Source organism: Streptomyces sp. NPDC002835 (genome assembly GCF_053591995.1).
The window spans coordinates 230,687-287,608 of record NZ_JBSFUW010000003.1 but is presented as its reverse complement, the minus strand read 5'-3'; the positions used below and the strand labels follow the sequence as shown (position 1 = coordinate 287,608).

Annotated in this window: 52 protein-coding genes and 1 pseudogene (2 of these 53 only partly in view); 22 read left to right on the top strand and 31 right to left on the bottom strand. The window is 71.3% G+C overall.

Annotated elements, in window-relative coordinates; genetic code table 11:
* Both ACWD01_RS05525 and ACWD01_RS05520 read right to left on the bottom strand, forming a co-directional pair.
* Window positions 1–600 carry the 5' end (the start) of an AAA family ATPase gene (locus ACWD01_RS05525; RefSeq protein ID WP_451158330.1) on the bottom strand. It extends 888 nt beyond the left edge of the window, so 600 of the gene's 1,488 nt are visible here — the first part of the coding sequence; its start codon is at window positions 598–600; its stop codon lies off the left edge, out of view.
* A gap of 268 nt (window positions 601–868) precedes the next feature.
* On the bottom strand, window positions 869–1,183 hold the full coding sequence (locus tag ACWD01_RS05520; RefSeq protein ID WP_451158327.1) for a hypothetical protein: 315 nt from the start codon (window positions 1,181–1,183) through the stop codon (window positions 869–871).
* A gap of 161 nt (window positions 1,184–1,344) precedes the next feature.
* Between ACWD01_RS05520 and ACWD01_RS05515 the strand changes: the two genes are divergently transcribed.
* Both ACWD01_RS05515 and ACWD01_RS05510 read left to right on the top strand, forming a co-directional pair.
* Window positions 1,345–1,611: a GntR family transcriptional regulator gene (locus tag ACWD01_RS05515; RefSeq protein WP_451158325.1), complete on the top strand. Its 267-nt coding sequence runs from the start codon at window positions 1,345–1,347 to the stop codon at window positions 1,609–1,611.
* 144 nt (window positions 1,612–1,755) lie between these two features.
* Complete coding sequence (locus ACWD01_RS05510) at window positions 1,756–3,459, top strand: immunity 49 family protein (RefSeq protein WP_451158323.1); 1,704 nt, start codon at window positions 1,756–1,758, stop codon at window positions 3,457–3,459.
* A gap of 39 nt (window positions 3,460–3,498) precedes the next feature.
* Here ACWD01_RS05510 and ACWD01_RS05505 read toward each other — a convergent pair whose 3' ends face one another.
* The 13 genes from ACWD01_RS05505 to ACWD01_RS05445 all read right to left on the bottom strand — a co-directional run bounded on the left by ACWD01_RS05505 (window position 3,499) and on the right by ACWD01_RS05445 (window position 18,697).
* A complete protein-coding gene (locus ACWD01_RS05505; RefSeq protein ID WP_451158391.1) occupies window positions 3,499–4,452 on the bottom strand; it encodes an immunity 49 family protein in 954 nt (317 codons plus the stop codon).
* A gap of 151 nt (window positions 4,453–4,603) precedes the next feature.
* Complete coding sequence (locus tag ACWD01_RS05500; RefSeq protein WP_451158321.1) at window positions 4,604–4,978, bottom strand: toxin-antitoxin system YwqK family antitoxin; 375 nt, start codon at window positions 4,976–4,978, stop codon at window positions 4,604–4,606.
* A 339-nt stretch (window positions 4,979–5,317) separates the two neighbouring features.
* Complete coding sequence (locus ACWD01_RS05495) at window positions 5,318–5,962, bottom strand: hypothetical protein (RefSeq protein WP_451158319.1); 645 nt, start codon at window positions 5,960–5,962, stop codon at window positions 5,318–5,320.
* A 46-nt stretch (window positions 5,963–6,008) separates the two neighbouring features.
* Window positions 6,009–6,299, bottom strand: a complete 291-nt coding sequence (locus ACWD01_RS05490) for a hypothetical protein (protein ID WP_451158317.1) — start codon at window positions 6,297–6,299, stop codon at window positions 6,009–6,011.
* Between the two features lie 8 nt (window positions 6,300–6,307).
* Window positions 6,308–8,890 carry a hypothetical protein gene (locus tag ACWD01_RS05485; protein ID WP_451158315.1) on the bottom strand — a complete coding sequence of 861 codons (2,583 nt, stop codon included), beginning with the start codon at window positions 8,888–8,890 and terminating at the stop codon, window positions 6,308–6,310.
* On the bottom strand, window positions 8,887–9,342 hold the full coding sequence (locus ACWD01_RS05480) for a DUF6507 family protein (protein ID WP_451158313.1): 456 nt from the start codon (window positions 9,340–9,342) through the stop codon (window positions 8,887–8,889). Before ACWD01_RS05480 ends, ACWD01_RS05485 begins: the two co-directional genes overlap by 4 nt.
* Before the next feature lie 84 nt (window positions 9,343–9,426).
* A complete protein-coding gene (locus ACWD01_RS05475; RefSeq protein ID WP_356898449.1) occupies window positions 9,427–9,741 on the bottom strand; it encodes a pore-forming ESAT-6 family protein in 315 nt (104 codons plus the stop codon).
* A 55-nt stretch (window positions 9,742–9,796) separates the two neighbouring features.
* Entirely contained in the window at window positions 9,797–10,129 is a 333-nt protein-coding gene (locus ACWD01_RS05470) for a hypothetical protein (protein ID WP_451158311.1), read from the bottom strand.
* A gap of 181 nt (window positions 10,130–10,310) precedes the next feature.
* On the bottom strand, window positions 10,311–11,717 hold the full coding sequence (locus ACWD01_RS05465) for a DUF6177 family protein (protein WP_451158309.1): 1,407 nt from the start codon (window positions 11,715–11,717) through the stop codon (window positions 10,311–10,313).
* Window positions 11,714–15,703, bottom strand: coding sequence for a type VII secretion protein EccCa (gene eccCa, locus ACWD01_RS05460; protein ID WP_451158307.1), 3,990 nt, complete (start codon window positions 15,701–15,703; stop codon window positions 11,714–11,716). Before eccCa ends, ACWD01_RS05465 begins: the two co-directional genes overlap by 4 nt.
* Window positions 15,704–15,816: 113 nt before the next feature.
* Window positions 15,817–17,031: a MinD/ParA family protein gene (locus ACWD01_RS05455; protein ID WP_451158305.1), complete on the bottom strand. Its 1,215-nt coding sequence runs from the start codon at window positions 17,029–17,031 to the stop codon at window positions 15,817–15,819.
* Between the two features lie 53 nt (window positions 17,032–17,084).
* The gene (eccD, locus tag ACWD01_RS05450; RefSeq protein WP_451158303.1) at window positions 17,085–18,437 is read right to left on the bottom strand and encodes a type VII secretion integral membrane protein EccD; all 1,353 of its coding nucleotides are present in this window, start codon (window positions 18,435–18,437) and stop codon (window positions 17,085–17,087) included.
* On the bottom strand, window positions 18,431–18,697 hold the full coding sequence (locus ACWD01_RS05445) for a hypothetical protein (protein ID WP_451158301.1): 267 nt from the start codon (window positions 18,695–18,697) through the stop codon (window positions 18,431–18,433). Before ACWD01_RS05445 ends, eccD begins: the two co-directional genes overlap by 7 nt.
* Before the next feature lie 200 nt (window positions 18,698–18,897).
* Between ACWD01_RS05445 and ACWD01_RS05440 the strand changes: the two genes are divergently transcribed.
* Window positions 18,898–19,764, top strand: a complete 867-nt coding sequence (locus ACWD01_RS05440; RefSeq protein WP_451158299.1) for an SAM-dependent methyltransferase — start codon at window positions 18,898–18,900, stop codon at window positions 19,762–19,764.
* Between the two features lie 16 nt (window positions 19,765–19,780).
* On the opposite strand, the gene ACWD01_RS05435 is transcribed toward ACWD01_RS05440, so the two are convergent.
* The 5 genes from ACWD01_RS05435 to ACWD01_RS05415 all read right to left on the bottom strand — a co-directional run bounded on the left by ACWD01_RS05435 (window position 19,781) and on the right by ACWD01_RS05415 (window position 24,570).
* Window positions 19,781–19,963, bottom strand: coding sequence for a hypothetical protein (locus ACWD01_RS05435; protein WP_451158297.1), 183 nt, complete (start codon window positions 19,961–19,963; stop codon window positions 19,781–19,783).
* Between the two features lie 12 nt (window positions 19,964–19,975).
* Entirely contained in the window at window positions 19,976–20,557 is a 582-nt protein-coding gene (locus ACWD01_RS05430; RefSeq protein WP_451158295.1) for a PadR family transcriptional regulator, read from the bottom strand.
* Window positions 20,558–20,646: 89 nt separating this feature from the next.
* The gene (locus ACWD01_RS05425; protein WP_451158293.1) at window positions 20,647–21,528 is read right to left on the bottom strand and encodes a septum formation family protein; all 882 of its coding nucleotides are present in this window, start codon (window positions 21,526–21,528) and stop codon (window positions 20,647–20,649) included.
* Between the two features lie 540 nt (window positions 21,529–22,068).
* Entirely contained in the window at window positions 22,069–24,123 is a 2,055-nt protein-coding gene (locus ACWD01_RS05420; protein WP_451158291.1) for an FAD-dependent oxidoreductase, read from the bottom strand.
* Between the two features lie 228 nt (window positions 24,124–24,351).
* Window positions 24,352–24,570 (bottom strand): hypothetical protein, encoded by a 219-nt coding sequence (locus ACWD01_RS05415; RefSeq protein WP_451158289.1) that lies wholly within the window; start codon window positions 24,568–24,570, stop codon window positions 24,352–24,354.
* Between the two features lie 82 nt (window positions 24,571–24,652).
* Between ACWD01_RS05415 and ACWD01_RS05410 the strand changes: the two genes are divergently transcribed.
* The 7 genes and pseudogenes from ACWD01_RS05410 (at window position 24,653) to ACWD01_RS05380 (ending at window position 27,542) form a co-directional block, all read left to right on the top strand.
* Complete coding sequence (locus ACWD01_RS05410) at window positions 24,653–24,997, top strand: hypothetical protein (protein WP_451158287.1); 345 nt, start codon at window positions 24,653–24,655, stop codon at window positions 24,995–24,997.
* Between the two features lie 48 nt (window positions 24,998–25,045).
* Window positions 25,046–25,840 (top strand): bestrophin-like domain, encoded by a 795-nt coding sequence (locus ACWD01_RS05405; RefSeq protein WP_451158285.1) that lies wholly within the window; start codon window positions 25,046–25,048, stop codon window positions 25,838–25,840.
* Between the two features lie 112 nt (window positions 25,841–25,952).
* On the top strand, window positions 25,953–26,120 hold the full coding sequence (locus ACWD01_RS05400) for a helix-turn-helix domain-containing protein (RefSeq protein WP_451158283.1): 168 nt from the start codon (window positions 25,953–25,955) through the stop codon (window positions 26,118–26,120).
* A 43-nt stretch (window positions 26,121–26,163) separates the two neighbouring features.
* Window positions 26,164–26,400, top strand: coding sequence for a hypothetical protein (locus ACWD01_RS05395; protein ID WP_451158281.1), 237 nt, complete (start codon window positions 26,164–26,166; stop codon window positions 26,398–26,400).
* Window positions 26,401–26,435: 35 nt separating this feature from the next.
* Window positions 26,436–26,714: a zinc ribbon domain-containing protein gene (locus ACWD01_RS05390; RefSeq protein WP_451158389.1), complete on the top strand. Its 279-nt coding sequence runs from the start codon at window positions 26,436–26,438 to the stop codon at window positions 26,712–26,714.
* A pseudogene (locus ACWD01_RS05385) lies at window positions 26,672–27,016 on the top strand (NAD(P)H-dependent oxidoreductase); the annotation flags it as partial. The gene ACWD01_RS05390 and the pseudogene ACWD01_RS05385, both read left to right, overlap by 43 nt.
* Window positions 27,017–27,095: 79 nt before the next feature.
* On the top strand, window positions 27,096–27,542 hold the full coding sequence (locus tag ACWD01_RS05380) for a universal stress protein (protein WP_451158279.1): 447 nt from the start codon (window positions 27,096–27,098) through the stop codon (window positions 27,540–27,542).
* Window positions 27,543–27,570: 28 nt separating this feature from the next.
* Here the strand turns inward: ACWD01_RS05380 and ACWD01_RS05375 are convergent, their stop codons facing one another.
* From ACWD01_RS05375 to ACWD01_RS05360, 4 genes are all read right to left on the bottom strand, one after another.
* Complete coding sequence (locus tag ACWD01_RS05375; RefSeq protein WP_451158277.1) at window positions 27,571–28,701, bottom strand: MerR family transcriptional regulator; 1,131 nt, start codon at window positions 28,699–28,701, stop codon at window positions 27,571–27,573.
* 133 nt (window positions 28,702–28,834) lie between these two features.
* Window positions 28,835–29,692 (bottom strand): ABC transporter permease, encoded by an 858-nt coding sequence (locus tag ACWD01_RS05370; protein ID WP_356898435.1) that lies wholly within the window; start codon window positions 29,690–29,692, stop codon window positions 28,835–28,837.
* The gene (locus tag ACWD01_RS05365; RefSeq protein WP_451158275.1) at window positions 29,689–30,666 is read right to left on the bottom strand and encodes an ATP-binding cassette domain-containing protein; all 978 of its coding nucleotides are present in this window, start codon (window positions 30,664–30,666) and stop codon (window positions 29,689–29,691) included. The genes ACWD01_RS05370 and ACWD01_RS05365 overlap by 4 nt, the downstream gene beginning before the upstream one ends.
* Before the next feature lie 108 nt (window positions 30,667–30,774).
* Window positions 30,775–31,179, bottom strand: coding sequence for a hypothetical protein (locus ACWD01_RS05360; protein WP_451158273.1), 405 nt, complete (start codon window positions 31,177–31,179; stop codon window positions 30,775–30,777).
* A gap of 179 nt (window positions 31,180–31,358) precedes the next feature.
* Between ACWD01_RS05360 and ACWD01_RS05355 the strand changes: the two genes are divergently transcribed.
* From ACWD01_RS05355 to ACWD01_RS05345, 3 genes are all read left to right on the top strand, one after another.
* Window positions 31,359–32,357 (top strand): endonuclease/exonuclease/phosphatase family protein, encoded by a 999-nt coding sequence (locus tag ACWD01_RS05355; protein ID WP_451158271.1) that lies wholly within the window; start codon window positions 31,359–31,361, stop codon window positions 32,355–32,357.
* A gap of 70 nt (window positions 32,358–32,427) precedes the next feature.
* Window positions 32,428–32,697, top strand: coding sequence for a DUF2630 family protein (locus ACWD01_RS05350; RefSeq protein WP_451158269.1), 270 nt, complete (start codon window positions 32,428–32,430; stop codon window positions 32,695–32,697).
* A gap of 54 nt (window positions 32,698–32,751) precedes the next feature.
* Window positions 32,752–34,713, top strand: a complete 1,962-nt coding sequence (locus tag ACWD01_RS05345) for an FUSC family protein (RefSeq protein WP_451158267.1) — start codon at window positions 32,752–32,754, stop codon at window positions 34,711–34,713.
* A 25-nt stretch (window positions 34,714–34,738) separates the two neighbouring features.
* Here ACWD01_RS05345 and ACWD01_RS05340 read toward each other — a convergent pair whose 3' ends face one another.
* On the bottom strand, window positions 34,739–35,143 hold the full coding sequence (locus ACWD01_RS05340) for an RNA-binding S4 domain-containing protein (RefSeq protein ID WP_451158265.1): 405 nt from the start codon (window positions 35,141–35,143) through the stop codon (window positions 34,739–34,741).
* A 207-nt stretch (window positions 35,144–35,350) separates the two neighbouring features.
* On the opposite strand from ACWD01_RS05340, the gene ACWD01_RS05335 reads away from it, so the two are divergent.
* On the top strand, window positions 35,351–36,826 hold the full coding sequence (locus ACWD01_RS05335) for an APC family permease (protein ID WP_451158263.1): 1,476 nt from the start codon (window positions 35,351–35,353) through the stop codon (window positions 36,824–36,826).
* Window positions 36,827–36,924: 98 nt separating this feature from the next.
* On the top strand, window positions 36,925–37,884 hold the full coding sequence (locus ACWD01_RS05330) for a hypothetical protein (protein WP_451158261.1): 960 nt from the start codon (window positions 36,925–36,927) through the stop codon (window positions 37,882–37,884).
* 9 nt (window positions 37,885–37,893) lie between these two features.
* On the opposite strand, the gene ACWD01_RS05325 is transcribed toward ACWD01_RS05330, so the two are convergent.
* Complete coding sequence (locus ACWD01_RS05325; protein ID WP_451158387.1) at window positions 37,894–39,951, bottom strand: PhoX family protein; 2,058 nt, start codon at window positions 39,949–39,951, stop codon at window positions 37,894–37,896.
* Window positions 39,952–40,226: 275 nt separating this feature from the next.
* On the opposite strand from ACWD01_RS05325, the gene ACWD01_RS05320 reads away from it, so the two are divergent.
* Window positions 40,227–41,900 (top strand): VWA domain-containing protein, encoded by a 1,674-nt coding sequence (locus tag ACWD01_RS05320; RefSeq protein WP_451158259.1) that lies wholly within the window; start codon window positions 40,227–40,229, stop codon window positions 41,898–41,900.
* Between the two features lie 129 nt (window positions 41,901–42,029).
* Window positions 42,030–43,637, top strand: coding sequence for a methionine--tRNA ligase (gene metG, locus ACWD01_RS05315; protein WP_451158257.1), 1,608 nt, complete (start codon window positions 42,030–42,032; stop codon window positions 43,635–43,637).
* 159 nt (window positions 43,638–43,796) lie between these two features.
* Here the strand turns inward: metG and aspS are convergent, their stop codons facing one another.
* Complete coding sequence (gene aspS / locus ACWD01_RS05310) at window positions 43,797–45,569, bottom strand: aspartate--tRNA ligase (protein ID WP_451158255.1); 1,773 nt, start codon at window positions 45,567–45,569, stop codon at window positions 43,797–43,799.
* 150 nt (window positions 45,570–45,719) lie between these two features.
* Here aspS and ACWD01_RS05305 point away from each other — a divergent pair, with 150 nt between their 5' ends.
* Complete coding sequence (locus ACWD01_RS05305) at window positions 45,720–47,825, top strand: ATP-binding SpoIIE family protein phosphatase (RefSeq protein ID WP_451158253.1); 2,106 nt, start codon at window positions 45,720–45,722, stop codon at window positions 47,823–47,825.
* Here the strand turns inward: ACWD01_RS05305 and ACWD01_RS05300 are convergent.
* The 3 genes from ACWD01_RS05300 to ACWD01_RS05290 all read right to left on the bottom strand — a co-directional run bounded on the left by ACWD01_RS05300 (window position 47,774) and on the right by ACWD01_RS05290 (window position 50,491).
* Window positions 47,774–48,853, bottom strand: coding sequence for an AI-2E family transporter (locus ACWD01_RS05300; RefSeq protein ID WP_451158251.1), 1,080 nt, complete (start codon window positions 48,851–48,853; stop codon window positions 47,774–47,776). The genes ACWD01_RS05305 and ACWD01_RS05300 overlap by 52 nt on opposite strands.
* A 115-nt stretch (window positions 48,854–48,968) precedes the next feature.
* The gene (locus ACWD01_RS05295) at window positions 48,969–49,925 is read right to left on the bottom strand and encodes a pirin family protein (protein WP_451158249.1); all 957 of its coding nucleotides are present in this window, start codon (window positions 49,923–49,925) and stop codon (window positions 48,969–48,971) included.
* 116 nt (window positions 49,926–50,041) lie between these two features.
* The gene (locus ACWD01_RS05290; RefSeq protein ID WP_264245562.1) at window positions 50,042–50,491 is read right to left on the bottom strand and encodes an SseB family protein; all 450 of its coding nucleotides are present in this window, start codon (window positions 50,489–50,491) and stop codon (window positions 50,042–50,044) included.
* 217 nt (window positions 50,492–50,708) lie between these two features.
* Between ACWD01_RS05290 and ACWD01_RS05285 the strand changes: the two genes are divergently transcribed.
* The 3 genes from ACWD01_RS05285 to ACWD01_RS05275 all read left to right on the top strand — a co-directional run bounded on the left by ACWD01_RS05285 (window position 50,709) and on the right by ACWD01_RS05275 (window position 54,456).
* Window positions 50,709–52,535: an acyl-CoA dehydrogenase gene (locus ACWD01_RS05285; RefSeq protein WP_451158386.1), complete on the top strand. Its 1,827-nt coding sequence runs from the start codon at window positions 50,709–50,711 to the stop codon at window positions 52,533–52,535.
* Window positions 52,536–52,744: 209 nt separating this feature from the next.
* On the top strand, window positions 52,745–54,040 hold the full coding sequence (locus tag ACWD01_RS05280) for a M18 family aminopeptidase (protein WP_451158247.1): 1,296 nt from the start codon (window positions 52,745–52,747) through the stop codon (window positions 54,038–54,040).
* 116 nt (window positions 54,041–54,156) lie between these two features.
* A complete protein-coding gene (locus tag ACWD01_RS05275; RefSeq protein WP_451158245.1) occupies window positions 54,157–54,456 on the top strand; it encodes a hypothetical protein in 300 nt (99 codons plus the stop codon).
* Window positions 54,457–54,472: 16 nt separating this feature from the next.
* Here the strand turns inward: ACWD01_RS05275 and ACWD01_RS05270 are convergent, their stop codons facing one another.
* Window positions 54,473–56,284, bottom strand: a complete 1,812-nt coding sequence (locus tag ACWD01_RS05270) for an NHL domain-containing thioredoxin family protein (protein WP_451158243.1) — start codon at window positions 56,282–56,284, stop codon at window positions 54,473–54,475.
* Between the two features lie 148 nt (window positions 56,285–56,432).
* Here ACWD01_RS05270 and ACWD01_RS05265 point away from each other — a divergent pair, with 148 nt between their 5' ends.
* Window positions 56,433–56,922 carry the 5' portion of an LURP-one-related/scramblase family protein gene (locus tag ACWD01_RS05265; RefSeq protein ID WP_451158241.1) on the top strand. It continues 5 nt past the right edge of the window, so the window shows 490 of its 495 coding nt (coding positions 1–490); it begins with the start codon at window positions 56,433–56,435; its stop codon lies off the right edge, out of view.

Genomic DNA, 56,922 nt, shown 5'->3' with positions numbered 1-56,922 from the left:
ACTGTCCGCGACACCCCAGAACTCGGCAGCCGCCCGATACCCGAAGGGGCGTACCACGAGCTCCAGTTGTGCCCGTCCACGCAGGGGCGCGGTGCTGGCCAGCAGACCGCCCATGACCGACATCGCGGAACCGCACAGGAGCAGCCGCATACGGCTCTCCTCGACCTGAAAGCGGTCGATCTCCCGCTGGATCAGGGACGGCAGCTCGGGAGCGGCTTTCGCCAGGTACGGAAACTCGTCGATGACCACCAGCAGCGGCCTCCCCCCGTCCCGTGGCGCGGCGAGCCCGAACAGGTAGGACACCGCGTCGTCCCACGTGGCGAAGGAGAAAGCGACCGGGGAGCCCACATGTTCGGCGAGCGCGGCGGCGAACTGGCGCAGCGACTCGGTCTCCGTCGCGGCCGTGGCCCCGAAGTAGAAGCCCCCGTACTGCTCGACCAGAGCGCGCAGGAGGTAGGTCTTCCCCATGCGGCGCCTACCGCTGACGATCCCGAGCATGGCATGCGGCAGCGGCCGCTCTGCAAAGGCCGAAAGGCCGTCCCACTCGGGACTGCGGTCGAAGACGTGGGGAGGCTTGCTGGGTCGAGATCGACGTTGCACGGTGGCCCTCCTTAGGAGTACAGCCCTAAGGACTGTACTCCTAACAGCTGTCAGGCGTCGCCCTCACTCCGAGCACGACGACCGGTCGCCAGCAGGTCGAGGGCGTCGGGCGGCCTGGGCAACGACGGCGCGCACTCCGTACAGGCGTAGACGTTGAATCCGGGACCCGAGGCGGAATGCACTTCGGAAACGAGCACCGGCGTGCTGGTGATGCGGTCGCAGCCCACACACATCCGTACCGGCCGGCGCGCACCTCCGGCGGCGTCCATCAGGCCACCCCTTGCGCACCGACGAGGTGCACGTCGAGATCGATCCCGAAGTCCGCGGCCATCACCAGCGCCAGCCGCCGCTGACGCCGCTCGTCCGCCAGGACGTACGGCCGGACCATCACGGTCCCGCCCCCGTCGAGCACCCCGTCGATCCCGTACGGCGACCGCGCCGCAGGCAGCCGCCACGGCGTCTCGGGCCGCCGGGCCGGACGGGGCGGCACCGGATCGTCCGGCCGACCACGGTGCCGGCCACTGCCGGGCGGGACGAACAGCCATCTCGCCCACAGAACAAGGGCCTGGATAAGGTCACGCATGTCGACGCCCCTCAGAAAGCGTTGGCCACGCCTCGGGAGGTCTGGCCACCTCGCCGGGCTTCCACGACTTCACGCTAGCGACCTTCTACAGACCTGTCTATCCCTAGCTACGCCTGTACGTATCTATGTTCGGAGGGGCGCTACTACGTACAGTCCTAGGCGTGATCGATTTCGACCCCACTCGGCCCAAGTGGGTACAGATCGCTGACGTCATCCGAGAGCGGATCGCGGCCGGCGAGTACCCGCCGCGACACCTGATCTCCGAGGTCCAGCTGGAGCAGGAGTACGGAGTCGCCCGCATGACCGTCCGAAAGGCCACCGCGGCCCTCCGGGAGGAAGGGCTGATCACAACAACCCCCGGCATGGGGTCGTTCGTCGCCGCGCAGCCACCCGCCGAGCCGTCCGAGGGCACCGCGCGCAACGAGTAGGACCCTCACGGCGCCGAGCGCGACGCAGCGTGCCATTCGCCCCAACACCCGGGCCGACTAGGCACGTTGGCCGCCCCACAAGAATGGCCAATGTCACGCGCTCCGCTGTCAGGCCTGCGCCACCACGGCTCGTAGGGTCGAAGAATGACCGCAGACGACGCTCTCGACACGCCGGACGCTCCCGACCGTGACCTGCCGATGCTGACCGCCGCGCAGGCGGCACGTCTGCGGACGCTCGCCGCCCCCTACGCCGGCGACGGCCACGCCTTCCCGCTGCAGAACCTCGCGCAGACGTGCCGCCGGGCGCCGGAGGAGCGCTGGCCCGAGATCGTGGAGCAACATTTCGCCAGTCTGCGGGAGGCGGGCAGCGGGGACGAAAGCGTCGCCGAGCTGCTGGACGGAGTGCACGCACGGCTGCTGAGCACCGACTCGTTCACCCCGGAACTCGTCGGCGCCATGCGCTACGCGCGCGAGGTCGCCGACGGCCTCGTCTTCGCCTATGCCCTCGACCGCCCCACGTCCGTGCGGATGCTCACCGACCACGACGTGCAGCGCGCCGGATTGCGGGAGCTGGGAGAAGCGGGGTACGCGAACCTGATGCGCGTACCCGTCCAGCACGAGCAAGTCGCCGTCGAGGGGCGGGCGTTGCTGCACTCGGTGTACGGCGACTCGCCGTTCGTCGCGAGCAAGGCGCTGTTCCTGCCCGAACTGGCCCGGCAGGTCACCGGCGAGGACCTTCCCGACGCCGGCGCACTCGTCGTCGTACCGACGCGGCACCTGCTGGCGTACCACCCGATCGTCGACGGGTCGGTGGCCGACGCGATCAACGACCTTGCCGCGTACGCCTACGGCGCCCACCAGGACGGGCCGGGCTCCCTGTCTCCACGGGTCTACTGGTGGCACGGGGGCGGCCTGACGTCGCTCACGTCCATCGACCACGACACCCGTACGTTCTCCCTCCGGCCCCCGCCCGAGCTGCTCGGCATGATGAAGGGGCTGGTCCGCCTCGACCGCGCCGGACGCCTCAACAGCCGGCGCGCCGCCGCCAAGGAGCCGGACATCGGTGAACTCACGGACGCCACGACCGACGCGACAGCGGGCCTCGGCAAGGACCCGGCCGCGCTCGGCGACGCGTTCGTCTCGGCCCTCGAACTCGCCCACGCCCACTGCGCCGCCGACCCCAACGCCGCGCTCCTCGACAACTGGGACGCGTGGGCCACCGCCGTACAGCTCGGCTCCGCGCTGTTCAGCGGCGCGGAGGCGCAGAACTACAGCCTGGCCGGGGACTTCACACGCCGGCTGCCCGCCGTCCCCGCCGAGCCGCCCGCGGACACCCGCGCCTGGCTCGACGCCTTCTACGCCGCGGTCGTGTGCCGGCAGAGGGCCCGTCTCGACCGGCTGTGCCGGGTCCCGTTGGAGGTACTGGGGCAGGACGACTCGGCCGACGAGTACGTCCTGCACTGGATCGACACGCTGCAGACCTACTGGTTCCAGCGCCCCATGGACGAGGTCGTGGAGAAACTGGTCGCCACGATGAAGACGTCCGCGCCCGAGGTCATCAGCCGGGCGCCGAAGGACTTCGTGAACCTCATCGACTACCAGCCGGTCGCCCTGTTCCACCGCCTGATCACCCGCGACCACGACGCCTTCGCCAAGGCGCTCTCCGAAGCCCTCGCACACCACCGCACCTACTGGGGCGACTCCCCGGCGCCCCGCGCCCGGGTGGCGCTCGGACCACTGGCGATGGCGAGCCTGGCGTACGACTACGAGTTCCCCGTCGACACGAAGCAGCCGTTCCTCCCGAGGTGTCTGCTCAACCGCGACCGGATCGAGCAGATACCGGGCTGAGACCGCCGGCTCCCGGCAAAAGCGGGCCGTCCCCCTGGACTACTTGGCCGTCCAACCGCCCAGGTTGTTCACGCCGGCGTCGGCCGCTCGCCGCAGCGCGTCCGGTGACCCCAGGAGGGTGTCCGGGAGATAGTCGGACCGGACTCCCAGCTCCCATCCGTGCACTTGGACGGCGAGACCGGCCAGGGCAAGAGCGCCGAGCGGCAGCAGGGTCCTGGGGGCGGGATCGGATCCCACGCTCTCCCGGTGCTCGACGAGCCGAGCCACGAGAGCCTGCTCGAAGGCGTGCTGATCGTCGTCGAGGAGCACGCGCAGAAGGCGCTGGTCAGGCGTCAGGGGCCCGGCTGCTTCCAGGTGCCGGACTGCTTCGGCACGTGCGCCGGCGTCAGGCTTGCAAAGGGTCACGGTGGGCCAGTCGCGGGGCAGGTGTCCGCTCGTCTCAGCCAGGTAGCCGCACAGGGCCTGCATCGCGGCAAGGTCCACCGGATCCGAGGTCGAGTCGAACCGCGAGTACGGCACCCCGTCGCGAATGGCAGGCGCGTAGTCGCTACGCAGCATCAGTCCGATCACCCGCTCCCAATCCCACACCAGACCGCTGACGCAGCACGTCTCGAAGGTGTCGAGCCACGTCCTGGCCGTAGGGGCCCGCTCGATGACGCAGTCGAAGGCGATGTACTCGCTGCTGAGCGTCTCGCCGATGAGCGGGAAGAAGATCTCTTGGTCGCCGTTGGGGAAGCAGCCGACGCTCAGCGCACCCAAGGAGCATTCGGCCGCGGTCCGCAGTGCTGTACGCGACGACTCGTCGAGCGCGGAGCCGTCCAGCGTGCGGGCAGCGACGTGATCGAGGAGCTCGTCACGCATCTCCTCGAGTTTCTCCGGGGACGGGTCGTCGTAGCGCATCCCGTGCCAGCGCCGTCGGGTCCGTCTGCCGATGTCGTCGAGCGCCCGGTCCACACGCTGTCCACTGACCTCGTGGCGCGTCACTTCCTGCACGATTGCCATCCCCCTCGTGATCACCACGACCGAACGCAGCACGCTACCAGCGGGCTCCGACACCACCCCGGGCCCGACCGGGCCCTGATGGCCGGGGATCGTCTGAGTCAACCCGGCGGCAAGACCCTCTGACCGAGCGGCGGCAGGCTCTCTACTCAGGATCTTCGCGGCGCCATGAGTCGACGAGGGCACCATGCTCGTCCCATGTGTCCCGCTCGCGGAGAGATCCGGGGCGACCATCGAAGAACTTCCGGTACTTCAGCACCCCATTGGAATGCCACTCTTTGAATACGCCCACTGCGCGACCATGCCGAACGTATCCTTCCGACCGGAGGATCCCATTCAGATACCACGCACGCGACCAGCCGTTCAGGACTCCCTCGGTGTACTCGTCCAGACTGACGAGATGGCCGCCCTGACATTCTGCCGCTTCACCGGTAAAGAGTGCGCCGCGATAGAGAATGCGCCGAGCATCGTCCATGTCGACGTCTGGATCGTCAATGCTGATTCGCACTACAGCAGCCATCGGGAATCCGATTCTCGTCTATAATCGCGAGCCGGTGAATCTTCCGTGGCGACTGGAGCAGGCCCCTGCGGTTGGATGCCCCACAACTGTCGTGGCGGTTTGGGCAGCCCTCTACGGTCGGATGCACCACGACGACATGAATGACATCCCCAGTACATCCCGTCCTGGCACTGTCTCCACACATCGTGCCACCCGGGCGTTGGTTTCTCCTCCGCGGGTGAACACCCGGTCGGTGCACCGATGTTGTCGACCGTCGCCCTCGCCCACGCAAGCCACGCTTGAGCTTAGACCCGCCGCCCCACTCGAAAGGAATTCTACGCACCACAGCCCGAACAATGATCAGATTTTATCGGTAAGGTCGGGCCCAAAGCCTTGTTCGTCTACCTCTGGTGCGGCGATACCACTTTCAGTAGCAACACCAAAGTACGTCGGCTCGCCAGGCTCCGGTGGCATTCCTAGTACGGACATAAGATCACTCAAGGCATTCGAAAGCCGAGGCGCATTCCTGCTCTGCACATCAGGATGAGGTTGCCCGGAGAAGTCGAAAGGACCCCAAATGTCGTGGTGAACCGAGAGAGTGACTGTCGGACCATATGGATCGAGCGCCACCGAGAGGTCCACGAGTCGCGGCTCACTTCTCCTCCGCCCGCTGCCATCGAGCCAGACGCCACCTCCGACGATCTCAATGTTCATAATCTCGGCATCCGGGAAATCTACCGGCCGACTTCCGTTGATTTTACTGGGCAGGCCAGGGTCATCCAATGGCTCGAAAATCGACAGCACGCTTTTTACACCGGTCGCTCCGGCCCCACGCACATACCATTTATACTCAAGAGAAACAGGGTTTAGTAGCGAGAACCGACCAAGCACCTCAACTATTCTGGCAGATACTTGCAGGACGGGCTCAAGACCTGGAGGCACTCTACCCTCCAGATCCCAGAACCACGACCCGCATTCCTTTGGAGCGCGCACCAGAGTCGACACTCATTCCCCTGCCCCGAGAGAATCACCCACCCTCTCAAGCCGATACTCATCCTTCGGGTGGCGCAGGCTGCTCCGCCCCACCTTCGAAAAGATATCCGTAAACCCCTTCCAGGTACCCTCGAAGCGTCACCACATCCGGAAATTCAATATTCGTTAGGCGTTCATACTCGGCTGGACCAAAGGAACTATCCTCAAGAATCTCCTTGAAACCATCACGCACCGCATTCACATAGGATTCACTGAAGCTCATCAACGTGGGTCGAAGATACCCACTTGTGTCATACGCCTGCTCAAGGTCCAGGTACGTATTCAGGAATCCTTTAAATCGATCGTCCACAACACTCCTTACGGGTGCCGGCCTGCCGCCGGATTGGCAAACATTGTGATCAGCCTGTATTCGCCATCGTCCCCGAGGCGGTACACGGGTTTGATAGTTCCACCCTCGAAGTCAACCGGCCGGAATCCGGAGGCGTCCGAAGGATCTCGATAGTACCCACTGAGGCGCTGATACGCGTCGGGGCCCAGAACTCGCTCTATTGGCGTTTCAACTGCAGCGTCACCCGTGCGAGCCATCTCAGCTCGAAAATACGCGTCCGCTCTCACCATGTCGGCCGCTTCGTCAAATCGCGTTGCAAAGGGACCAACCCTGTGCACTCCACCTGTAACGCCGTCTACCGTAGTCCCTGTGAGCGGATCTACATTGTTCTCAGATTTGAGTAGCCCTGGGTAACTGGAGTTTGGCCCATAGACTTTTGGTACCCCACCGTTATCGAGGAGGACATCACCCAACCGGTCTCGCAAAGCCTGATCGTCCGGATAGTGGTGGCGCCCGGGTGCATGCCCTTCACCACCTTGTCGATCATCCAACTCCTTGATCCGGGCAGCTACAAACTGCGGGTCAAGCGGCTGCCCGGGGGCACCATTGCTACCTGCTGGCGTCGAGTTACCGGCGCCAGCACCTCCCTGGGGAGGGACGTTAGCCGGTGACTGCGTTTCGCCTCCTCCCAGGGCTTGAGTCTGGGCGTGCGTCGGCGTTCCACCATCCTCCATGGAAGTCTCACTGCCGTGAGACGGAGCATGGTCGTTGTCGAGACTGTTGGCAGGCAGGTGGTTGCCCGCGTTGCCACCGGGGTCGTGGTTGCCGGACTGGCCCGTCGGCATGTTGTCGCCCGCCCCGCCGCCCGGGGTGCGGTCCGGGACCGGGCCTGGGGCGTCGTCGCCGAAGCGGAGGGCGTCGTCGCCGAGGCCCGTGCCCACGCGGCCCGCGTCGCCGCCCAGGCGCGCGCCGTCGGCCGCGCCCGCGCCGACGAGGGCAGGTTGCCTGGCCGGCGGCAGGACGGAGGGGTTCGTGGCCGGTGCCGGTGCCCGGTCCGGGGTGGCCTGGGCCGGTGGCGTCTCGGGTTTGGCGTCGGTGCCGCGTTGCAGGAGGGTGCCGTCGGGGCCGAACAGGTCGCCCTTGGTGTTGTAGAAGAAGTCCTTGCCCGCCCCGGGCAGCGGCACCGTGTCCGGCGGCAGTGCTGTCGCACCGGCCGGGATCTTGACGGTGCCTTCCTGCACCGCCACCGCGCCGGCCGGGACCTCCCCGCGCCTCGGGAGCTGGACCATGCCGTCGCCGAAATCGACCGCACCCCTAGGGATCGGCGTGCCCTCGGGCAGCCTGACCGTGCGCGGGGGCACAGCGAACGCGCCTTCCGGCATCGCCGATCCCTCGGGCAGCCGCAGCGTCCCGTCGGCGAGCTTGTAGCCGCCCTCCGGCAGGGCGATGGCGCCCTCGGGCAGCGGCGGGACCTGGATCTTGCCCAGGTTCCTGAGGGAGGCCATCGCGTCGCCGAGCTTCGACAGGCCCGCGCCCGCGCCCTTGAAGACGTACGTCATCGGGTCGACGACCCGGCTCACCTTGCCCGCGACCGACAGGGCCTTGGCCACCGTCCCCGCCTTGGCCGTCGTGGCCGCCGCGCCTCCCGCACCGCCGGTGAAGACGGTCGTCAGCACGTTGAACGTGACCGCGCCGGCCGCCCGCCCCGGGTGTGCCTCCCAGTCGTCCCAGGCGAGCAGTGCCTTGCCGGTCTCCTTGACCGCGACGCGTGACTCGCGCATCCGGGCGGGGAGTTGGTCCTCCGGCAGCGTCCAGAAGGGGGAGTTGACGCCGAAGATGATGGTGGCGCCCAGCCCCTCGCCGAGCGTGGCAAGGCCACTCCACGCGTCGCCCGCGGCGTCCCAGCCGTTGAAGCCGGCCAGCGTGCCCAGGCCCACGACCGTGGCCCACACACCGTCCACGGCGAAGCCCGTCACGAAGTCCGCGCCGTGCTCCCACACCTGCCATCCCGGTGTGGACTCCTCGACGGCGTCGCCCCACGGCAGGCTCTTGGCCTGCTTGAGGACCTCGGCGTCGTAGCCGTACATGCCCTCTTTGCCGGAGCCGTCGTCCGTCTTCAGTGGTGTGCCGCCGACCAGGGAAACGATTTTGCCGTGGCAGGCCTTCTCGACGTCCTGGAAGGCGGCCCAGACCTCGACGATCTTGTTGCGCCGGTTGAGGTTCTCGTCGATGAGGTCGGCGTCCTCGCGCCACTCGTCGTCGGCGGCGGGGCCGGTCCGGAACGCCTGGGCCTCGGCCCTCAGTTCGTTCAGCCGCTGCGCCAGCGGCTGCCCGTCCTGGGCATAGGTGCGCAGCGCTCCGGCGATCACCGACAGGTCGGACCCGATCAGCTGAGCCGTGGTCCTGACCGGTCCCGTGACCGCGAAGAGCTGCTCCGCCTCCGGGGCGCGGTAGAACGCCCGCAGGCCACCGAACGTCGTGTGGACGTCGGTCGCCGCGGTGACGATCTTGGCGCTCGCCCCGGACAGTGCCTTCACACGCTGGTCCAACTCGCACCAGCTGCCGGTGAACTCCGGCACCTCGTACGGATCGACCGGACTGTTGCCGCTCACCGCCCGCTCCCCCCGGCGTCCCGCAGCAGGTCCAGCCGCACCTGACGCGCCGCGTCCTGGGCTTCTTTGGCCGCCGCGAGATCGCCTTCGATGTATTCACCGGTGGCCTTGACCGTCCCCAGGACCGCCGCCTGGATTCGGTCGGCCATGGCCGTCAGATCCTTCTGCCGCTTCTCCACGTACTCGGACAGCGCCGCGGCGACCGGGCCCAGTGCCTTCTGGGTGACCGGCATCGCCCCCGGCATCACCGGTGACGGCTGCGGCCCCGGCGCGATCGGACCGTTCGGAAACGAGTGGACCGCGGAGCCGGGCACGACCGTGCCCGCCGCCTGCGCGGCCCCCGACAGGTCCGCGATCATCGCCGACAGGACCTTTTCCAGACTCCCGGCCTGTGTGCCGGTGAGCTGCAACTGGCCCTGTACGCCCTGCGGTTTGATGTCCCACGACGACATGAACGACGCTCCCCCGTACAACCGGTCCTGCCACTGCCACCACGCCACGGCCCCGGCCTCACGCCGGGGCGAACACGCGGCCGGTCAGCCGATGTTGTCGACCGCGGCCTTCGCCCGCGCGAGCGTCTGCTGCGCCGTGGCGTCGTTCTTCTCCAGCGTGGTCTTCAACAGCCGGATGATGTTCCGCACCTCTTGCGAGGTGCTGTACCAGCGCAGTTCCTTGCCGTGGTACTCGTCCGCCACGCCGTCCGCCGCGAAGTCCTTCATCGCGTTCTTGACCTGCGCGTCCCGCGCCGCCATCACCAGCTCCAGACGTGCGATCAACGCCTGGATGTTGCCCTGCACCTCGCTCGACGCACCCGTGTCGTACGAACGACGGTCGGCACCCGCACCAGCCATCACAATCACTCCCCGTAAGTTTCCAAAGGTTCCCGGTGGACGGTGAACCGGCAGGTCAGCGGCCGGAGAACCGCGCCGCGTCGAAATTCGCCGCCGACATCTGCGTCCGCGCGTTCTCGTCCTGCTCCTGGTCACCGGACCCGAAGGCCGCGTCCATGCCGGACTGGCCGCCGAGGATCGCCGCCAGGGAGGCGTTCAGGTCCGCCGTGATCTCGTCGGCGCGCGACTTGAACAGGTCGAACGCCGCCTTGCCCGCCCCGTTGAACCGGCCCTCCAGCGGCTCGGCCGCCTGGATCAGCTGGCGGATCAACAGCCCCAGGTCCCTGTTCGAGCCCTGCGACTGCGACGCCAGGGTCGACAGGACCTGCGCCCCCATGTCGAACTTCATCGAGATCCCCCGTCCGTTCAGATGGTCATACGAACACTTATACCTATCAACTCCGGCGTCGCGGCTGCAATCAACATTCGCGACACTCCGAGCAGCAGTCGAAAATGTCACATCGGTACGGCTCAACAGCGGGCGGCGTCAGGCGATTTGGCGCGATCGCGCTCGCCCCGGTACGCAGCCGTCACTCGCCCTTGAGATGGCTCACCAGCCGCTCGAAGTCCCGCCACCCCGAGAGGTCGGAGGGGTCTCCCGGCAGCGGGTAGTACAGGGCAGGGCGCGCCTTCGGCCCGAGTCGGACCGGCGCCACGGACAGCGGCGTACGCCGCGCGCGGTCACCGGGTATGCCACGCACCTCTTCCGCGCCGAGCACGAAGGCCACCGGGACGCCGGGCCCCTCGAAGCGCGGCGGCACCGCCAGATCGCGGCGCGCTTTGCGTATTTGAACAAGCAACGACTGAAGGTCGTGCCGGGTCGCCAGCACCTCCGCCGCCCTGGGCAGAGCGTCCAACGGCGGTTCCTCGTCCGCGCCGTAGCCGAAGGCGAGCGTCACCTCCTCCTCCACGCCCGCCTTCGTACGCCTGATGCGGACCGTTGCCAGTCCTGGGCGGTCCGGGTCGCCGACCACCACGGCCCAGGTCGGCTCCGGCGCCCTGCCCTGGGCGACGTCGGTCAGCCGGCGCGGCGACCACGGTACGTTCGCGGGCTCCGCGTTGCCCCAGCCGGCCGGCGGCGCGCCGGTCAGTTCGCGCCATACCGCTTCCAGGCCGCGGCCGAGCACCAGCCGCTCGTCCGCCGGGTGGATCGCCCGGAAGGTGAGGGCGAGCTGCCGCTCACCGGTGTCCGCCAGCTGCTTGAACGACTCGGCCACGGGGGTACGCGGATCGCCGGCGGTCGCGTCGGGCGACTCGACCGGTGCGAACATGCCTGCCTGCCAGCGCAATACCGCTCCGGACCGGCCGTCGTAGTAGCCGTCCCGCTCGTCCTGCACGACCCAGCGGGACGGCGCGCCCGGCAGGCTGTCGCGTACGGCGGGAGAGAGGTTGGCGCCCGCGGGGCTGACGATCTGGAGTCCCAGTCCCGCGGCGGCGGCCGCCCGGAAGGCGTCGGACAGCCAGGCCGTCATCGCGATCACCGGCCGGTCCTGGATGACGACGGCCACCGTGTCGGTCAGCACGTCGACGGCCGGCTGTGCGGCGGCGGGCGTGGGCGCGACGCTCAGCCCCTCACCCTTCACCACGGCGAGAGAGCGGGCGGCCTCCGGCGGCCAGGCGGACCCGTCCAGCAAAGTGGCCAGCCGGGCGGCGAAGGCGCCGGCAAGCTCCTCGGCCTCCTGGACACCGGTCGTGGCACGGGCCTCCGTCCACCAGAACGGAAGCGGCGGTTCCGTGGCGCCCAGCAGCCGCTTCGCCTCACCCGCGACCTCCACGAGCATCGGCGCCTCGACGGAGACGAGCGGCCGGCCCTCCGCGTCGCAGAGCTGCACGACCGCACCGTCGCCCTGGGTTCCCACGAGTCTGTCGGGGCCTCCGGCGAGCACGCTCGACGGGTCGGGCATGCGCCGGGTGAGGGCGATGACGTCCTTGGTCATGGGGTCGTCCGGCTCCTGGGTGTGTACACGGTCTGGATCAGGCGGTTCGACTGGCCCCTGCGGATGAGCACGCCCCGGCCGGCGGGCTGCTGGGAGGCGTACACACCGGGGAAGAGCTGGCCCTCGCTCCGGTCGCCCGCCATGAGGATCGCGGAGGCTCCCGACTCGCGCAGACCCTGCACCAGCGGTTCGTACATGCCTCGCGAGGCGCCCGCGACGCGGCGGGTCAGGACGAAGTGGAGACCGATGTCGACCGCGGAGGGTATGTACGGCAGAAACGGTGTGAGCGGCGACTGGCCCGCGGTCGTCAGGACGTCGTAGTCGTCGACGAGCACCACGATCCGCGGCCCGCCGCCCCAGCTGCCCGGCTCCAGATCGGCCAGGCTCGCGCTGTCGTCCGGCAGCCGCTTCTCGAGTTCGGTGGCGATGCCGGCCGCGAGGCCCGCGCACATCTTGGAGTTGTACGCGTAGCCGCCGTTGAACTCCTCCGGGACGGCGCCGCGCAGGCTCCGCCTGGGGTCCATGACGGCAAAGACCAGTTCGTCCTCGCCGTGCCGCTCGACAAGGCCGTCGGCGATCGTCCTCAGCAGGTTCGTCTTCCCGCACTCGCTGTCGCCCATCACCAGCAGATGCTGGTCGTGCCGGAACAGGTCCAGGACGACGGGCTCCAGCGCCGTCTGGTCCAGGCCGATCGGCACCCGCAGGGGCTCGGCGGCCGGGCCGGGCAGCAGGTGCGGTTCCAGGACCTGCGGCAGGACCCGTACCGGCTGGGCGACCTCGCCGCTCCAGGCGCCGCGAACCGTGCGGACGGTGCGCTCCAGGACCGCGCCCAGCTCCACCGGATCGGGCGTCGAGTCCGTACGGGGAAGCGCGACCTGTGCGAACAGCTTGCCGTCGGTCAGGACGCGGCCGGGCTCGTCGGGCGACAGGGTCTCGGCGAGCTTGCGGTCGACACTCGACTCCGTGGGGTCGTTGAGACGGAGTTCCACGCGGGTGCCGAAGTTCGACTGGGTGGCGATGCGGACGTCGTTCCAGCGGAGCATGCCCGCCACCACGTGGATGCCGTAGCCGCTGCCGCGCTTGAGGATGTCGACGACGGCGTCGTCCAGTTCCTCGAAGTCGTCGCGCAGCGCCCCGAAGCCGTCGATGACCAGCAGGATCTCCGCGGAGGCCAGCTGCGGCAGCCGGCCCGCGGCGTGCAGAGTGCGCAACTGCTCGACGGAGTCGATGCCGTGCTGCCTGAACAGTTCCTCCCGCGCCGCGAGCATGTTCCGCACCTCTTCGACGGTGCGTGCCGCGCGCTCGCGATCGGCACGGCCGGCGACGCCGCCGACGTGCGGCAGCCCCGCCAGGGCGGCCAGACCGCCGCCGACCAGGTCGAGGCCGTAGACGCCGACCTCCTGCGGGGTGTGGGTCAGTGCGAGCGAGAGGACGAGGGTGCGCAGGAGCGTCGTCTTGCCGGACTGCGGGCCGCCGATGACCGCGGCGTGTCCTCCGGCCGTTGTCAGGTCCAGGTACCACTGGCCCTGCCACTGCCTGGCCGGGTCGTCGAGCAGGCCGAGCGGCACCTGGAGGGGACCGCGTCGTGCGGACAGCTGCATGCCGCGCCGGCCGGCCTCCAGCGGACCCGCGACCTCGTCGAGGGTGATCGCGTCCGGAAGCGGAGGGAGCCAGATACGGCGCACGGGGTCGGCGGCGCCCTCCAACTGCTCGACCAGTACTCCCATTTCGGTGGGACCGGTCTCCCGGCGTGGCATCGAGGGTCCCTGTGGCGCTGAACCGGTGGCCGCTCCGGGCGAGTTGAAGGCCCCGTACTCCAGGGCGAGCGGACCGGCGTCCTCCTCGTCACCCCGCTGGACGGGGCCGCGGTACGCGCCGGAGACGTAGCCGGCCTTGAAGCGCTCGTAATGGCTGGTGTCGACCTTGAGGAAGCCGAAGCCGGGGAGCGGCGGCAGATGGAAGGCGTCCGTCGTGTCGAGGACCGTACGGGACTCGTCGGCCGAGAAGGTGCGCAGGCCGAGCCGGTACGAGAGGTAGGTCTCCAGTCCCTTGAGCTTGCCGCCCTCGATCCGCTGGCTGGACAGCAGCAGGTGCACGCCGATGGAGCGGCCTATGCGGCCGATGGACAGGAACAGGTCGATGAAGTCGGGCTTGGCCGTGAGGAGTTCGCCGAACTCGTCGATGACGACGAACAGGTGCGGCAGCGGGTCCAGGTCCGGCCGCTTCTCGGCGCGGAGAGCCGCGTAGTGGCCGATGTCGGCGACATTGCCCGCGTCCTTGAGCACCTGCTGGCGGCGCTTGACCTCGCCGGCGAGCGAGGCGTGGACGCGTTCCACGAGTCCCGCCTGGTTCTCCAGGTTGGTGATGACACCGGCGACATGCGGCAGGTCCGCGAACGGGGCGAAGGTCGCGCCGCCCTTGTAGTCGACCAGGACCATGGCGAGGTCCTCCGGCGGATGCGTGGCCACCAGGGCCAGGACGAGGGTGCGCAGGAGTTCGGACTTGCCGGAACCGGTGGCTCCGACGCAGAGACCGTGCGGGCCCATGCCCAGCTCGGCCGACTCCTTCAGGTCCAGCAGCACCGGTTCGCGGGAGTCGCTGACGCCGATGGGTACGCGGAGGAAGGCGCGCTCTCCGCGCGGCGCCCACAGCTCCGCCAGGTCGAGCCGCGCGACGTCGTCGATTCCGAGCAGGCCCGCGAAGTCGACCGGACCGGACAGGGGCGCGTCGACGAGGGACTCGGCGGACAGGCGCAAGGGCGCCAGCATCCGGGCGAGGCCCTCGGCGAAGGGGATACCGGCGTCGTCCACGGTGCCGTGGGCGCTGACCGGTTCCGTCCGGCGCAGGTCCTCGATGACCACCTGGTCACCGTCCACGGTGATGCGCACACTGACGTGCCCCGGCTCCTGGATCCGCTGTTCGAGCAGATGCAGGACGGTGACCCCCATCTCGTGCAGGCCGACGGCGTCGTCGGGAAGCGGCAGGTCGACGGCGTCCTCCCCGTGCCCGTCGGCGACGACGAGCAGCCGGGCCGTCATGGAGAGCGCGTCCCTGCCCGACAGACCTCGCCGCACCTCGGCCGCGTACGAGGCGCGGCGACGCAGTTCCGGCCCGATCTGCCGCGCGAGCTGCGGGACGGAGGGGGCAATGCGGCGGGCGCCGACGGGGCCGTCGAACTGGTCGGCGTCGAGCAGGTGCGGCAGCCACTTGGCCCACTCCCAGCCGGCGATCCGGTCCCCGGGGACGGCCAGGGCGACGCCCACGTCGTCGGGTGCGTGCAGGGCGGCGGTCTGGACGAGCAGGGCGCGCGCGACGCGCAGGCAGTCCTCGCGGGGGCCGACGACGCTGACGTTGCCGACACGGTCGAGCGGCACGGTCAGCGGCAGCTCGGTGCCGGTGCGGAAGCGCGCGGTCAGTGCCGACGCCTCGTTGAGCATGAACAGGTCCGGCGGGGTGAGGACCGACGAACCCTGGTCGCCGATCCGCAGGTCGCGCACCGGCATTTCCCCGGTGCCGACCCGCACCCGCAGGAAGTCCCCGTCGACACGACGGCGTTCCCACAGCCGGGCCGGGTCGCGGACGATGTCGTACAGGGCCTGCGGCGGCGGATTGAGGACGTCTGCGCGTTCGCGCCGCTCCCGCTCCTCCGCGGAGAGCTCCTCCCGCAGATCCTCCAGGTAGGCGAGATACGCCTCGCGCTGGGTCCGGCGAGTGCGCTGGGCCTTGCCGCGCTGGGAGAAAACCAGGACGGCGGATCCGGCGATGGTGACGACGAGGACGAGCGCACCGAGCACGGCGAACTGGCTGTTGCGCACGACCGTCATCATGACGACGGAGGACATGACGCCGGCGACGGGCAGCAGCGACATCGCGATGTTGCCGCCCTTCCCCTCCGGGAGGTTGGGCGGCGCCTCGATGGTCCGGGGCTCGGAGTCGGCGGGCGGCCGCGTGGTCCTGGCCGGTCGGTGGATCAGTCGGGTACTCATCGTCGTCCGTCGTTCGCGGTCGGGCTCGGCGGGTTCGGGCTTGGGCTCGGGCTCGGGCTCGGGCTCGGCAGGGTCGCGGTCGGCCTCGGCACGGTGGGACTCGGCATCCGCGGTCAGCGGCCCTGAAGAGAGAGCTGGAAGACCTCCGCCGCGAGACGGGCAGCCGCCTGCCTGGTCGAGTGGGCCAGCAGTCCGGTGCTGATGGGGCCGCCGGCCGCCAGGTGCCGGTCGTACGGCAGGACCTGCACCCTCGCCCCGGTGGCTGCGAGCTTCTTGGCCGCGGCTTCGAGACCCACGCCCGAGTGGGGCGCCAGCTCGGCGAGGACGACGACCGTGCCCGCGATCACGTGCGGGGGCAGCCCTTGCATCCACTGGAGCACCGCATACGTGCTCCCGATGCCCTCCAGCGTGGCCGGGGCGGTCAGGACGCGGGCCTGGGCGGCGGAGAGAGCGACGCGGGCGACTTCGGCGGGCAGCGTCTCGCAGTCGACCACCGTCACGCCGAAGTAGCGCCGCAGCGACACCATCACCCGCTCGTACGCCCGCGTGTCCAGCATCGCGCCGATCTGGCCCTGACTGCCGGGCAGCAGCCAGGCGTTGCCGGGGAGCTGGACCAGATATCCCGTGACGTCGAGCAGCGACATCTGCGGCTCGACGATGTCCGCGACGTCGCCGGTGGTCCAGCGCAGTGTCTCGGCGCCCATCCGCAGCGGCAGCGAGCCGAGCGCCGGGTCCGCCTCGACGAGGAGAACGGGGTCCTGCCGGTAGTGCGCGTACGTGAGGCCGAGCAGCGCCGCGACGGTCGACTTGCCGGCCCCGCCGCGGATGGAGGTGACGGCGATCTGCCGGCCGGTCGTCACCGGCTGCTGCAGCACCTCGGCGATGCGGGTGGCGCCCGCGACCTCGCGCGCGGCCGAAGAAGCGAGCGTACGGCGCAGGGTGCGCACGGCGCGCGCGGCGAAGGACTCCCCGCGCCGCGGCCTGCGTCCCGTACCGGCCAGCGCCTGGTCGATCACGGCTCGCGAGTCGGGGGTGCGTTGCGGGGCGGCGGCCGGGGCGTACGCGGCCGGGCCGGAAGTCGGCGGCGTCGGGTGCGGGGAGGCTGCCTGGGAAGCAAGCTGCTGCGGCTGCTGCTGCCGCGCATCGTTCGAGGGGGAACGGTTCTGCTCGGCTGCGGCGCCCACCGGGTGGGTGCCGGGGTGAGCGCTGCGGTCCTGGCCCGTCGCCGTGGCACCGGGCGTCGGCGCCGCGGCGGGCTGCGGACCCCGTTGGGCACCGCCGCGCAGATCGCGCAGCACATCGCCCTGCCAGTTGTCCCCGTTCGGCATGTCCGCCCTCTCTCCCCCGTTGTGCTGCCCCACCCGGAGCCCCGCGCGTCGAATCAGAACTTGTTGAGCAGCTGTCCGTACACGCCGAACACGCCGACGGCGAGCGGGAAGAGTCCGATCACGCCGATGGATTCCACCAGGTCCGCCGTGCGCCGCAGCCGGACCCGGACGTGCTCGGCCGGCTGCACGGCGAGGACGAGCAACGGCAGCGCCGCGGCGACGCACAGCACAGCCAGCGGCGCGAGGCCCCCGGCATGCTGCAGCCACAGCATCACCAGCCGTACGACAAGGACCGCAGCGGCGGCGAAGAGTGCGGCGACCTCCACCACCAGCGGAAAGGCCCGCGCCCTGGACAGAAGCACCACCGTGACGAGCGACGACAGCGTCACGGTCCACACCGTCGGGTTTTCGGCCAGGGTGAGTAGCACGCCGGCGGCGGCAGCGGAGACCGCGGTCACCATCGTCGCCAGGGCGAGTCCGCGGTGCGTGGCCGCGAGCGCGTTGGCCACCTCGTGGCGGCTGACGGAGACTCCGCCCGAGCGGCGGTCGTCGAGTGCGGCGAGTCCCGAGGCCGTCAGAGCGAGCCGTGGCAGAAGGCCGAGCAGCACGGCGGAGAAGACCGCCATGACGGCGCCGAGCCGGGCCGGATCGCTCTGAACAGAGGCAACGCCGCCCCACACGGCGCCGATCGCAGCCGTCGCCCCAGCACCTGTAAGTCCACCGCGGCCGAGCGGTGAGAAGAGGCCGAGCAGCGCCAGCATCGGAATCACTGCCCCTGCGACAGCGGTGACGCGGCCGTCCACCGGCCAGTCGTGCGCGTCGGCGGCCGTCCACGCCGCGAGGACGCCCAGGCCACCCGAGGCGACCAGCAGCGCGGTCGCCAGGCCCTGGTTCCGTCCGAACCTGGACACGAGCGCACCGGCCGCGGACAGCACGAGAGAGACCAGCGTCATGGCACCGGCCAGGGTGCCGAGGGGGAACTCGCGGCGGGCGAGCAGTGCGGCGATCACTGTGAAGACGACGGTTGCCACACCCGCGCCGACGCGGCGTGCGGCGGGACGCCAGCGCCAGGCCCGCAGGTCGAGATCGTCGGCGACGAGATCGGTGACGTCGTGCACCACCGGCGCGGGCGGCGCGGAGTGCGTCCTGACGAGCCGCAGCACGGCGCCGTCGGGAATCCCGGCCGACGCCAGGGTGCTGTCGTGCGGCAGGGCGGAGCCGTCGGTCGCGATCAGCTGCCGTGTCAGCGGCCGGGTGGCGACCCGGTCGTCCAGCAACTGGAGGATGTCCGGCAGCAGTTCCCCGATCGGAGTGTCCGACGGAAGGACGATGTCGGCACGTCGCCGCTCGCCGACCAGGGTCACCCGGCTGAGCTGCGCACGGGGGGCCGCCGCTGCGCTCACCACCGCGTCACCGGCTGCCCGTGGTGGTGTGCCTGACGCTGCTCCTGTTCGGCCTTCTGCTTCGCCAGCGTGTGCTGCAGGAAGGACCAGCCGACGCAACCCGCGCACAGGACCGCTGCGATGACGACTCCCGCGAACACCTTTCCCAGCCGCTCGTCCGCCGTACGCCGGGTCCGCTGCGCACCGAACAGCAGCGCGTCCCGCATCCTGCGCCGGCGTACGGCCACCGACTCCAGCAACTGGCTGTCATAGTCCCGTGCCACGCGAAGTCCCCCCTCACTTTGCCTGTGCAACATAGAACACAAGTGCGCGGACGGTACACACCAGGGTCGTCCACCGGCCGGGGCCGGGCGGCGGCCGGTGGCGTCGGGTGGCCGGATACGGCCGGGCCACGGGTGGGGCGCAAGTAGGGTCGGCGGGACGTTGAGGCACACCGGCATCGCGGAAGAGGCGGAGAGCGCACGTGATCGACGACAACCGGCCCGACAAGGTCTCGATACCGTACGACGTGCCGACTTCCGCACGGGCCTACGGGTGGATGCTGGGCGGCAAGGACAACTACGAGGTCGACCGCGCCTTCCTGCTCGCCACGCTGCCGGCGTTCCCCGAGTGCGTGGACATCGCCCGGCAGAACCGGCAGTTTCTCTACCGGGCCGTCCGGTATCTGACGCAGGAGCTGGGGATCCGTCAGTTCCTCGACATGGGCTGCGGGCTGCCGACCGACAACAACGTCCACCAGGTGGCGCAGCGCTTCGCGCCGGACGCCCGGGTCGTGTACGTCGACATCGACCCGATCGTGCTCGCACACGGGCACGCGCTGCTCGCCGACAACGCGACGACGACCGTCATCACCGCCGACATGCGGGACCAGCGGTCGGTGCTCGACCATCCCGATGTGCGGCGGCTGATCGACTTCGACGAGCCGGTGGCGGTGCTGTTCCTCTCCGTGGGGCACCACCTCGTCGACGCCGACGACCCGCGCCGGATCCTGCGTACGGTCATCGACCGGGCGGCGCCCGGCAGCTGTGTCGGCTTCTCGCACGTCGTGTCCGACGATCCGGCGCGCGGCGCCGAGATGACCGCGCACATCTCGTCGGGCGGCATCCCCTGGCAGACGCGGACCCCCGCCGAGGTCGACGCGCTGGTGGAGGGCCTGGTGCCGGTCGAGCCGGGCCTGGTCGATCTGGCCGACTGGCGGCCCGACCCGGACCAGCCGCCGCTCGCCCCGGTCCACCCGGACCTGGCGCCCTACGTCGGGGCCGCGAAGGGGAACAAGGACGGCAAGGGCCTGTACGAGTACGGCGGGATACTGCGCACACCCCGGGCGTAGACGCCGGTACGCGCGGTCAGGCCAGCGCGATGAACAGGCCGAGCGCCAGTACGGCGATCCCGCAGCCGTACAGCGCCGAGGTCACGGAGCGGGCCTCCGCGGACGGGTCGGCGCCACCGGCTCGGGCGAGGTCCACGGCGGATTTCAGCAGCAGGATGAGAGCGGCCGCACAGCAGACCGCGATCAAGGAGTCCGTCACGCCGCGACGATCTCACGGGCCGTCAGGACACGCATCCCGGGAGGTTTCGCCGCCGTCGGCCGGGGCGGTGAGTTCGGCGAGGGTGTCCGTCAGCCACTTCGTCCAGAAGGTCTCCAGCTCGATGCCGCCCCGCAGCACCACATGGCGCAGTCTGTCCTGCCTGCTCACCCGGCGCTCCGGCGGGAAGTCGCGCTCCTCGATGGCCAGATATCCGGCCAACTGGGTGCGGTGCAGCTCCAGATGGCGTACGAGTTCCGCCTCCATGTCCGCGCCGCCCACCACCGCCGCCGCGCGCAGGCGCAGCAGCAGCGGGTCGCGGATCTGCCGGGGGTCCTCGGGGCGGGTGACCCAGGCCGCCAGTTCCTCCCGGCCGGCGGGCAGGACCTCGTAGTCCTTCTTCTGGCCCCGGGTCGGCTGCTCGGACGGCAGGGCCCGGATGTGGCCGGCCTGCTCGAGCTTGCCCAGTTCGCGGTAGATCTGCTGGTGGGTGGCCGACCAGAAGTAGCCGATCGACTTGTCGAAGCGGCGGGTCAGCTCCAGGCCCGAAGAGGGCTTCTCGAGCAGGGCCGTGAGGATCGCGTGGGGCAGGGACATGGCCGCATCGTAGGACCCGTGCGGGGGAGGGACCGCGGCGCGTCGGGACGCCCGTGGGGGCGCCGACGCCCCCACGGGTTCCTCCTGCGTCAGCTCGCCCAGACCTCGGCCTCGTCGGCCGGGACGGCGGTGGCCAGGCCCAGTTCCTTGCGGGCGGCGACCGTCTTGTTCGGGTCGAGGCCGGTGAAGGCCGGGTCGTAGGCGAGGTAGAACGCGTCGACGTCGGCGGCCTTCGCGGCCTTGTCCCACTCGGCGGCGGTCTTCTCGAGCTGGGCGCGGAGCTTGGCCGTCTCCGTGCCGTCGATGCCCTCGAGGCCCTTGACGTGCGTGTCGAGGGCGGCGGCGACGGCCTTGGCCTGTGCCTTGAAGCCGGGGAGGTCGTCCTCGACGGACTCCGCCTCGGGCTGGTTCATCCACAGGGCGTCGTACACGCCGTTGGCGCCCTTGAGGTACTCGGCCTGGCCGGGCTTCATGCCGCCGGCCGCCTTGAGGGAGCCGCTGAACGTGCCCTTCTCCTTGGTGTACGTGCAGCTCACGGCGCGGTCGCCGGTCGACCAGCTCTCGCTGGTCGGGGTGTAGTAGAGGATGTCGACGCCCTTCGGGAGCGCCCAGGTGTCCGGGGCGAACTTCTGCGCCTCGGCCGGGCACCGCTCGTCGGCGATCGCCCAGATCGCGTCGTTGCCGGGGAACGTCCTGGCCTCGTCGAGTTCGAACTCACCGACGACCTGGGCCTGGTGGGGCTCACCGCAGGGCACGACCTCGATGGCGAACGTCTCGCCCTCGGCCTCCTTGCCGTTCGGGTTGTAGCAGTCCCCGATGCCGAGCGAGAACACCGAACGCTGGCGGGCGACCTTCTTCGCACCGTCCTTCGCGCTGTCGACGACTTCCGAGCACCCCACCGCGCCGACCGCGAGCAGGACGACGGCGGCGGTTATGCCGCGCAGGGGACGGGACGGGGTGCGCAGGGCCATGACGCGTACATCCTCTTACGTGAACCTTATGAATGTCGTGCGCATGGTATGCCACTTGGGTGGCCGGGGGGTGGCGTGACGTGGGCGGCGCGGGGGCCGCTGCGCGGGCGTGTTCCCCACCCCGCCCCTTCCCGAACCGGGCTGCGCCCGGACCCGCCACCGCGCTCCGCGCGGTGTTTCGGGGGCTCCACCCCCGTACCCCCGCGCCTCAAACGCCGGCGGGGCTGGAACTTGCCGGTCCCGTCAGGGCTCCGCCCGGACCCGCGCCTCAATCGCCGGCGAGGCTTGAGTTGCCCCTGCCGGCGAGGCTGATTTCGCGGAGCGAAATCCAGCCCGGCCGGCGATTGAGGCCACCGCGCGGAGCGCGGTACCGGGCCCGGGCGGAGCCCGGCCCGCCGCCCGGAGGGCCGGTCACCGGGGTCCGGGGCCTGCCCCGGTTATGGGAAGGTGGGGGTCCCCCGAGGCCGCCAGGCCGCAGGGGGAGGGTAGGGGACAAGCCCGCCGCAGGCGCCACGTACCCCCCGCCGTACCCCCGCCCGGCTACAGCGCCGCAGCCAGCCGCGTCCCCTGGTCGATCGCCCGCTTCGCGTCCAGCTCCGCCGCCACGTCCGCGCCGCCGATCAGGTGGACCGTGCGGCCCGCACCCGTCAGCTCCTCGTACAGCGAGCGCTGCGGCTCCTGGCCGGTGCAGAGGACGACCGTGTCGACGGGCAGGACGGACGCCGTGCCGTCGACGGTGAGGTGCAGGCCCTCGTCGTCGATGCGGTCGTACGTGGCGCCGGCCGTCATCGTCACGCCGCGGTGCTTGAGTTCCGTGCGGTGGATCCAGCCCGTCGTCTTGCCGAGACCGGCGCCGACCTTGGTGGTCTTGCGCTGGAGGAGGTGCACGGCGCGCGGCGGGGCCGGGCGCTCGGGCTTCGTCAGGCCGCCGGGGGCCGCGTAGTCCATGTCGACGCCCCACTGGCGGAAGTACGTCCGCGGGTCCAGGCTCGCGCCCTCGCCGCCGTCGGTGAGGTACTCGGCGACGTCGAAGCCGATGCCGCCGGCGCCGATGACGGCGACCCGGTCGCCGACGGGCGCGCCGTCGCGCAGGACGTCGAGGTAGGTGACGACGCTCGGGTGGTCGACGCCGTCGATGTCGGGGGTCCGGGGCGTGACGCCGGTGGCGACGACGACCTCGTCGAAGTCGGCGGCCGGCAGGTCGGCGGCGGTGACGCGGACGCCGAGGCGGACCCGGACACCGTGCTCCTTCAGCTGCGTGCGGTAGTAGCGCAGCGTCTCGTCGAACTCCTCCTTGCCCGGGACGCGCTTGGCGATGTTGAGCTGGCCGCCGATCTCCTCGGCGGCGTCGAAGAGGGTGACGTCGTGGCCGCGTCCGGCCGCGGAGACCGCGCAGGCGAGCCCGGCCGGTCCGGCGCCGACGACCGCGACGCGCTTCTTCAGCCGGGTCGGCGCGAGGACGAGCTCGGTCTCGTGGCAGGCGCGCGGGTTGACCAGGCAGGAGGTGATCTTGAGGTTGAACGTGTGGTCCAGGCATGCCTGGTTGCAGCCGATGCAGGTGTTGATGGCGTCGGCGCGGCCGGCCCGTGCCTTGGCCACGAACTCGGGGTCGGCGAGGAACGGGCGGGCCATCGAGACCATGTCGGCACGGCCGTCGGCGAGCACCTGCTCGGCGACCTCGGGGGTGTTGATCCGGTTGCTGGTCACCAGCGGCACCGAGACGGCGCCCATCAGCTTCTTGGTCACCCAGGTGTACGCGCCGCGCGGCACGGACGTCGCGATGGTGGGGATACGGGCCTCGTGCCAGCCGATACCGGTGTTGATGATGGTGGCGCCGGCCGCCTCGATCTCCTTGGCGAGCGCGACGACCTCTTCGAGAGAGGAGCCGCCGGGCACCAGATCCAGCATGGAGAGCCGGTAGATCAGGATGAAGTCCTCGCCGACCGCCTCCCGCGTGCGGCGGACGATCTCCAGGGGCAGCCGAGTGCGGTTCTCGTACGAGCCGCCCCAGCGGTCGGTGCGGTGGTTGGTGGCGCTCGCGATGAACTCGTTGATGAAGTAGCCCTCGGAGCCCATGATCTCGACGCCGTCGTAGCCGGCCGACCGGGCGAGGACGGCCGCGCGGACGAAGTCGCCGATCGTCTCCTCGATCTCGTCCTCGGTCAGGGCGTGCGGAACGAACGGGCTGATCGGGGCCTGGATCGCGCTGGGGGCGACGAGGTCCTGGTGGTACGCGTACCGGCCGAAGTGGAGGATCTGCATGGCGATCCTGCCGCCCTCGGCGTGCACGGCGTCGGTGACGACCCGGTGCCGGGCGGCCTCGTCCTCGGTGGTGAGCTTGGCCCCGCCCTCGTAGGGGCGGCCGCGGTCGTTGGGGGCGATGCCGCCGGTGACGATGAGGCCGACCCCGCCGCGGGCGCGCTCCGCGTAGAAGGCGGCCATCCGCTCGAAGCCGCGCTCCGCCTCCTCGAGGCCGACGTGCATGGAGCCCATCAGGACGCGGTTGGGCAGCGTGGTGAACCCGAGGTCGAGCGGGCTCAGCAGATGCGGGTACGGCGCCGGCCCGGCCGTGGTGGTGCTCGTACTCGTCGTCATCGGTGCCTCCTCGCACAGGGGTGTCGAGTGAAGTTCTAGCGGGTCGGCAGAGGCTTGTGCAACAAAGTGCATAATGATTCGCGCCACAGATCGTCACTGGTAGGACATACGTACTGCTCAGCCATACGGGTGATCCTGGTCATACGAGCAGCTTCCGGACCTTTACCGTGGCGCCGTGGCGGGATGGCAGCACGTGAGCGCACTGGGTGTCGCGGCGATTGTCGGAGCTCAGGGGGCCGGGTTCGCGGCCCTGTCGCCGGGGGATGACGACGGACCGGGCGGCCGGGCGGAAGTGTCGGTGACCGCGCCAGGAACGGACCCCGAGCCCGGCCGGAGCGCGTCGGCGCCCGCGCCGTCGTTGTCGGTGTCCGTGTCTGCCTCGTCGGTGTCCGTGTCGGCCGTGGTGCCGGGACCGGCCGGGATGGGAGTCTCCGTCTGCGTGGTCATCGGCGCCGGACACTGCCCGCCCCCGCCGCCCTGCCCCACACCGACGCCGCCTCCCCCGACTCCCGCGCCGACGCCGCCACCCGTGCCGTCGCCTCCCGCGCCCACCACGCTGCCGCCCTCACCGCCTCCGGCACCCACCCCCACGCCCGTCCCCGCTCCGCCCCCTCCGCCCGCCGCGCAGGCCGGCCCGCCGGCCTCGCCCTCGGCACCTCCTGAGCAGCCCGCCCCCGCGCCGCCCGCCGCCGCTCCGCCGCCGGAGCGCGTCGAGGCCGTCGCCATCCGCACGTACCGGCCTACGACCCGCGCGCCCGAGCGCACCGGCACACCGCTCACCGTCCTGATGCTGGTCACCACGATTCCGGCCGTCCTCGCCGCGGCCCTGCTGCGCCCCCGCTCGCAGTCCGCCGCGCGGCGCGGCCGCGCCTGACCACGTCCCGCACGGCCCCACCGACTCCCCACACCACCGGAGACCCTCATGTCCGAATGGCTCGTCCTGGCCATCGTGATGGCCGCCGCCTGCGCCGTCGTCCTCGTCGTCACGGTCCTCAGCCAGCGTGCGGCCCGCCCCGCCGCGGCGGCGGCCGACCTCGACGACCGGGAGGCGCCGCAGACCCCGGACGTCCTCGAGTACATGGTGATGATGGTCGGCGTCGTGTACGCGATCGTGCTCGGCCTGGCCATCGCCGGCGTCTGGGAGGCGCGCGGCGCGGCGCAGGACGCCGTACGCACGGAGGCGCAGGCGCTGCACGAGGTAACCCAGCGGGCCCAGGTCTATCCGGCCGACTTCCGCGACCGGCTCCGTACGGACATCGACACGTACGTCTCCGAGGTCGTCGAGACGGAGTGGCCGCGGATGGTCGAGCAGCAGGAGCTGTCGTCGCGCGGGACCGAGCTGCTGGCGGCCGTGCGCTCCGAAGTCGCGGAGCGGGAGCCGAAGAACGAGCTGGAGGCGCAGGCCTACCAGCCGATGCTCGACCAGGTGGCCGCCGCGGAGGACGCGCGCAACGCCCGCGCGGCGGGCGCAGAGGAGACGCTGCCCGGCATCGTGTGGTTCGGGCTGATCAGCGGGGCCGTGGTGACGATCGGGCTGATCTTCACGATGCAGATCGGCCGTACGTTCCGTGAGCTGCTCCTCGCGGGGCTCTTCAGCGCGCTGATCGCCTTCCTGCTCTTCCTGGTGTGGGACTTCGACGCGCCGTTCGGCCGCTCCGGCTCCGAGTCGGCGGACGCCTTCCGCCAGCTTTTCCCGGGCGCCGCCGGCCGGGGCTGAGCGCTACTCCCATCAGAGCCGGTGAACCGTGACCTGGATGGTCGGCCACTCGTTCGAGTGAGTCCAGTTGGACGGGGGAAGGGAAACGGGACCGTGTGGCTACGTTGGCGGCATGTCACGTTTCCGCATGTATCCGACAAGTGAGCAGGCGGGCGTCATGCTCGGGCACTGCGCGCATGCGCGGTACGTATGGAACCTGGCCGTCGAGCAGCACGCGCACCGGAGGCAGAGTCAGGAAGGCGGCCCCTGGGTTTCCGGAGCAATGTCGCCAGCTCACTGAGGCGCGCCGCGAGAACGCATGGCTCGCCGCTGGGAACGCGGATGTGCAGCAGCAGGCCTTGAAGGACTTCGCCAGGGCCAAGAGCGCCAGGGTCGTCTCCGGGTTCGGGGAGCCGACCTGGCGGAAGAAGTACCGGCATGAGGGCTTCCGGGTGATCGGCACCGACCGCGTCGCGGAGTTCGGGCCGGACGGTTCGCCGAAGCTGAACGCGAAGACCGGCAAACAGGTCCAGGGCCGGTCGGTGGTGGTCCGGAAGCTGCCTCCGCCACGGGAACGGTAGAGGAACCGGGCAGGCGGGTCCGGCAGAAGGCCGGGCTGAACCGGGCGATCCTCGCCCAAGGTTGGGGCCTGCTCCGCAGGCGTGCCGGGGAGAAGGCTCCCGGCCGGGTCGAGGACGTACCCGCCCCGTACACCTCTCTGCGGTGCAGCGCCTGCGGATGGATCGAGAAGAACTCGCGCAGGAGCCAAGCCGAGTTCGTCTGCGTATCCTGCGGCTTCACCTGCAACGCCGATGAGAACGCGTCATGCAACGTCGCGGCGGGACAGGGCACACCGCCTCGTACAGCGGGCTGTTCAAGTCGTTCTTCGACCTGATCGAGCCCGCCGCGCTCACCGGGAAGCCGGTGCTGATCGCGGCGACCGGCGGGACCGCCCGGCACTCTTCCCCAGGCCTGGGCCTGGGGGCCTGGGAGGTGCGCCCAGTGCTGGACCACGCCCTGCGGCCGCTCTTCGCCTTTCTGCGGGCACTCGTCGTGCCGACCGGCGTGTACGCGGCGTCGGAGGACTGGGGCGGCACGGGCGACTCGATGACGGCCACCCTCCCGGACCGCACGGCCCGGCCATCAGGGCGGCGAGCTCGCGGCCCTGATGGCCGGGCCGGCCATCGCCGGGCCCCGCCGCGACACGGCCACCGCGGACCTGTTTGCGTAGTTTTACGTAGGCTGGCAAGGAGCTACAGCTACGGAGGTGGCGGGAATGGCGGACAAGGCAGCCGCGGGCAAGATCGTCGTCGGCGTGGACGGCTCCGAGCCGTCGATCAGGGCCCTTCGCTGGGCGGCCCGGCAGGCCGGGCTGACCGGGGACGCCCTGGAGGCGGTCATCAGCTGGGAGTACCCGGCGGCCGGCTGGGCCACCATGGTCGCCGCCATCCCGGCCGACTTCGACCCGCAGGCGCTCGCGGCCCAGGTCCTCGAGGAGACCCTGGAGCAGACGCTCGGCGACGAGGCCGCCGCCATCACCCGCACGGTCCTGATCGGCAACCCGGCGCAGGCCCTGATGGACCGCTCCGACGGCGCGTCCCTGCTGGTCGTGGGCGACCGCGGCTACAGCGGCTTCAAGGCCACCCTGCTCGGCTCCGTCGGCCTCCACCTGGCCCAGCACGCCCCGTGCCCGGTCGTCGTGGTCCGCGGCACCACCACCTGACGGCCGGGCCGCCGGGCCCCGCGCACGGTCAGGCGGGGACGGCCTCCTCGACCACGTCCGCGACCACACAGGCGACGTTGTCCGGGGCCCCGGCCCCGTGGGCGAGCGCGATCAGGCCGGTGACCGCGTCGTCCGGGTCACCGGCGGACTCGACGGTCCGGCTGATGTCCGCGTGCGGCACGACCGCGGACAACCCGTCGGAGCAGAGCAGATACCGGTCGCCGGGCTTGGCCTCGTGCAGCCGCAGATCCGGCCGGGCGATCCCCTCGCGGCCGTCCAGGGCCCGCAGCAGCATGGCCCGCTGGGGGTGGGAGGCCGCCTCCTCCGCGTCGAGGCTGCCTTCGTCGATCATCGGCTGGACCACCGTGTGGTCGTGCGTGATCCGGAAGAACGTCCCGTCGCGCAGCAGATAGGCGCGGGTGTCCCCGATGTGGACGAGCGCCAGCCGCGACCCGGTCCACAGCATCGCGGTCAGCGTCGTACCGGAGTGGGAGTCGGAGTCGGGGCTTGAGTCGGAGTCGGCGAGGCCGTGGACCGCTGCGTTCGCGCGCTGGACGGCGTCCTCGAGAGCGTTCAGCAGATCGCCGGCGCGCGGCGGGGCCGCAGCGCCCCCGAGCGCGTCCGTCTCCAGCGCTTTGAGCGCGTCGACCGCGCCGGAGCCGGCGCGTTCGCCGTCGGCGCCGAACCCGTCGGCGACGGCGAGCAGCCGGGACCCGGCGTAGGCGACGTCCTGGTTGGACTCCCTGACGAGTCCGCGGTCCGAGCGGGCGGCGTAGCGGATCGTAAGTGGCGTGGTGAGCTGCGACATCGGATCGGTGTCCTTCCCCGAGAGCTGGTCGACGAGGAAGTCCGCCAGGTCCCTGCGCGCCGCGGTCTCCGCCTCGACCCCGGCCCAGTACGCCCGGACCTGCCGGGCGGCCGCCGGCGCGTCCGTCTCCGCGAGGTCGCAGACCTCCCGGACCCGGGCCAGCGGCATACCGATCCGCCGCAGCCATGCCACCAGCCGGGCACGTTCGGTCTGTGCCCGGTCGTAGTAGCGGTAGCCGGTGAAGGGGTCGGTGTGGGCGGGGCGCAGCAGGCCCAGTTCGTCGTAGCGGCGCAGCGCCTTGGCGGACAGCCGGGAGACACGGGCGAACGCCCCGATGGTCAGCAGGTCCATGGCCCCCGGCTCCTGTTTCTCGTCGGCCGGGCGCCTCGCCCGGCACGCTCGATGCTGGGCGTTCCCTCGGGGGGAAGGTCAAGCGCGGGCGCCCCGGGCGGCCGGGGGCGCCCGCGCGGCGGTCGGCGCGGGGTCACTTGCGGTTGTAGAGGCGCATCGTGACCGAGCCGAAGACGATCACGAGCAGTGCCGACCAGCCCAGCGACCAGGCGATGTCGGCCGCCGGCCAGTCGCCCGCCATCAGTTCGCGGACGGCGGTGGACACATGGGTGACGGGCTGGTTGTTGACGAATGCCTGGAGCCAGCCCGGCATGGTGCTCGGGTCGACGAAGACGTTGCTGAGGAACGTCATCGGGAAGATGACCATCATGCTGACGCCCATGACCGACTTCTCGGTGCGCAGCAGCAGACCGAACATCGTCCAGATCCAGGAGAACGCGAACGAGAAGACCAGCAGCAGCACGACGCCGAGCGCGATGCCGACCGGTCCGCCGCCGGGGCGGTAGCCGATGAGGAGGCCGACCGCGAGCATCACGACCGAGGCGATCAGATAGCGGACGACGTCGCCGAGGAGGTAGCCGACCATCGGCGCGGGCCGCCAGATCGGCAGCGTGCGGAAGCGGTCGAAGACGCCCTTGGTGATGTCGTTGTTGACGGCCACCCCCGTGTACATCGTGATCATCACGACGCTCATGGTGAGGATGCCCGGCAGCAGGAACTGCACGTACGCGTCGACGGAGCCGGCGATCGCGCCTCCGAAGAGGTACGTGTACATCAGCACCATCATGATCGGGAACGCCGTCACGTCGAAGAGCTGCTCCGGCACATGCTTGATCTTGAGCATGGCGCGCCAGCCGAACGTCAGCGACGCCGACCACGCCGTGGGCCGCGCCGGCCGTTCCGTCGCCACCAGCAGCGAGGCGAGGTCCTCCGTCCTCGGCGCTTCGAGTGCGAGATCGCCCGGATCCTTGGCGGTGGTCGCGGTCGTCATGCCGCCTCCCCCTTCTTGTCGGTCAGGGCGAGGAAGACCTCGTCCAGGCTGGGCTGGCCCAGCGCGAAGTTGTCGACGGTGATGCCGCAGCGGGCCAGTTCGGCCAGGGCGTGGGCCGCCTGCTCGGCCGCGCCGCGTTCGGTGCCCTGCCCGTTGACGCGGGCCGTGAGGGCGACCGGGTCGGCGTCCAGCAGCACTTCCGCGCCCAGCGCGGCGGCCAGCACCCGCTCCGCCTCCGGCCGCTGCTCGGCGTCACGCAGCCGCAGATGCACGGCCCCGGAGCCGACGGACGCCTTCAGCTCGCCCTTCGTGCCCTCCGCGATCACCTTTCCGTGGTCGATCACGGCGATACGGGAGGCGAGCCGGTCGGCCTCGTCGAGATACTGCGTCGTCAGCAGCACCGTCGTCCCCTGGGAGACGACGGCGCGGACGATGTCCCAGACCTGGTTGCGGCTGCGCGGGTCGAGGCCGGTGGTCGGCTCGTCGAGGAAAAGCAGGTCCGGGGTGTTGAGGATGGACGCGGCGATGTCGATACGGCGCCGCATGCCTCCCGAGTAGTTCTTCACCTGCTTGTCGGAGGCGTCGCGCAGCCCGAACGCCTCCAGCAGCTGGGCCGCCCGCTCGCGGGCCGCCGGCTTGCCGTGGCCGAGCAGCCGCCCGAGCAGGACCAGGTTCTCCGTGCCGGTCAGGTCCTCGTCGACCGAGGCGTACTGCCCGGTGAGGCTGACCCTGCTGCGGACCGCGTCGGCGTCCTTCTGGACGTCCTTGCCGAAGACGCGGGCCTCGCCCGCGTCGGGCCGCAGCAGGGTGGCGAGCATCCGGACGGTGGTCGTCTTGCCGGCCCCGTTCGGGCCGAGGACTCCGTAGACCGTCCCGGCCGGTACCAGGAGGTCGACGCCGTCCACGGCACGGTTGTCACCGAAGACCTTCACCAGCCCGCTGGTCTCGATTGCCAGATCTGTGCCTGTACTCATCGTCCGTTCGTCCGTCCCTCGGTTCCTTCGCTCCGTCCGTGCACAACAGACGCGTGCAGTACAGACGCGATCCGCTGCCGGAAATAATCGGTCGGGACGGCGCAGGCGTCACTCCCGTGTGTAGAAGAAGTAGAAAACCGCGGCTCCCACGCCCGCGCCCACCCCGACGCCGATCCCCGCGGCTCTCAGGACGCTCCCGTCGGCCAGGCTGGTCAGGAAGCCGATGGTCACGGCGGTCAGCGCCCCGTACGCCAGCGCGCGCGGTTCACGAGGCAGCCGGTGCTGGATTCGGCCCAGACCGAAGGCCAGGGCCGTGAAGACCACCGCGGTGATCACGCCGAGGATCCACTGGCCGGCGGTCGCGACGCCGCCCTCCTCGGTCCGTCTGATGACGGCGGCCCAGATACCGGAGGTCAGGCCCAGGGTGACGGGCAGCGCCCAGGCGAACGGGCTGTGCTGCCGGGATTCGTGCGTCCTGCGCCGCCGGTGCGGCATCGCTGCGTGTGCGGCCATGGCAAGGGCTCCTTCCCTGTCCCCCGCACCCCCTCTTCAGGGCACACCAGCCCGCCGCCACGGGCAAGTCCTGGGCGGGCCGCCGCACGGACGGGCGCGCAACGGATCGGCCCGCACCCGCGTCTCACTGCGGACAGGGGAGACAGGCGGACGCACGGACGGACGGGGAGACTGCAGACGTGGAGGCCGGTGGGGACGGGACGACCCGGGAGACGGCGGGCCGCGCCGGGCACGGCGGCGGATGGTTCGCCGGGCTGCTGCTCGTCGTGCCGACCGCGGTCGCCGCCTGCCGGGTCGCGGACACGGACGGTGTCACGCCCGTACCTCAGCTGCTGGCGTTCCTGCCGTGGCTGCTGGCGCCCGCCGGCGCGGCGCTGCTGCTCACGCTGCTGACGCGGCGGCGCCTCCTCGCCGGCTGGGCGGTCGCGGTGCTCGCGGTCATCGGCTGGTTCGTCAGGCCGTACGACACCGGGCTGACCGAGAGGCCGCCGGGCCCGGTCGTGGCCCGGCTCTCCGTGCTGACGTCGAACGTCGAGTTCGGGCAGGCGACGGGCGCGCTGGTGGAGACGGTCCGCCGGGAGCGGCCGGACCTGGTGTTCGTCCAGGAGTGCGACCACGCGTGCGCCGAGGCCCTGGAGTCGGACCTGCCGCGCGCCGACTACCCGCACCGCGAGGTCGTCGTGGGCGGCGGGTCGTCCGGCTCCGCGATCCTGAGCAGGCATCCGCTGCGGCCCGCCCCCGGAGTCGAGAGTGCGCTGGCCATGCCGGGCGGAGTCGTCGACGTCGGCGGGCGCCGGATCGCCGTCCAGCTCGCGCATCCCCTCCCGCCGGTGCCGGGCGCCGTGCACGACTGGCGTCGTGAGCTGGGCCTGCTGCGGGAGTACGCGGCCGGCGCGAAGGGCGGTCCGGGCATCGTCGCCGGCGACTTCAACGCGGGACAGGACCACGCCGCCTTCCGCGGCATCCTCCGGGCCGGGCGGCTGAGCGACAGCGCCACCCTCGCCGGCGCGGCCCGCACGCCCACCTGGCCGGCGGGGCAGGCCGGGCCGCTGGGCACGCAGATCGACCATGTGCTGGTCAGCGAGGACTTCTCGGTGCGCGACGTCCGCTTCCTCGACCTCCCCGACACCGATCACCGGTCGCTGCTCGTGGAGTTGGAACTGCACGACGTGCGCTGACGGCCCGCGCGCGCGAGAGTCGAGCGAGAGGGCCCTGCGCGGGTTCACGCCGGAACCGGGAGCGGACGCCATGGATCATGAGCAGAACAGCGAGAAGATCGACGAGCAGATCATCGACAACATCGGCAACCTCGTCGCGGAGGAGCGGGCCCTGCGTGACCGCTCCACCGGACAGCAGGGCCTCGGCCGGGACGAGCAGGCCCGGCTGCGCGAGCTGGAGATCCAGCTCGACCAGTGCTGGGACGTGCTGCGGCGGCGCCGCGCCAAGGCCGAGTTCGGCGAGGACCCCGGCACGGTGAAGGAACGGCCCGCGGACGAGGTGGAGAACTACCGCAGCTGAGCGGGGCCGGGGCGGGGCTTGCGCCACCGGGCCCGTTCGGGGTCTCTTGATGCCATGGGACGACGTGACGGCGGCACCGGGGGGCGCACAGGACGCCTGACCCCGCCGGAGTGGCTGACGCACGGGCTGCGGCCGCAGCCCGATCCCGTCCCCAAGGCCGCCGTCGGCCGTGCGGCGCTCGCCCTGGCCGCGCCGCTGGCCGTGGGGCTCGCCGTCGGCCGCCCCGAGTACGGCGCGCTCGTGTCGATGGGCGCCCTGGCCGGCGTCATCGGCGACACCGCCGACGCCTACCGGATGCGGCTGCTGAACATCGCCGTGCCGCAGTTCTTCGGCGCGGTCGGCGTCACGCTCGGCATCCTGGTGTACGGGGAGGGCTGGGCCGCGGTCGGCGCGCTCACCCTCGTCGCGCTGGTGTCCGGCATGATCTCCTCGATCGGCGCGGTGGCCTCCGTGTCGGGGCTGCTGCTCCTGCTGAACGCCGTGGTCGGAGCGGGCCTGCCGATGCCGAGCCCCTGGTGGCAGGCCCCGCTGCTGCTCTCGCTCGGCGGGCTGTTCGTCCTCTTCCTGACCCTGCTCGGCTGGCCGCTGCGGGCGCGGGTGCCCGAACAGTCGGCGGTCGCCGCGACGTACCGCGCCGTCGCCGACCTGCTGGCCGCGGCGGGCACCACCGACTACGACGAGCGCCGGCAGGAGGTCACCCGGTCGCTCAACACCTCGTACGACCTGATCCTCGCCCGCCGTGCCCGCGACCACGGCCGCCGCAGCCCCCTGGTGCAGCTCCTCGCCCAGGTCAACGTGTTGATCCCGCTGCTCGAGGCGTCCGCCGCCGCCCATCTGTACGGGCGGGCCTCCCGCCGGCCCGAGATCGCCGCGGCGGTGCGCGAGCTGGCCGTGTCGGTGGAGCAGCGCCGCGGCAGCGCGCCCGAGCTGCTCCTGCCCGCCCCGGAGGGCCCCGCCGACCGCGCCGTGAACAGCGCGCTGCGCCACGCCTCCGCGGTCGTCCACAACCCCGACCCCGATCCCGCGGGCATGGACGACCGGCTCGGCCGACCCGCCCCGCTCGGCGTCCGGGCGCGGAGCGCGGTACGCAACATGCTGCTCTCGGAGCCGTCGTGGCGTTACGGGCTGCGGCTCGCGCTCTGCATCGGGCTGGCGCAGACCCTGGTGTCCCTCGTCCCGGTGACGCGCTCCTACTGGGTGGCCCTCACCGTCACGTTCGTCCTCAAGCCGGACTTCGGTTCGGTGTTCTCCCGCGCGGTGCTCCGGGCGTTCGGCACGGCGGCGGGCCTGCTGGTGGCGGCCGCGGTGCTCTCGGCCGTCGAGCGCGGCTGGTGGGACGTGCCGGTGATGATGCTGCTCGCGGCGCTGATCCCGGCGTTCTCCGTGAAGGGCTACGCCTTCCAGACCGCGGCGATCACCCCGGTGATCCTGATGCTCTCCGACATCCTCAACCACGAGGGTTTCCATCTGGTGCTTCCGCGGCTGGTCGACAGTCTCCTCGGCTGCGCGATCGCCCTGGTGGCCGGCTATCTGCTGTGGCCGGAGAGCTGGCACACCCGGATCGGGGACCGGCTCGCGCAGTGCGTCGAGGACACGTCGCGCTTTGTGGCGTGCGCGTTCGGCGGCCTGGACCCGGTGCGGCGGGCCCATGCCCGGCGGCGGATCTACCGGGACCTGTCGTCGGTGCGCTCCGAGTTCCAGCGCGCCCTGACCGAGCCGCCGCCGACCGGCAGGCGGGCCGCGGCCTGGTGGCCGCTGGTCGTGGCCGTCGAGCGGATCGTGGACGCGACGACGGCGGCCCGGGTCCGCGTCGACCACGGGGCCGAGCCGCCCGGCCCGGACGAGGTCGCCGGCGTCGAGCGGCAGCTGCGCGAACTGGCGGACGGACTGCGCTCGAGCGAGGTGCTGGTCGAGGTGCGGGCGGACCTGCCGGGCGACGACGAGGGCGTGCTCGCGCCGCTGCGGCAGGAGGTCAGGGCGGCGCGGGCGATCGCGTCGCCCGCACCGGGGCCCTGAGGGCGGGGCGGGGCGACCGGGCGGGTCAGCTCTTCGGCCGCGCGCCGTGGAGCCGCTCCAGCTCGCGCCGGTCGCGCTTCGTCGGCCGGCCGGCCCCCCGGTCCCGTACCGCCGCCGGGGCGGTGAACTCCTTCGGCGGGGGCGGCGGGCTGTTGTCCACGTACGCCTGGGCCGCGACCGGCGGGCCGACCCGCTTCCGCAGGATCTGCGAGACGACGACGATGCGCTCACGCCCCGCGTGGAAGATGCGCAGCTGGTCACCGACGCGCAGCGCCTGCGCGGGCTTGACGCGGTCGCCGTTGACCCGGACATGGCCCGCGCGGCAGGCCGCGGCGGCCTGCGAGCGGGTCTTGGTGAGCCGTGCGGACCAGATCCAGACGTCGACCCGTACGGTCCCCTCGCCTGACGCGGACGCTCCCTCTGCAGCCATGCTCCCGACTCTACGACTTGGCGCCCGCGGAGCGCCCGTACGGCCACATACGGGTGGGGCCCGCCCCCCCTCCCCCGCACCGGAGCGCACACGTCCGACTACGATGCGCACGATCCCCTATGACGGAGGCGCTCCCTCCGCACTCAGCCAACCCCTTTCTGGGGCGCCGTCAGCACCGGTACGGCGCAAGGGCATTCGGAGACTTCCATGCGCAGCAGCTCCGGCAGAGGGCTTCGGCCAGGTGTCCTCGGGACGTTCGACATCGCCGTCATGGCCGTGGCGGGCACCGCCCCCGCCTTCTCGATCGCGGCCACCACGGCCGTGCTCGTCGCCACCGTCGGATTCGCGGGCCCCGCCGCGCTGCTGTACTGCGCGATACCCATGCTCGGCATCGTCCTGGCCTTCGGCCGCCTCGGGCGCATCGACGTCAACGCGGGCGCCGCGTACTCCTGGGTCGGGCGGACCCTCCACCCGTTCCTCGGCTTTCTCTCCGGCTGGGCGCTGGTGGTCTCGACGACGATCTTCATGGTGGCGGGGTCGCTGCCGGCGGGCGTGATGACGCTGGCGCTCTTCGATCCGGTCCTCGCGGAGAACAGGTTTCTCGCGGCGGCCGTCGGCGCGGCCTGGTTCCTGGCCATGCTCCTCGTCGTCCTGGGCGGGGTCCGGCTGACCGTGCACGCCCAACTGCTGCTGACCGGGCTGGAGATGGTGATCCTGGTCTTCTTCATCGGGGCCGCCCTGCTGCACGAGGGAGCGGCCGCCGCCTTCGACTGGTCGTGGTTCGGCTTCTCCCACTTCGAGGGGACGGCCGGCTTCGCAGCCGGGGCGCTGGTCGCCACCTTCTACTTCTGGGGCTGGGACGTCACCGGCAACCTCAGCGAGGAGACCCGGGACAGCCGGCGCACCGCGGGGCTCGGCGCGCTGATCGGCGTGGGCGTCGTCTTCCTGCTGTTCGAGGCGTTCACGATCGCCGTCAACATCATTCTGACGTCCGGGGAGATCCAGGCGGCGGGGTCGAACGTGCTGGCCGTGCTGGGCGCGGCCGTCTGGCCCGGCGTCGGCGGCAAGCTGCTCGTCATGGCGGTCCTGCTGTCGACCGTGGCCACCTTCGAGACCACGCTGATCCAGGTGACCCGCTCGCTGTTCGCGATGGGCCGCGACCGTACGATGCCCGCCGCGCTGGGCCTGGTCCACCGCCGCTGGAAGACGCCGTGGGTGGCCGTCACGGTGGTCGGCGCGGTCGCCCTCGCCCTGTTCGTGGCCTCCACGGCGCTGGGCTCGGCCGGTGACGTCGTCGCCGCGGCGGTCTCCGCCCTGGGGCTCCAGATCGCCTTCTACTACGGGCTCGCCGGGATCGCGGCCGTCGTCGCGTACCGCAGGATGCTGCTGACCTCCGTACGCGACTTCGTGCTCGGTGGCGCGTGGCCGCTGGCGGGCGCGCTGTTCATGCTGTGGATCTTCTTCGAGTCGCTCGGCGAGCTCAGCGGCGCGTCGATCGCGATCGGTCTCGGCGGTCTCGCCGCCGGTCTCGTGCCGATGGTCGTCCACTGGCGTCGCGGCAGTACGTACTACCGGCCGGCCAGGCTGGACGCGGCCTGTGCCGTCCGGTCCGGCGACGACCCCCGCGGGCGCGGGCCAGACTGCGGGGACTACGCCGACAAGGCACTGGCCACGGACTACTGACCGCCAGGACGCCCGCCCGGAGCCGCAGGCGGACCGTCCCGTACACCGCCCGCCTCCACGCCAGCCGCACGCTTGCACCGCCGAGGGAAGTGCCGCACATGGCCGTACGCCGCCGCTTCGTACCCGACTTCGACCCCGCCTTCGGGGACCAGCCGCTGGCCGACGCCCTGCACGACATCACCATCGGCAGATGGCAGGGCGTACGCGACCTGCTGCGGGAGACCGCCGACGACTGGCCGCTGCGCACCCACCGGGTCCGGCTGCTCGCCCATGCCGCGGCCGGCACGTCCGCGGCCGAGAGCTGGCGGGCGGCGGAGCCGGCTTCCCCGGACGCGGCGGTCCTCGGCGCGGCGACCGCGGTGGTGCGCCTCTTCCAGCGGGCGATCGCCGCGGGCCGGGCCGCCGGCACCGACCGTGCGCGGATCGACGCCGCCGTCGCGGCCTGCCGCGCCGCCGCCGACGCCCACCCGGCCGACCCGATGCCGTGGGTGTCGCTGCTGACGGTCGCCCGTCTCTACGAGGACGGGGTGCCCAGGCGCGAACTGCGTGGCTGGTGGGACGAGATGCGCCGACGCGACCCGTACAACGTCGAGGGCCATGTGCAGTTGCTGCGCTACCAGTCGGCGCGCTGGCACGGCACCCACGGCAGGATGTACGACTTCGCGCGGGACGCGGCGGGGGCGTCGCCGCCCGGATCGCCGCTGCCGGTACTGGTGCAGATCGCCCGGGCGGAGGAGTACCGCTACGTCGCCGGCGAGGCGCAGGGCCGGGTGGTGCGCGGATTCGACCAGCACTGGAAGCACGAACTGGCGATCACGGAGATCCGCCGCACCTGGGAGCGGTGGATCCTGTGGCGGGCCGACGGGCCGCTGGCGCCGCAGGAGGTCGGCGAGCTCAACTATCTGGTCCACGCGGCCTGTCACGCGGGACTGCGACTGGAGGCCGGCGGGCTGTTCCGGCTGCTGGGCCGCCGCGCGGCGCATCTCCCGTGGGCGTACACGGGAGACGCCGCCGAGCAGTTCACGAGGTGGCGTGCGCAGATGGACGCCACCTCGTGAACCGGTGCATCACGCGCCGATGTCGCGGCCGTCCTTGCGGTAGACGGCGACGACCGACGGGCGGACCATCTTGCCCGGTCCGTCGGGCCAGGCGCTGGCGGGCTTCTCGGCGGACGCGCCGTCGACCTCGCCCGGGTGCTGCACGGCCACCAGGACACGGCGGTCCTGGATGATCGGGCCGCAGGTCTCCGCGCCGGTCGGCACGGTCAGGAACTGCTTGAGCTCACCGCGGCGCTCGCCGTGGGTCGCGACGCCGAACAGTCCGTCGTGCGAGCCGAGCTTGTTGCCGTCCGTGGAGATCCACAGGTTGCCGTACGGGTCGAACGCGATGTTGTCCGGGCAGGAGATGGGGCTGACCTTGTCCTTCGGGTAGCCCGCGTAGTACGTGTCCGGGTCGTTCGGGTCGCCGGCGACCAGGAACAGGCGCCAGGCGAAACCGTCCGACGTCGGGTCGTCCCGGTGCTCGGCCAGCTCGAGGACCTGCCCGTGCTTGTTGAGGTTGCGCGGGTTGGCCTCGTCCGCGCCCGGGTTGTCGCCCTTGCCGCGGTTGGTGTTGTTCGTGAGGGCCACGTAGACCCGGCCGGTGCGGGGGCTCGGCTCGACGTCCTCGGGGCGGTCCATCTTGGTCGCGCCGACCTTGTCGCCCGCGAGGCGGGTGAAGACGTACACCTCTTCCGCGGTCATGCCGGGCACGTGCGACGCGTCGCCCGTCGCGAGCGGGATCCACACGCCGGAGCCGTCGAACTCGCCGTCGTTCGGGAGCTTGCCGGTGCCGTCGATCTCGCCCGGGGAGTCACCGGTGAGCTTGGCGACGTACAGGGTGCCCTCGTCGAGCAGCGTGAGGTTGTGCTCGCGGGCGGCGCGGCTGCCGCCCTTCTTCATCCGCTTCGAGGAGACGAACTTGTAGAAGTAGTCGAACCGCTCGTCGTCGCCCATGTAGACGACCGGGCGGCCGTCGTCGGTGAGCCGGGGCTGCGCGGCCTCGTGCTTGAACCGGCCCAGCGCGGTGCGCTTGGCGGGCGTCGACTCGGGGTCGTACGGGTCGAGCTCGACGACCCAGCCGTGGCGGTGGATCTCGTTCGGCTCCTGCTCCACGTCGAAGCGCTCGTCGAAACGCTCCCACTTGCGCTCGGTGCCGCCGGAGCCGATGCCGTAGCGCTTGTCCGTGGCGCTCGAGCCGTTCGCGAAGTACTGGTTGAAGTTCTCCTCGCCCGACAGGACCGTGCCCCACGGGGTGGTGCCGCCGGCGCAGTTGTTGAGCGTGCCGAGCACGGTCCGGCCGGCCGGGTCGGCGCTGGTGCGCAGCAGCTCGGAGCCCGCGGCGGGGCCGGTGAGCTCGAACTCGCTCGTCGCCGTGAGACGGCGGTTGAGCGGGTGGCGGGTCACGGGCGAGAGCTTGCCGGAGCGGTGCTCCTCCTGGACCACGACGACGGACAGACCGTGGGCCGCCCAGGCGATCTCGACCTGCTCGCGGGTCGGGTTCTCGGAGTCGTAGCCCTTGAACATCAGGACCTCGTCCGTGTACTCGTGGTTCGCCACGAGCAGCTGACGGCCGCGCTCGCCCCGCAGCGGGAGCAGGCTGAGGAAGTCGTTGTTGTACCCGAACTGGCCCGCCTGCGCCTTCGCCGACTGGTTGTCCGGGTCGAAGGCGGGCGCGCCGCGGAGGATCGGCTCGCCCCAGCGGATGACGACGCTCTGGGCGTAGCCCTCGGGGACGGTGACCTTGTCGTCCGTGTTGGGCGCGACGGGCGCGAAGCGCAGACCGCGGGCGCCGTCGGCCGTGCCGGGCCTGCGGCCGGGCCAGTGGCCCTGGGGGGCGGCGGCCTGGGCCGGGGTGGCGCCCTGGACGACCGCGCCGCCGGCCGCGGCGGCCACGGTCACGACCGCGGCGGCGCGCATCATCGAGCGGCGCGACAGGGCGCTCGCTATGACGTCGCCGACGTACTCGTTGTCACTGGTGTTGGGGACCTCGTGGAAACAGGCGTCGCCGCAGCGGTAGCGGCAGGTGAGGGCGGAGCGTCCGCCCGCGTGCGGAGTCGTGTTCAACAGCGGCAGCAGTTTGCGCACTTCGTCCTCCTTCGGCGCAGCCTGCGCCGACATGGTGTCGGAATGATTTCCGGCCATGACGTTATGCGGGCCCGTGTGCAGGGCGGCGGACGCCGGGTGAACGACGGATGAATGCGGCGCGGACGAGGGCCGGTTGAGGTGTGAGTGCGGCACATGAGGGTGCCGTCCCCCAGGGCGGGCCGGGCGGCCGCTAACCTTACGTGTCCGCCCTGGCCTGTGTTGCCCGGGCAGGAGCGGACACTCACCGCACCCAACTCATGCGAAAGGTCTCGACCATGAGTATTCGGAGCTTGCTGCGCAAGGTGTTCGGACGCGACCGTACTGAGCGTAACGAGTCGGCGGCAGCCTCCGTTCCGGCCCAGACCGAGCGCACGGAACCGGCCACGGACACGTCCTCCGCCGCGTCCCGCTCGGAGGGCTCGAACGCGACGGTGCCCTCGCAGGCGCCTTCGGAACGGGTGTCGGACCTGGTCTCCGCGGCCTTCGACAAACCTGCGCCGCGCACCACCCCCTCGGTCCCGTCCCAGGCCGGCCCCGCCGAGTCGGACGCGGCCGTCGCCGACGACGCCCCGTCCACGAAGGACGCGCCGGAGGCGGAAGCCCCCGCCGCGGACGACGCACCGGAGGCCGACGCCACTACCGACGCGGCCGCGCCCGACTCGGAGCCGCAGGCAGAGGCACCCGTGGCGGACACCCCCGCTACGGCAGAGAGCACGACCGAGTCCCCGGAGGCGGCTGTCGCGAGCGACGCCGCGGAGGCGGACGCGGTCGTCGAAGACAACGAGTCCACCGCGCCGGAGGCGGAAGCCCCCGCCGCAGACGACGCACCTGATGCGGAGGAGCCCGTCGCAGCCGACGAGCCCGCCGCGAAGGACGCGCCTCAGGCGGACGAGCCCGCGGCCGAGGCCGAGGCGCCCGTCGCCGCAGAGGAGACCCCGCAGAACGACGACACCCCTGAAGCGGAGGAGGCACCCCAGGCGGAGGCGCCCGTAGCGGAGGACGAGCCCGCCGCAGACGACGCACCCAAGGCTGACACCCTCCAGGCCGAAGCCTCCCTCGCGGACGACAAGCCCGTCGTGGAGCAGGCCTCGGAGGCAGAGGCCCCCCAGGCCGAGGCCCCCGCCGCCGCAGAGGAGACGCCCCAGACAGACGCCCCGGGCACAGACGACGTACCGGAGGCGGACGACGCCCCCAAGGCTGACGCTCCCGTCGCAGACGAGGAGCCCGCCACAGACGCACCCGTCACAGAGGACGCGCCCGCCGCCCAGGCGGACGCACCCGAGGCGGACGCCCCCGTCACCGCCGCCGCCCCCGCGCAGGTCGCGCAGGCGCCGCGGCTCGTGGAGGCGTACGAGGCGGCCGGGGCCGCGCTCGAGAAGGCGCGGCTCACCGGGGCGCGCGCCCACGTGTACCTGGTGCTCGACCGGTCCGGGTCCATGCGCCCGTACTTCAAGGACGGCAGCGCCCAGCGTCTCGGCGAGCAGGCGCTCGCCCTCGCCGCGCACCTCGACGCCGACGCGACCGTCGACGTCGTCTTCTTCTCGACCGAGATCGACGGCACCGGCCGGCTCACCCTCGACTCCCACGAGGGCCGTATCGACGAGCTGCACGCCGGCCTCGGCCGTATGGGGCGGACGAACTACCACGTCGCGATCGAGCAGGTCCTCACCCTGCACGCGGAGAAGAAGACCGACGCCCCGGCGTTCGTGATCTTCCAGACCGACGGAGCCCCCGAGTCCAAGACCGCCGCCACCGCCGCCCTCACGGCGGCGGCCGACAAGCCGGTGTTCTGGCAGTTCGTGGCGTTCGGCGAGCACGAGGCCAAGGCGTTCGACTACCTCCGCAAGCTCCAGGCGGACAACGCCGGCTTCTTCCACGCCGGCCCCGCGCCGCTCGGGCTTGCGCACGCGGAGCTGTTCGAGGGCGTCCTCGGGAGCTGGCGCCCGTAGGCGGGAAAGATCCGACAGCCGACGGCGCCCGGGCGTGCATCAGCGCCCGGGCGCCGTCGTGTGTCCGCGCACCCCCGGCCCCGACCACGCGGGTGAGCCGATCTTCGTCGGCCCGTTAGGATTTCGACCATGGCGGCCACTGGATCCGAGAAGCAGGGGGCGAAGGCGTATTACGTCTCGACCCCCATTTACTACGTCAACGACGCTCCTCACCTGGGCCACGCCTATACGACCGTCGCAGGCGACGTGCTCACGCGCTGGCACCGTCAGCGCGGCGAGAAGGTGTGGTACCTCACCGGCACGGACGAGCACGGTCAGAAGATCATGCGCACGGCCGAGGCGAACAACGTCACGCCCCAGGCCTGGTGCGACAAGCTCGTCGAGGAGGCCTGGAAGCCCCTCTGGGAGCACCTCAACATCGGACACGACGACTTCATCCGCACCACGGAGAAGCGGCACACGGACCGTGTGCAGGAGTTCGTGCAGGACCTGTACGACAAGGGTGAGATCTACAAGGGCGGCTACGAAGGCCCGTACTGCGTGGGCTGCGAGGAGTACAAGCTCCCGGGCGACCTCATCGAGGGCGAGGCCGGCGCCAAGCTGTGCCCGATCCACAAGAAGCCGGTGGAGATCCTCAAGGAGGAGAACTACTTCTTCAAGCTCTCCGAGTACGGCCCGAAGCTGCTCGACTTCTACGCCGCGAACCCGGGCTTCATCCAGCCCGAGTCCGCCCGCAACGAGGTCGTGAACTTCGTCAAGCAGGGGCTGCAGGACCTCTCCATCTCGCGCTCCACCTTCGACTGGGGCGTCCCGGTCCCGTGGGACGAGAAGCACGTCATCTACGTGTGGGTCGACGCGCTGCTCAACTACGCGACGGCGGTCGGCTACGGCGCGAACCAGGCCAAGTTCGACGAGACCTTCCCGGCGAACGTGCACCTGGTCGGCAAGGACATCCTGCGCTTCCACGCGATCATCTGGCCGGCCATGCTGATGGCGCAGGGCCTGCCGGTGCCCGGCAGGGTCGCGGCCAACGGCTGGCTGATGGTCGGCGGCGAGAAGATGTCGAAGTCGAACCTGACCGGCATCAAGCCGCAGGACCTGACCTCGCACTTCGGTGTGGACGCGTACCGCTGGTACTTCCTGCGCGCGATCGCGTTCGGCCAGGACGGCTCGTTCTCCTGGGAGGACTTCACCGCCCGGTACACCTCCGAGCTCGCCAACGACTACGGCAACCTCGCCTCGCGCGTCGCGGCGATGGTCGGCAAGTACTTCGACGGCGCGCTGCCCGCGGCCACGGCCTCGGGCGAGGCCGAGAAGGCGGTCCAGGACGGCCTGGCGAAGGCGGTCGCGGAGTCGGACCGGAAGATCGGCGAGGAGCTGGACTTCCAGGGCGGCATCCTGAGCGTCTTCGAGTTCGTGAAGCAGGTCAACGGCTACATCACGGAGCAGGAGCCGTGGAAGGTCGCCAAGGACGACTCCCCGGAGGGCCGGGCGCGGCTGGCGACCATCCTCTACACGGCGGCGGAGTCCCTGCGCGCGGTGGCGGTGCTGCTCAACCCGATCATGCCGGAGACGTCCCAGAAGCTGTGGGACTCCCTGGGCGCGGACGCCGCGCTGGGCGCGCTCGCGGACCAGAAGGTCCAGGAAGCGGGCGAGTGGGGCAGGCTCCCGGCGGGGACGACGGTCACGAAGGGCGCGGTGCTGTTCCCGCGCCTGGAGGAGCCGAAGGAGGCGTAGGTCGCACACGCGACCGGTCAGGCACGCACGAGGGCCCGGAACCGATGGTTCCGGGCCCTCCGCCGTTCCCGGCCCGTCACGGACGCCGTCCGGACGCGACGACGGCCCGCACCACCCCACCGGGTCGTACGGGCCGTCGTCGGACGTGGTCGCGCGGGGTTACTCGCCCGACTTGGCGACCGGCTTGCGGAGCTGGATGTTCAGCTCGCGCAGCCGCGCCTCGTCCAGCTCGCTGGGCGCGCCCATCAGCAGGTCCTGGGCGTTGCCGTTGAGCGGGAAGGCGATCGTCTCGCGGATGTTCGGCTCGTCGGCCAGGAGCATCACGATGCGGTCGACGCCGGGGGCGATGCCGCCGTGCGGCGGGGCGCCGTACTCGAAGGCGCGGAGCATGCCGGCGAACTCCTGCTCGACGGTCTCGCGGGAGTAGCCCGCGATCTCGAAGGCCTTGAACATGATCTCGGGCTCGTGGTTCCGGATCGCGCCGGAGGAGAGCTCGACGCCGTTGCAGACGATGTCGTACTGCCAGCCGAGGACGTCCAGCGGGTCCTGGGTCTCCAGGGCCTCGAGGCCGCCCTGCGGCATGGAGAACGGGTTGTGCGAGAAGTCGATCTTCCCGGTCTCCTCGTCCTTCTCGTACATCGGGAAGTCGACGATCCAGCAGAAGCGGAAGACGTCGTCCTCGAAGTGGCCCGCGCGCTTGGCGGCCTCCACCCGGACCGCGCCCATGATCTTCGAGACCTCGTCGAAGTCGCCCGCGCCGAAGAAGACCGCGTGGCCGGGCTCGAGCGCCAGGCGCTCGGTGAGGACCTTGACGTTCTCCTCGGTGAGGAACTTGGCGATCGGGCCGGTCAGCGCGCCGTCGTCGCCGACGCGCACCCAGGCGAGGCCCTTGGCGCCCTGCTCGACGGCGTAGTCACCGAGGCCGTCGAAGAACTTGCGGGTCTGGCCGGCGGTGTCCGGCACGGCGAGCGCGCGGACGTGCTTGCCGGCGAACGCCTTGAACTCGGAGGCCGCGAAGACGTCGGAGATGTCGACGAGCTCCAGCTTGGCGCGCAGGTCCGGCTTGTCGGAGCCGTACTTCAGCATCGCCTCGCGGAACGGGATCCGCGGGAACGGGGAGGTGACGTGGCGGCCGCCGCCGAACTCCTCGAAGAGCTCGGTCATCAGCTTCTCGATCGGCTGGAAGACGTCCTCCTGCTCGACGAAGCTCATCTCGACGTCGAGCTGGTAGAACTCGCCGGGCGAGCGGTCGGCGCGGGCGTCCTCGTCGCGGAAGCACGGCGCGATCTGGAAGTAGCGGTCGAAGCCGGAGATCATCAGCAGCTGCTTGAACTGCTGCGGGGCCTGCGGCAGCGCATAGAACTTCCCCGGGTTGAGACGGGACGGCACGACGAAGTCGCGGGCGCCCTCGGGGGAGGTCGCGGCGAGGATCGGGGTCGCCATCTCGTTGAAGCCGAGCGCGGTCATCTTGTGCCGGATGGCGGAGATGACGGCGGTGCGCAGCATGATGTTGCGGTGCATCCGCTCGCGGCGCAGGTCGAGGAAGCGGTACTCGAGCCGGCGCTCCTCGTTCACGCCGTCGTCGGCGTTGATGGTGAACGGGACCTGCTTGGCGGCGCCCAGGACCTCGACCTCGGTGGCCTCGACCTCGATCTCGCCGGTGGGCAGCTCGGGGTTGACGTTCTCCGCGCCGCGGGAGACGACCTTGCCGTCGACCCGGACGACGGTCTCCTTCGTCAGCTTGTCGAGGACCTCCGCGGCCTTGGTGCCGGGCCGGGCGACGAGCTGCGTGATGCCGTAGTGGTCGCGCAGATCGATGAAGAGGATGCCGCCCAGGTCGCGCCGATTGTGCAGCCAGCCGCTCAGCCGGACGTCGGTTCCGACGTCAGAGGCGCGGAGCTCGCCGCAGGTGTGGGACCTGTACCGATGCATCGTCGTTCATCCAGTCTTAGCGGTTCGGGTGGGCACAACCGTTGCAAGGTTACCGCCCGGCCCCCGTCCGGCCCATTGACATAGACGCGACACTCTCGCCGGCGGCATCCCGCCGCGTCAGAATCGTGATGATCGGAATAAAGTGAGGCAATGCGCACGGAGGACGTCCTGGCCGCCATCGCGACGGGCGTATGGCGGTGGGACACCAGATCCGGGACGGTCACCCTCGACGCCGAGGCCGCCCGGCTGATCGAGATGGCCACCGGTCCCGGTGCGGCCACCGCGTCGGCCGTGCGCTCCCGCTTCCACCCCGTCGACTGGAGCGAGATCAACGGCGTCATCTCCCTCGCCGTCGCCGAAGGCACCCTCGCGGAGGCGCGGCTGCGCGTGGTGGACGAGACCGGCCGGGTGCTGCGCACCGTCCGCAGCCGCACCAAGGCCCGGGCGGAGGCCGAGGGCTATCTGCTGTTCGGCACCCTCCAGGAGGTCGCGGAGCCGCAGCCGGGCACGACGGCCGCGCAGACGCCCATCACCGGCGACTGGCGCCGCCACCGCGAGGCGTTCCTGCTGGACGCGGGCCGCGCCCTCGCGGAGGCCCGTTCCACGGCGGAGGTGCTGCGGGTCGCCGCCTCCCTGTCGATGCCCGGCTTCTCCCCGGACGGCCTGGCGGTCTTCGGCGTGGCCGGCGACCATCTGACGATCGTCGGCCACCACGGGCACAGCGCCGACGACGAGCAGCCGTTCACGGACCTGCCCCTCGACACCAACTACCCGGCAGCCGAGGTGGTGCGCAGCGGGCGGGCGGTCTATCTGCCGAGCCCCGGCGAGTACCGCCGCCGCTACCCCGTCACCTGGCCGCTCGCCCGGCGCTTCGGCCGCCAGTCGTGGGCGTTCCTGCCGCTGATCGTCGCCGGGCGGACCATGGGCGCGTGGATGGCGGCCTTCCGCCACCCGGTGACCTTCACCCCCGACGAGCGCTCCGTGCTCACCACGGTCGCCCGGATGCTCGCCCAGGCGCTGGCCCGCGCCGGCGTCGCGGAGACCGAGCGCGAGCTCTCCCTCGACCTGCAGCGCACGATGATGCCGCAGCTCGGCCCGGAGATCCCCGGCATGTCGGTCGCGGCACGGTACGTGCCGACCGGTGGCGGCCTCCAGGTCGGCGGCGACTGGTACGACGTGATCCCGCTGCCCTCCGGCCGTACGGCCCTGGTCATCGGAGACGTCCAGGGGCATGACGTACGGGCCGCCGGGCTCATGGGGCAGCTGCGGATCGCGCTGCGCGCCTACGCCTCCGAGGGCCACCGGCCCGACGCGGTCCTCTCGCGCGCCTCCCGCTTCCTGCACGGCATCACCGGCACCTACGCGGAGGGCGACTACTCCAGCCCCCGCTTCGCGACGTGCCTGTATCTGGAGGTGGATCCGGCCACCGGTCTCGTCGAGATCGCCCGCGCCGGGCACCCGGAACCGGCCGTACGGACCTCCGACGGCACGGTGCTGCTGCGCCCCACCGAGGGCGGGCTGCCGCTGGGCATCGACCCGGACACCGACTACCCGACGACCCGGTTCGTCCTGGAGCCCGGCGAGACGCTGATGATCTGCACCGACGGTCTCCTCGAGACCGGCGGGCACGACCTCGACACCGGCTGGGCCAGAATCCGCGGCGTCCTGGAGGAGCACACCGGCGAGTCGCTGGAGGAGCTCGCGGACAGCCTCGTACAGGCCGTGCACGGCCCGTCGTCCCACTACACGACCGGGCCGCTGGCCGACCGGCGGGAGGACGACATCGCGCTGGTGCTGCTGTGCCGTCAGGGGCAGCCGGCCCGGCGGGCCCCGCGCCGTACGGCGATGACCGTGGCCCAGGCGCAGCCGGAGCGGATTGCCGCCGCCCGGCAGCATCTGCGTGAGCTGCTGCACGACTGGCGGGACGCGGAGCAGGTCGACTCGGCGGTCCTGATGACCTCCGAGATGGCCACCAATGTGCTCGTGCACACCGACGGCGACGCGCTGCTCGTGGCCGAGGTGGCGCACGACGACACCGCACGGCGGCTGCGGGTGGAGGTCACTGACGCCAGCGACGAGCTGCCCCACCGGCGCCGGCCGGGCGAGATGGCCTCCTCGGGGCGCGGGCTGCTGCTGATGGAGATGCTGGCGGACAACTGGGGCGTGGACCCCAGGGGCGAGGGCAAGTCGATCTGGTTCGAGCTCTACGAGTCGGGCGCGCCGGAGGGCCCCGGGGCGGCGTCGGCCGGACCGTAGCGGGCGCGCAGTTCGCGGACGACACCGAACGCGGCGGCCGTGGCCGGGACGGCGAGCAGCATCCCGATGATGCCCGCGATGCCCGCCCCCGCCGTGAGGGCCACCAGCACCACCGCCGGATGCATGTGGACCGTCCGGCTCTGGATCACCGGCTGGAGCACGTGGCCCTCCAGCATCTGCACCGCCAGCACCACGCCCAGCGCCCACAGCGCGATGACGAACCCCCGGTCGGCGAGGGCCACCAGGACGGCGACCGCCCCGGAGACGAACGCCCCGAGATAGGGGATGTACGCGCCGACGAAGACCAGCGCCCCGAGCCCGATCGCACCGGGCACCCGCAGGATCAGCAGGCCGATCGTGATGCAGGCGGCGTCGATCAGGGCGATGAACGTCGTGCCGCGCATGAAGCCCTGGACGGCGGCGAAGGCGCGGCGGGCGATGGCCTCCGCGAGTTCGCCGCCGTCGCCGGGTGCGAGGGAGCGCAGCGCACCGGCGGCCCGGCCGGCGTCCCGCAGGAAGAAGAAGATCAGCAGCAGCGCCAGCACGGCGATCGCGACGATCTCGGTCACCACGCTCAGCCCGGTGACCACTCCGGACGCCGCCCTGCCGCCGACCCTGGCGAGGGCCTCCCTGGCGTTCGCCGCCAGGTCGTCGAGCGAGGTGCCGGGTGCTCCGAAGTGCCGCGACAGGTCGGACACGGCGCGGCGCAGGGAGGCGACGATCTGGTCCCCGGTGTCGATCAGCGCGTTGACGATGATGTAGACCGCCCCGCCGACGACGGCGATCACGGCGGCGCAGGTGAGCGCGGCGGCCAGGGACCGCTGCACCTTCATCTGGATCAGCCGCTGGTGCAGCGGTCCGAGGAGCGCGGTCCCGAGGACCGCGAGGAGGACGGCCGTCACGGCGGTCTGGAACTTGACGACGAGCCGGACGCCGACCGCCCCGACCCCCGCGACGAGCAGCGCCACGGCGCACCAGGCGGCGAGGCGCTTCACGGGCTCGGGCAGCAGCGGCTTCGACAGGGGCACAGCCCCACCCGACCACGCGGGCCCGCACGCGTCCCGCCCATCCGGTCCGCACGGGTGACGGCCCGTCACATCGGTGACGGGCCGTCAGTCGTCGTACGCGCCGTTACGGGGGGAGTCACATGCCGTGGACGGCGGGGACGGTGCCCAGCAGACCCTTCTGGAAGTCCTCGAAGGCCTGCCGCAGCTCCGCCTGGGTGTTCATGACGAACGGGCCGTAGTGCGCCATCGGCTCGCGGATCGGGCGGCCGCCGAGCAGCACGATCTCCAGGTCGGGCGTGTTCGCGTCCTGGGCGTCGTCCGCCCGGACGGTGAGCGAGCCGCCGTCGCCGAAGACGGCGGTCTGCCCGGTCCGCACCGGCCGCAGCTCCCGCCCGACCGCGCCGCGGCCCGCGAGGACGTAGGCCAGGCCGTTGAAGTCCTCGCGCCAGGGCAGGGTGACCTCGGCGCCCGGCGCCAGGGTGGCGTGGATCATCGTGATCGGGGTGTGCGTGATGCCGGGCCCCTCGTGGCCGCCCAGCTCACCGGCGATCACCCGCAGCAGCGCGCCGCCGTCCGGGGAGGTCAGCAGGCGCACGTGGCCGCCGCGGATGTCCTGGTAGCGCGGGTCCATCATCTTGTCGCTCGCGGGGAGGTTCACCCAGAGCTGGAGCCCGTGGAACAGCCCGCCGGACATGACGAGGGACTCCGGCGGCGCCTCGATGTGCAGAAGGCCGCTGCCGGCCGTCATCCACTGGGTGTCGCCGTTCTGGATGGTCCCGCCGCCGCCGTTGCTGTCCTGGTGGACGAAGGTGCCGTCGATCAGGTATGTGACCGTCTCGAAGCCGCGGTGCGGGTGCCAGGGGGTGCCCTTCGGCTCTCCGGCGGCGTATTCCACCTCGCCCATCTGGTCCATCATGATGAACGGGTCGAGGTACTGGTAGCTGATCCCGGCGAACGCGCGACGCACCGGGAATCCCTCTCCTTCGAAGCCGCTCGGGGCCGTGGACACGGCCAGCACGGGCCGCGGCAGGGCCTCTGCGGGCGCGGCGACGCTCGGCAGGGTGATCGGGTTCTCGACAGTCACTGCAGGCATGGCGGGACCTCCTTGTTCGAACACTTTAGTTGAACAATGAACTTCTTGCCACCCGGAACGTCGAACGCCCGGAAGGAATTCCTTCCGGGCGTTCCAGGCGTGGGCCTCCGCGGTCGTTAGCCGTACATCCTGCGCATCGCGAAGTCGACCATCTGCTCGACCGCCTTCGCGTCGAAGACCATCCGGTGGTCCCCCTCCATGTCGAGCACGAAGCCGTACCCGGTCGGGAGCAGGTCGATCACCTCGGCGCCGGTGATCACGAAGTACTTGGACTCCTTGCCGGCATACCTGCGCAGTTCCTTGAGCGTGGTGAACATCGGAATGACCGGCTGCTGGGTGTTGTGCAGCGCCAGGAAGCCCGGGTTGTCGCCGCGCGGGCAGTAGACCTTCGACGTCGCGAAGATCTGCTGGAAGTCCTCGGCCGACATCGACCCCGTCGTGAAGGCCCGCACCGCGTCCGCCAGGGACGGGGGCGACGGCTCGGGGTACAGCGGCTGCTCCCCGTAGGAGGGCTGCTGGGGCACGTACTGCTGCTGAGCGCCCGGGGCCTGGTCGTAGCCGTACATGCCCGCAAGAGTACTGAACGCACACACCCGGCGGGGCCACCGCCCGTATCGTGGCCGCACGTTCGGCCAAGGGCCTCGCCGGACGCGCGGGCCGCGCGAGTCTTGTCACAGATGCCCGGTCAGGGTTGCATCTTATTACCGACGGGTAGCATCATCGGAGCTACTTGCTGGTACGTGGATGAGCAATCCAACTTCCGATCTTTACGGAGCCGTCGCCATGGGGCACTACAAGTCGAATCTCCGCGACATCGAGTTCAACCTCTTCGAGGTCCTCGGGCGCGACAAGCTGTACGGCACCGGCCCGTTCGCGGAGATGGACGTCGACACCGCCAAGTCGATCCTCGAGGAGATCGCCCGCCTCGCGGAGAACGAGCTGGCCGAATCGTTCGCCGACGCCGACCGCAACCCGCCGGTGTTCGACCCCGCGACCAACACCGCCCCGGTCCCCGAGAGCTTCAAGAAGAGCTACAAGGCCTTCATGGACTCCGAGTACTGGCGCCTGGGCCTGCCCGAGGAGATCGGCGGCACCACCTCGCCCCGCTCCCTGATCTGGTCCTACGCGGAGCTGCTGCTCGGCTCGAACCCGGCCGTGTGGATGTACTCCTCCGGCCCCGCCTTCGCCGGCGTCCTCTTCGACGAGGGCAACGAGGCGCAGAAGAAGATCGCCGAGATAGCCGTCGAGAAGCGCTGGGGCTCCACCATGGTCCTCACCGAGCCGGACGCCGGCTCGGACGTCGGCGCCGGCCGCACCAAGGCGATCCAGCAGGACGACGGCTCCTGGCACATCGAGGGCGTCAAGCGCTTCATCACGTCCGGTGAGCACGACATGGAGGAGAACATCCTCCACTACGTGCTGGCGCGCCCCGAGGGCCACGGCCCCGGCACCAAGGGCCTCTCCCTCTTCCTCGTGCCCAAGTACCACTTCGACTGGGAGACCGGCGAGCTGGGCGAGCGCAACGGCGTCTACGCGACGAACGTCGAGCACAAGATGGGCCTCAAGGCCTCCAACACCTGCGAGATGACCTTCGGCGACCAGCACCCCGCCAAGGGCTGGCTGATCGGCGACAAGCACGACGGCATCCGCCAGATGTTCATGATCATCGAGTTCGCGCGGATGATGGTCGGCACGAAGGCCATCGCCACGCTCTCCTCGGGCTACCTGAACGCGCTGGAGTACGCCAAGGAGCGCGTCCAGGGCCCCGACCTGAAGAACTTCGCGGACAAGACCGCCCCCAAGGTCACCATCACGCACCACCCCGACGTGCGCCGCTCCCTGATGACGCAGAAGGCGTACGCCGAGGGCATGCGCGCCCTGGTGCTGTACACCGCCTCCATCCAGGACGAGATCGCCGTCAAGGAAGCCGCGGGCGAGGACGCCAAGGCGCTGGTCGCGCTGAACGACCTGCTGCTCCCCATCGTCAAGGGCTACGGCTCCGAGCGCTCGTACGAGCAGCTCGCCCAGTCGCTCCAGACCTTCGGCGGCTCCGGCTACCTGCAGGAGTACCCGGTCGAGCAGTACATCCGCGACGCCAAGATCGACACCCTCTACGAGGGCACCACCGCCATCCAGGGCCAGGACTACTTCTTCCGGAAGATCGTCCGCGACCAGGGCCAGGCGTTGAACACCCTCTCCGAGGAGATCAAGAAGTTCCTCGCGGTCGGCACCGGCGGCGAGGAGCTGGCCGGCGCCCGCGACGCGCTCGCCAAGGCCGCCGTGGACCTCGAGGCGATCGTCGGCACCATGACGAACGACCTCATCGCCACCGGCGACGACGTCAAGAACATCTACAAGGTGGGCCTCAACACCACCCGCCTGCTGATGGCCTCCGGTGACGTGGTCGTCGCCTACCTGCTGCTGCGCGGCGCGGCCGTCGCCGCCGAGAAGCTGGAGACCGCCTCCGCGAAGGACGTGCCGTTCTACCAGGGCAAGATCGCGGCCGCGAAGTTCTTCGCCGCCAACGTCCTGCCGGGCGTCTCCGTCGAGCGCGCGCTCGCCGAGACGGTCGACGGTTCCCTGATGGACCTGGACGAGGCCGCGTTCTAGCCCGTCCCGCCTGTCACGGACTGTGCCGCCGCCCGACTCGTTCGGGCGGCGGCATCGTCGTTCGCGCCCGGCAGCCTGGCGTACCTGCCGAGACTCCCCTCCACGGGAGCGACCGCGCTCGACCGCCTGCAGCGACGGCGGCGGACCGTCACAACCGGCTCCCCGAACCGGCATACGGCACGGCGGTGACCCTCGTTAAGGTGAACTTCATGAGCAGCGAACCTGCCCGCTTCGATCGCGGCCACACCGATGACCTCATGGCCTTCCTCACGGCCGCACCCACGCCGTACCACGCAGTCGCCGCAGCCGCCGAGCGGCTCGAGAAGGCCGGCTTCCGGGAAGTCCTGGAGACCGACGCCTGGGACTCCGCCACCGGCGGCAAGTACGTGCGGCGCGGCGGCGCGCTCATCGCCTGGTACGTGCCGGAGGGCGCCTCGGCGCACACCCCCTTCCGCATCGTCGGCGCGCACACCGACTCGCCGAACCTGCGCGTCAAGCCCCTGCCCGACACCGGCGCCCACGGCTGGCGGCAGATCGCCGTCGAGGTCTACGGCGGAACCCTCCTCAACACCTGGCTCGACCGCGACCTCGGCATCGCCGGCCGGCTCACCCTGCGCGACGGCACCCACCGGCTGGTCAACGTCGACCGGGCGCTGCTGCGCGTACCGCAGCTCGCCGTGCACCTCGACCGCTCCGTCAACACCGACGGCCTCAAGCTCGACCGGCAGCGCCACATGCAGCCCGTCTGGGGGCTCGGCGACGTCGAGGAGGGCGACCTGATCCGCTTCCTCGAGCAGGAGGCCGGGCTCGCGGAGGGCGAGGTCAGCGGCTGGGACCTGATGCCCCACTCGATCGAGCCGCCCGCCTATCTGGGACGCGACCGGGAGCTGGTCGCCGGCCCCCGGATGGACAACCTCATCTCCGTGCACGCCGCAACGGCCGCGCTGGCGGCGGTCTCCGCGGCCGCCGACCTGCCGTACATCCCCGTGCTCGCCGCCTTCGACCACGAGGAGAACGGCTCCCAGTCGGACACCGGCGCCGACGGCCCGCTGCTCGGCTCCGTGCTGGAGCGCTCGGTGTTCGCCCGCGCCGGCAGCTACGAGGACCGGGCCCGCGCCTTCGCCGGCACCGTCTGCCTCTCCTCGGACACCGGCCACGCCGTGCACCCCAACTACAGCGAGCGGCACGACCCGACCCACCACCCGCGCGCCAACGGCGGCCCCATCCTCAAGGTCAACGTCAACCAGCGGTACGCCACCGACGGCCAGGGCAGGGCGCACTTCGCCGCCGCCTGCGAGAAGGCCGGCGTGCCGTGGCAGACCTTCGTGTCGAACAACGCGATGCCCTGCGGCACCACCATCGGCCCGATCACCGCGGCCCGCCACGGCATCCACACCGTCGACATCGGCGTCGCGATCCTGTCGATGCACAGCGCCCGCGAACTCTGCGGCGCCGACGACCCGTACCTGCTGGCGAACGCGCTGGTGGCGTTCCTCGAGGGCTGAGCGCCGCGGTCCTGCCCGGCCGGGGCGGCCCAGGAAATGTTGCCGCCGCCCCGGGCGCGGTCGACGCTGTGTCCGTGAGGGGGGCCACCCGGCACGACACGAACGGAGCGACCTCCATGAGAATGATGCTGCGGGCCGTCATGGACACGAGCAAGGCTAACGAGGCGACGGACACGGGAAAGGTCCAGCAGCTCTGGGGCCGGATCCTGGAGCGGATGCAGCCGGAGGCCGCCTACTTCAGCCCGCACGACGGCTGCCGCGCCTGCGTCATCGTCTTCGACATGCAGGACAGCGCCCAGATGCCGGTCTTCCTCGAACCGCTCTTCCACGAACTCGGCGCACACGTCGAGCTCCAGCCCTGCATGAACAAGGAAGACCTGATGAAGGGCCTTGCCGAGGCGGCCAACGCCCGCTGACCGCCCCGGCACCCGCCTACTGCGCCCGGTCCATCCCCGCCAGCACTAGCGGCAGCCGGGACGCGCCGTCCTCTGCGACCCGTACCGGCACGCCCCAGTCCTGCTGGTGGACATGGCAGGCCGGATACTCGTTGTCCGGGTCGTCGTCGCAGGAAGCCGCCATCGCGGAGACGTGCAGCACGCCCTCCCCGACCGCCGCGTCGATCTCCAGCTCACGGGACAGGTCCGTCCCCGCACCGTCGCCCGCGAGCAGGAGCTCGGGCGGCGTGGCGGAGACCAGCAGCCGGGTCGAGGGGCCGTAGCGGGTGTCGAGCTTCTGGCCGGCGGGGGCCTCGAAGACCACGTCCACGCGGAGCTTCCCCGGCGCCACATCGGTGGCGGCGCGCTGCGTGCGGTGGGCGACGGCCTCGACGCGCACCGCCTCCTCGGGCAGCCGCAGCCGGGTCAGCCGGTGCCGCGCCGACTCCACGACGACGATCTCCTCGCCGTCGAGCACCGCGTCGCTCGGCTCCCGCAGATCGGTGGCGAGCGTCGTCACCTCGCCGGTCGCCGGGTCGAAACGGCGCAGCGCGTGGTTGTACGTGTCGCTGACCGCGACGGACCCGTCGGGCAGCGCGGTCACCCCCAGCGGATGCTGGAGCAGGGCCTGCTCGGCGGCGCCGTCGCGGTGGCCGAAGTCGAAGAGCCCGGTGCCGACTGCGGTGTGGACGACCAGTTCGCGGTCGATCCAGCGCAGCGCCGACGTCTCCGAGTCGGCGATCCACAGCCGGTCCTCGGTCGCCGCGAGCCCGGACGGCTGCGCGAACCACGCCTCGGCCGCCGGGCCGTCGACCAGCCCCTCGTTGGTGGTGCCGGCCGCGACCTGCACGGTCCCCGCCGCGGGGTCGTACGTCCACAGCTGGTGCACGCCCGCCATCGCGATCCACAGCCGGTCGCCCCACCAGGCCACGTCCCACGGCGACGAGAGCGCCACCTCGGTCGCGGGCCCGGCGGTGGGCGACCCCTGCCACCACTGCTTCCCGGTCCCGGCGAGCAGCTCGATGGCGCCGGTCTCCGGGTCGTAGGCGCGGATGGAGTGATTCACGGTGTCGGCCACGGCGACGCGGCCGTCGGGCAGCAGGGCGAGGCCCTGCGGCTCGTTGAACTCCCCGTCGCCGACGCGCCGCACGACGCTCTCGCCGTCCGCCGCCAGCTCGACCAGCTGATGCCGGGTGGTGTCGGAGACGAGAAGGTTCCCGGAGGGCAGCCGGAGCGCCTTGCCGGGGAAGCGCAGATCGGTGGCGACCGGCTCGGGCGCGACGTACGGCCCGTCACCGCGCCGCAGCGTCCCCTTGGCCGCGTGCTCGGCCTCCAGCTCCTCGACGAGCTTCGCGATGGCGTGGGCATGCCCCTCGCCGGCGTGCTGGGCGACGACGTACCCCTCGGGGTCGATGACGACCAGCGTGGGCCATGCCCGTACCGCGTACTGCTTCCAGGTGGCGAGCTCGGGGTCGTCGAGGACGGGGTGATGCACCTGGTACCGCTCGACGGCGTCGACGACCGCCTGGTGATCGGCCTCGTGCACGAACTTCGGCGAGTGCACGCCGATGATCACCACGGTGTCGCGGTGCTTCTCCTCGAGCTCGCGCAGCTCGTCGAGCACATGCAGGCAGTTGATACAACAAAATGTCCAAAAATCAACAATTACGGTCCGGCCACGGAGGTCCACCAGGCTGAGGTCCTTGTCACCGGTGTTGATCCATCCGCCCTTGCCGACCAGCTCGGGAGCGCGGACACGGGCACGTCGGGGCGCGGGCGCGGGGGTGGGCGCCGGGGCGGCATCGTTCATGCTTCAAGCTTGCCATCCTGGTCCGAATGCCGGATCACAGGCATGGGGCGGGGCCTACAGGAAGGCTGACACCCCAGTACCGGGCCCGAACGCGTGCCCGTGGGGCGATGACACCGTCCGGCGGCGCCCGCCGGGGTACGCATCCGTCATGAAATATCTGGTGCGGGACAAGATCTTCGCGATCGGCGACGACTACTGGATCGACGACGAGCACGGGCGGCACGCCTTCCTCGTCGACGGGAAGGCGATGCGGCTGCGGGACACGCTCGAGATCAAGGATCCGGACGGGCGGGTGCTGATCACGCTGCGGCAGAAGATGTTCAGCCTCCGGGACGCGATGACGATCGAGCGGGACGGAGAGCCGCTCGCCACGGTCCGCCGGAAGCGGCTGTCTCTGCTGCGCAACCACTACCGGGTGGCGCTCGTCGAGGGGACGGAGCTGGACGTCAGCGGGCGGATCCTCGACCGGGAGTTCGCGGTGGAGTACGAGGGGGAGCTGCTGGCGCACATCTCCCGGCGGTGGCTGACCCTGCGGGAGACGTACGGGGTGGACGTCGTACGGGAGGACGCGGACGCGGCGCTGATGATCGCGGTGGCCGTGTGCGTGATCCGGATGGCGGAGAAGGAGCGCGAGGACG

Bases quoted from the DNA above. Each gene is read 5' to 3' on its own strand.
- eccCa (WP_451158307.1), bottom strand. From the start codon at position 15,703: ATGAGTACCCGACTGATCCACCGACCGGCCAGGACCACGCGGCCGCCC.
- ACWD01_RS05380 (WP_451158279.1), top strand. From the start codon at position 27,096: ATGGCGGACAAGGCAGCCGCGGGCAAGATCGTCGTCGGCGTGGACGGC.
- ACWD01_RS05275 (WP_451158245.1), top strand. From the start codon at position 54,157: ATGAGAATGATGCTGCGGGCCGTCATGGACACGAGCAAGGCTAACGAG.
- ACWD01_RS05340 (WP_451158265.1), bottom strand. From the start codon at position 35,143: ATGGCTGCAGAGGGAGCGTCCGCGTCAGGCGAGGGGACCGTACGGGTC.
- ACWD01_RS05510 (WP_451158323.1), top strand. From the start codon at position 1,756: ATGACCGCAGACGACGCTCTCGACACGCCGGACGCTCCCGACCGTGAC.
- ACWD01_RS05375 (WP_451158277.1), bottom strand. From the start codon at position 28,701: ATGGACCTGCTGACCATCGGGGCGTTCGCCCGTGTCTCCCGGCTGTCC.
- ACWD01_RS05285 (WP_451158386.1), top strand. From the start codon at position 50,709: ATGGGGCACTACAAGTCGAATCTCCGCGACATCGAGTTCAACCTCTTC.
- ACWD01_RS05290 (WP_264245562.1), bottom strand. From the start codon at position 50,491: ATGTACGGCTACGACCAGGCCCCGGGCGCTCAGCAGCAGTACGTGCCC.
- ACWD01_RS05405 (WP_451158285.1), top strand. From the start codon at position 25,046: ATGTCCGAATGGCTCGTCCTGGCCATCGTGATGGCCGCCGCCTGCGCC.
- ACWD01_RS05360 (WP_451158273.1), bottom strand. From the start codon at position 31,179: ATGGCCGCACACGCAGCGATGCCGCACCGGCGGCGCAGGACGCACGAA.
- ACWD01_RS05500 (WP_451158321.1), bottom strand. From the start codon at position 4,978: ATGGCTGCTGTAGTGCGAATCAGCATTGACGATCCAGACGTCGACATG.
- ACWD01_RS05295 (WP_451158249.1), bottom strand. From the start codon at position 49,925: ATGCCTGCAGTGACTGTCGAGAACCCGATCACCCTGCCGAGCGTCGCC.
- ACWD01_RS05465 (WP_451158309.1), bottom strand. From the start codon at position 11,717: ATGACCAAGGACGTCATCGCCCTCACCCGGCGCATGCCCGACCCGTCG.
- ACWD01_RS05345 (WP_451158267.1), top strand. From the start codon at position 32,752: ATGGGACGACGTGACGGCGGCACCGGGGGGCGCACAGGACGCCTGACC.
- ACWD01_RS05370 (WP_356898435.1), bottom strand. From the start codon at position 29,692: ATGACGACCGCGACCACCGCCAAGGATCCGGGCGATCTCGCACTCGAA.
- ACWD01_RS05305 (WP_451158253.1), top strand. From the start codon at position 45,720: ATGCGCACGGAGGACGTCCTGGCCGCCATCGCGACGGGCGTATGGCGG.
- ACWD01_RS05520 (WP_451158327.1), bottom strand. From the start codon at position 1,183: ATGCGTGACCTTATCCAGGCCCTTGTTCTGTGGGCGAGATGGCTGTTC.
- metG (WP_451158257.1), top strand. From the start codon at position 42,030: ATGGCGGCCACTGGATCCGAGAAGCAGGGGGCGAAGGCGTATTACGTC.
- ACWD01_RS05470 (WP_451158311.1), bottom strand. From the start codon at position 10,129: ATGAAGTTCGACATGGGGGCGCAGGTCCTGTCGACCCTGGCGTCGCAG.
- ACWD01_RS05420 (WP_451158291.1), bottom strand. From the start codon at position 24,123: ATGACGACGAGTACGAGCACCACCACGGCCGGGCCGGCGCCGTACCCG.
- ACWD01_RS05330 (WP_451158261.1), top strand. From the start codon at position 36,925: ATGGCCGTACGCCGCCGCTTCGTACCCGACTTCGACCCCGCCTTCGGG.
- ACWD01_RS05455 (WP_451158305.1), bottom strand. From the start codon at position 17,031: ATGCCGAACGGGGACAACTGGCAGGGCGATGTGCTGCGCGATCTGCGC.
- ACWD01_RS05425 (WP_451158293.1), bottom strand. From the start codon at position 21,528: ATGGCCCTGCGCACCCCGTCCCGTCCCCTGCGCGGCATAACCGCCGCC.
- ACWD01_RS05400 (WP_451158283.1), top strand. From the start codon at position 25,953: ATGTCACGTTTCCGCATGTATCCGACAAGTGAGCAGGCGGGCGTCATG.
- ACWD01_RS05430 (WP_451158295.1), bottom strand. From the start codon at position 20,557: ATGTCCCTGCCCCACGCGATCCTCACGGCCCTGCTCGAGAAGCCCTCT.
- ACWD01_RS05320 (WP_451158259.1), top strand. From the start codon at position 40,227: ATGAGTATTCGGAGCTTGCTGCGCAAGGTGTTCGGACGCGACCGTACT.
- ACWD01_RS05480 (WP_451158313.1), bottom strand. From the start codon at position 9,342: ATGTCGTCGTGGGACATCAAACCGCAGGGCGTACAGGGCCAGTTGCAG.
- ACWD01_RS05415 (WP_451158289.1), bottom strand. From the start codon at position 24,570: ATGACCACGCAGACGGAGACTCCCATCCCGGCCGGTCCCGGCACCACG.
- ACWD01_RS05475 (WP_356898449.1), bottom strand. From the start codon at position 9,741: ATGGCTGGTGCGGGTGCCGACCGTCGTTCGTACGACACGGGTGCGTCG.
- ACWD01_RS05280 (WP_451158247.1), top strand. From the start codon at position 52,745: ATGAGCAGCGAACCTGCCCGCTTCGATCGCGGCCACACCGATGACCTC.
- ACWD01_RS05365 (WP_451158275.1), bottom strand. From the start codon at position 30,666: ATGAGTACAGGCACAGATCTGGCAATCGAGACCAGCGGGCTGGTGAAG.
- aspS (WP_451158255.1), bottom strand. From the start codon at position 45,569: ATGCATCGGTACAGGTCCCACACCTGCGGCGAGCTCCGCGCCTCTGAC.
- ACWD01_RS05270 (WP_451158243.1), bottom strand. From the start codon at position 56,284: ATGAACGATGCCGCCCCGGCGCCCACCCCCGCGCCCGCGCCCCGACGT.
- ACWD01_RS05335 (WP_451158263.1), top strand. From the start codon at position 35,351: ATGCGCAGCAGCTCCGGCAGAGGGCTTCGGCCAGGTGTCCTCGGGACG.
- ACWD01_RS05350 (WP_451158269.1), top strand. From the start codon at position 32,428: ATGGATCATGAGCAGAACAGCGAGAAGATCGACGAGCAGATCATCGAC.